Annotated in this window: 36 protein-coding genes and 2 pseudogenes; 15 read left to right on the forward strand and 23 right to left on the reverse strand. The window is 72.9% G+C overall.

The annotated features are described in order from the left end of the window. Positions 1 to 99 precede the first annotated feature (99 nt). Complete coding sequence (locus tag C3492_RS47075) at positions 100 to 543, reverse strand: TetR/AcrR family transcriptional regulator (RefSeq protein ID WP_374938430.1); 444 nt, start codon at positions 541 to 543, stop codon at positions 100 to 102. Positions 544 to 1,046: 503 nt separating this feature from the next. Beyond that, positions 1,047 to 1,673: a GNAT family N-acetyltransferase gene (locus tag C3492_RS40620; RefSeq protein WP_258056187.1), complete on the reverse strand. Its 627-nt coding sequence runs from the start codon at positions 1,671 to 1,673 to the stop codon at positions 1,047 to 1,049. Positions 1,674 to 2,080: 407 nt separating this feature from the next. On the opposite strand from C3492_RS40620, the gene C3492_RS40630 reads away from it, so the two are divergent. The 3 genes from C3492_RS40630 to lpdA all read left to right on the forward strand — a co-directional run bounded on the left by C3492_RS40630 (position 2,081) and on the right by lpdA (position 5,541). Continuing rightward, complete coding sequence (locus C3492_RS40630; RefSeq protein ID WP_103817618.1) at positions 2,081 to 2,908, forward strand: enoyl-CoA hydratase/isomerase family protein; 828 nt, start codon at positions 2,081 to 2,083, stop codon at positions 2,906 to 2,908. A 149-nt stretch (positions 2,909 to 3,057) separates the two neighbouring features. Beyond that, a complete protein-coding gene (locus tag C3492_RS40635; RefSeq protein WP_258056188.1) occupies positions 3,058 to 3,903 on the forward strand; it encodes an alpha/beta fold hydrolase in 846 nt (281 codons plus the stop codon). A gap of 237 nt (positions 3,904 to 4,140) precedes the next feature. After that, positions 4,141 to 5,541, forward strand: a complete 1,401-nt coding sequence (gene lpdA, locus C3492_RS40640; RefSeq protein WP_103817619.1) for a dihydrolipoyl dehydrogenase — start codon at positions 4,141 to 4,143, stop codon at positions 5,539 to 5,541. A gap of 168 nt (positions 5,542 to 5,709) precedes the next feature. Here lpdA and C3492_RS40645 read toward each other — a convergent pair whose 3' ends face one another. The 3 genes from C3492_RS40645 to C3492_RS40655 form a co-directional block, all read right to left on the reverse strand. Continuing rightward, the gene (locus C3492_RS40645) at positions 5,710 to 6,381 is read right to left on the reverse strand and encodes a TetR/AcrR family transcriptional regulator (RefSeq protein ID WP_103817620.1); all 672 of its coding nucleotides are present in this window, start codon (positions 6,379 to 6,381) and stop codon (positions 5,710 to 5,712) included. 70 nt (positions 6,382 to 6,451) lie between these two features. Beyond that, positions 6,452 to 7,534, reverse strand: coding sequence for an LLM class flavin-dependent oxidoreductase (locus C3492_RS40650; RefSeq protein WP_103817621.1), 1,083 nt, complete (start codon positions 7,532 to 7,534; stop codon positions 6,452 to 6,454). 29 nt (positions 7,535 to 7,563) lie between these two features. Beyond that, the gene (locus C3492_RS40655) at positions 7,564 to 8,040 is read right to left on the reverse strand and encodes a hypothetical protein (RefSeq protein ID WP_258056189.1); all 477 of its coding nucleotides are present in this window, start codon (positions 8,038 to 8,040) and stop codon (positions 7,564 to 7,566) included. Between the two features lie 168 nt (positions 8,041 to 8,208). On the opposite strand from C3492_RS40655, the gene C3492_RS40660 reads away from it, so the two are divergent. Both C3492_RS40660 and C3492_RS40665 read left to right on the forward strand, forming a co-directional pair. After that, complete coding sequence (locus C3492_RS40660) at positions 8,209 to 9,162, forward strand: NADP-dependent oxidoreductase (RefSeq protein ID WP_181140816.1); 954 nt, start codon at positions 8,209 to 8,211, stop codon at positions 9,160 to 9,162. Further along, positions 9,159 to 9,587 (forward strand): annotated as a pseudogene (locus tag C3492_RS40665) (3-oxoacyl-ACP synthase); the annotation flags it as partial. The gene C3492_RS40660 and the pseudogene C3492_RS40665, both read left to right, overlap by 4 nt. Before the next feature lie 61 nt (positions 9,588 to 9,648). On the opposite strand, the gene C3492_RS40670 reads toward C3492_RS40665, so the two are convergent. Further along, positions 9,649 to 10,389: an enoyl-CoA hydratase/isomerase family protein gene (locus C3492_RS40670; RefSeq protein ID WP_103817623.1), complete on the reverse strand. Its 741-nt coding sequence runs from the start codon at positions 10,387 to 10,389 to the stop codon at positions 9,649 to 9,651. A 140-nt stretch (positions 10,390 to 10,529) separates the two neighbouring features. On the opposite strand from C3492_RS40670, the gene C3492_RS40675 reads away from it, so the two are divergent. Further along, positions 10,530 to 11,201 carry an enoyl-CoA hydratase/isomerase family protein gene (locus C3492_RS40675; RefSeq protein ID WP_103817624.1) on the forward strand — a complete coding sequence of 224 codons (672 nt, stop codon included), beginning with the start codon at positions 10,530 to 10,532 and terminating at the stop codon, positions 11,199 to 11,201. A gap of 66 nt (positions 11,202 to 11,267) precedes the next feature. Here the strand turns inward: C3492_RS40675 and C3492_RS40680 are convergent, their stop codons facing one another. The 6 genes from C3492_RS40680 to C3492_RS40705 form a co-directional block, all read right to left on the reverse strand. Further along, positions 11,268 to 11,552: a hypothetical protein gene (locus tag C3492_RS40680; protein WP_103817625.1), complete on the reverse strand. Its 285-nt coding sequence runs from the start codon at positions 11,550 to 11,552 to the stop codon at positions 11,268 to 11,270. Between the two features lie 186 nt (positions 11,553 to 11,738). Beyond that, a complete protein-coding gene (locus C3492_RS40685) occupies positions 11,739 to 12,761 on the reverse strand; it encodes a zinc-binding alcohol dehydrogenase family protein (protein ID WP_103817626.1) in 1,023 nt (340 codons plus the stop codon). Between the two features lie 181 nt (positions 12,762 to 12,942). Beyond that, positions 12,943 to 13,662 carry a hypothetical protein gene (locus tag C3492_RS40690; protein ID WP_103817627.1) on the reverse strand — a complete coding sequence of 240 codons (720 nt, stop codon included), beginning with the start codon at positions 13,660 to 13,662 and terminating at the stop codon, positions 12,943 to 12,945. A 27-nt stretch (positions 13,663 to 13,689) separates the two neighbouring features. Further along, the gene (locus C3492_RS40695) at positions 13,690 to 14,532 is read right to left on the reverse strand and encodes an alpha/beta fold hydrolase (protein WP_103817628.1); all 843 of its coding nucleotides are present in this window, start codon (positions 14,530 to 14,532) and stop codon (positions 13,690 to 13,692) included. A gap of 443 nt (positions 14,533 to 14,975) precedes the next feature. Continuing rightward, positions 14,976 to 15,974: a LysR family transcriptional regulator gene (locus C3492_RS40700; protein ID WP_103817629.1), complete on the reverse strand. Its 999-nt coding sequence runs from the start codon at positions 15,972 to 15,974 to the stop codon at positions 14,976 to 14,978. Between the two features lie 478 nt (positions 15,975 to 16,452). Further along, the gene (locus C3492_RS40705; RefSeq protein WP_103817630.1) at positions 16,453 to 18,429 is read right to left on the reverse strand and encodes a BTAD domain-containing putative transcriptional regulator; all 1,977 of its coding nucleotides are present in this window, start codon (positions 18,427 to 18,429) and stop codon (positions 16,453 to 16,455) included. 442 nt (positions 18,430 to 18,871) lie between these two features. Here C3492_RS40705 and C3492_RS40710 point away from each other — a divergent pair, with 442 nt between their 5' ends. Beyond that, on the forward strand, positions 18,872 to 20,260 hold the full coding sequence (locus C3492_RS40710) for an NAD(P)/FAD-dependent oxidoreductase (RefSeq protein ID WP_103817631.1): 1,389 nt from the start codon (positions 18,872 to 18,874) through the stop codon (positions 20,258 to 20,260). Positions 20,261 to 20,376: 116 nt separating this feature from the next. Here C3492_RS40710 and C3492_RS40715 read toward each other — a convergent pair whose 3' ends face one another. The 3 genes from C3492_RS40715 to C3492_RS40725 all read right to left on the reverse strand — a co-directional run bounded on the left by C3492_RS40715 (position 20,377) and on the right by C3492_RS40725 (position 24,823). Further along, positions 20,377 to 20,613, reverse strand: a complete 237-nt coding sequence (locus C3492_RS40715) for a DUF2630 family protein (RefSeq protein WP_103817632.1) — start codon at positions 20,611 to 20,613, stop codon at positions 20,377 to 20,379. A gap of 80 nt (positions 20,614 to 20,693) precedes the next feature. Further along, positions 20,694 to 23,576 (reverse strand): AAA family ATPase, encoded by a 2,883-nt coding sequence (locus C3492_RS46740; RefSeq protein WP_308461183.1) that lies wholly within the window; start codon positions 23,574 to 23,576, stop codon positions 20,694 to 20,696. 260 nt (positions 23,577 to 23,836) lie between these two features. Next, on the reverse strand, positions 23,837 to 24,823 hold the full coding sequence (locus tag C3492_RS40725) for a LysR family transcriptional regulator (protein ID WP_103817634.1): 987 nt from the start codon (positions 24,821 to 24,823) through the stop codon (positions 23,837 to 23,839). 471 nt (positions 24,824 to 25,294) lie between these two features. Here C3492_RS40725 and C3492_RS40730 point away from each other — a divergent pair. The 4 genes and pseudogenes from C3492_RS40730 to C3492_RS40745 all read left to right on the forward strand — a co-directional run. Further along, a pseudogene (locus C3492_RS40730) lies at positions 25,295 to 25,600 on the forward strand (WhiB family transcriptional regulator); the annotation flags it as partial. Beyond that, complete coding sequence (locus C3492_RS40735; RefSeq protein WP_103817636.1) at positions 25,597 to 26,055, forward strand: SsgA family sporulation/cell division regulator; 459 nt, start codon at positions 25,597 to 25,599, stop codon at positions 26,053 to 26,055. The pseudogene C3492_RS40730 and the gene C3492_RS40735, both read left to right, overlap by 4 nt. Positions 26,056 to 26,196: 141 nt before the next feature. Further along, entirely contained in the window at positions 26,197 to 27,042 is an 846-nt protein-coding gene (locus tag C3492_RS40740; protein ID WP_103817637.1) for an alpha/beta fold hydrolase, read from the forward strand. Between the two features lie 111 nt (positions 27,043 to 27,153). Further along, entirely contained in the window at positions 27,154 to 29,877 is a 2,724-nt protein-coding gene (locus tag C3492_RS40745) for a LuxR family transcriptional regulator (protein ID WP_258056190.1), read from the forward strand. Here the strand turns inward: C3492_RS40745 and C3492_RS44375 are convergent. After that, positions 29,790 to 30,314, reverse strand: a complete 525-nt coding sequence (locus C3492_RS44375; RefSeq protein WP_146075796.1) for a hypothetical protein — start codon at positions 30,312 to 30,314, stop codon at positions 29,790 to 29,792. The genes C3492_RS40745 and C3492_RS44375 overlap by 88 nt on opposite strands. Positions 30,315 to 30,557: 243 nt before the next feature. Between C3492_RS44375 and C3492_RS40750 the strand changes: the two genes are divergently transcribed. The 3 genes from C3492_RS40750 (at position 30,558) to C3492_RS40760 (ending at position 32,647) form a co-directional block, all read left to right on the forward strand. Then, entirely contained in the window at positions 30,558 to 31,064 is a 507-nt protein-coding gene (locus C3492_RS40750) for a DUF302 domain-containing protein (RefSeq protein ID WP_103817639.1), read from the forward strand. Between the two features lie 288 nt (positions 31,065 to 31,352). Further along, positions 31,353 to 31,838: a DUF1269 domain-containing protein gene (locus C3492_RS40755; RefSeq protein ID WP_103817640.1), complete on the forward strand. Its 486-nt coding sequence runs from the start codon at positions 31,353 to 31,355 to the stop codon at positions 31,836 to 31,838. Between the two features lie 287 nt (positions 31,839 to 32,125). Next, positions 32,126 to 32,647 (forward strand): sigma-70 family RNA polymerase sigma factor, encoded by a 522-nt coding sequence (locus C3492_RS40760; RefSeq protein ID WP_181140817.1) that lies wholly within the window; start codon positions 32,126 to 32,128, stop codon positions 32,645 to 32,647. A 164-nt stretch (positions 32,648 to 32,811) separates the two neighbouring features. Here the strand turns inward: C3492_RS40760 and C3492_RS40765 are convergent, their stop codons facing one another. Both C3492_RS40765 and C3492_RS40770 read right to left on the reverse strand, forming a co-directional pair. Beyond that, complete coding sequence (locus tag C3492_RS40765; RefSeq protein ID WP_103817641.1) at positions 32,812 to 33,576, reverse strand: MBL fold metallo-hydrolase; 765 nt, start codon at positions 33,574 to 33,576, stop codon at positions 32,812 to 32,814. Positions 33,577 to 33,589: 13 nt separating this feature from the next. After that, entirely contained in the window at positions 33,590 to 35,272 is a 1,683-nt protein-coding gene (locus C3492_RS40770) for a cyclic nucleotide-binding domain-containing thioredoxin-disulfide reductase (protein ID WP_103817642.1), read from the reverse strand. Positions 35,273 to 35,452: 180 nt separating this feature from the next. On the opposite strand from C3492_RS40770, the gene C3492_RS40775 reads away from it, so the two are divergent. After that, on the forward strand, positions 35,453 to 35,929 hold the full coding sequence (locus C3492_RS40775) for a VOC family protein (protein WP_103817643.1): 477 nt from the start codon (positions 35,453 to 35,455) through the stop codon (positions 35,927 to 35,929). A gap of 165 nt (positions 35,930 to 36,094) precedes the next feature. Here C3492_RS40775 and C3492_RS40780 read toward each other — a convergent pair whose 3' ends face one another. The 5 genes from C3492_RS40780 to C3492_RS46450 all read right to left on the reverse strand — a co-directional run bounded on the left by C3492_RS40780 (position 36,095) and on the right by C3492_RS46450 (position 45,301). Next, positions 36,095 to 38,401 carry a molybdopterin-dependent oxidoreductase gene (locus C3492_RS40780; RefSeq protein WP_103817644.1) on the reverse strand — a complete coding sequence of 769 codons (2,307 nt, stop codon included), beginning with the start codon at positions 38,399 to 38,401 and terminating at the stop codon, positions 36,095 to 36,097. 153 nt (positions 38,402 to 38,554) lie between these two features. Further along, the gene (locus tag C3492_RS40785; RefSeq protein ID WP_103817645.1) at positions 38,555 to 41,401 is read right to left on the reverse strand and encodes an AAA family ATPase; all 2,847 of its coding nucleotides are present in this window, start codon (positions 41,399 to 41,401) and stop codon (positions 38,555 to 38,557) included. Between the two features lie 347 nt (positions 41,402 to 41,748). Then, positions 41,749 to 42,486 carry a response regulator transcription factor gene (locus C3492_RS40790; protein ID WP_103817646.1) on the reverse strand — a complete coding sequence of 246 codons (738 nt, stop codon included), beginning with the start codon at positions 42,484 to 42,486 and terminating at the stop codon, positions 41,749 to 41,751. After that, on the reverse strand, positions 42,483 to 44,747 hold the full coding sequence (locus C3492_RS40795; protein ID WP_258056191.1) for a LuxR family transcriptional regulator: 2,265 nt from the start codon (positions 44,745 to 44,747) through the stop codon (positions 42,483 to 42,485). Before C3492_RS40795 ends, C3492_RS40790 begins: the two co-directional genes overlap by 4 nt. Then, entirely contained in the window at positions 44,678 to 45,301 is a 624-nt protein-coding gene (locus tag C3492_RS46450; RefSeq protein WP_258056192.1) for an ATP-binding protein, read from the reverse strand. The genes C3492_RS40795 and C3492_RS46450 overlap by 70 nt, the downstream gene beginning before the upstream one ends. Positions 45,302 to 45,808 lie beyond the last annotated feature (507 nt).

The raw sequence follows: 45,808 nt of genomic DNA on the forward strand, positions 1-45,808 counted from the left end.
AGTGGTGCCTTTCGGTATGGGCGGTGCGGGGGGACCGCACCGCCGGGCGACACACCCACCGTCTCCCGACAGCACACCTCCGTGAATCCGTCTAACGACTCACGGCGTGGACTTCCTGTGTCCCCCGCCGGCCCACGGCCTGCCCGGTGAGTGCAGTCGAACGACGTACGTCCCGGCCTGTCCGTGCGACCTGCGGTCATCAGCCGGGTACGGAGGCGTCGGCGTTCCGTCCACGGGTGCCGACGGCCGGCCGCCCTCAGGGCAGACCCGTGTGGGAAGTGAGCCGGAGTCTCCCGCGATCTCGGCCATCAGATCGCCGGAGCTGGGGACGGCCGCCACGAACAGCCGCTCCTTGGACCCGAAGTGCCGGATCACCAGGCCGTGCGTGACACCGGCCCGGCGGCCACGTCCCGGATGGTCGCCCTGTGAAGTACGGTCGCGTCCATCGCGGAGAGGAGAGCGTGCCCGATGAACCGGACTGCCGAAGAGCCGACGTCGGAAGGCCGCACCGTACTGGTGGCCGGGGCAACCGGCGGGATCGATGAAGGTGTGACCCTGGCCCTGCTCCGCCGGGGCGCGAGGGTGGTGGCCGCGGGCCGGGACGCCGGGCGGCCGGCCCGCCTCGCCGCATACGTCGGGGACACCGGTCCGGGCACCCTGGTGACCGAGGTGACGGACGTCGGCGACGCGGACGGCTCACGTGTGCGGGACCGGCTGACGGCCCTCGGGGACCTTGACGGGGTGGTGATCACGCAGCAGCGGGGTGAGGGTCCGCAGCGCGTGGAAGTGGCTCGTCAGGTTGGCGGCGATCATCCGCTCCCACTAGTGCCGAGGACCTCGGTGGGCATGCGGCCGGCCTGATCGCCGGTGGCGGTCCGTACGCCGAAGCACCGCTCCAGTACCTGATCACCCGCGTGCACGGAGTGCGGACCTCGCCGCCGCAGTGATCTTTGCGACCGCCCTGGTGCGTGCGCGACCGCCCTTGCGCGGAGGCCCCCCGTGACCCACCGGGCGGGGATCGGCCGAGCTCACACCTGCTGACCGCGTCAGGCCGGAGCGTGGCCGCATGTGCCGCCCACATTCCGGGGCGTCGCCTCCTCCTCGGGCACCACCCACACGAAGTGGACGACGTTGCCGTCGTCCTCCGCGCCGTCCTGCGTACCGCCCAGGCTCTCCGCCGGCTCGACATGTGCGCCGAGCGAGGCGCAGATGGCGGTCATACGGGGGTTGTCACGCGTCGTCACGACCACCGCTCGCCGGACGCCGAAGAACGGCGCCTGGGACAGCGCCCAACGCGCCAGCGCCGTGCCGAGGCCCACGTCCTGCCAGCCGTCCTCCACGAGTAAGGCCAGCTCACCCCGGCCGTCGGCGCCGTCGTGCAACAGGTGGGTGGTGGCGACGACCATGTCGGGACGGTGCACCGGGCTCGTCACCCAGCTCACACCCTGTCGGATCAGGCGGGCCCACTCGTGCTCGCGCAGGGCGGAACGCCCGGTCTGGTAGCGGCTGAAGAGCGTCTGCGGGGAACAGCGGCCGTGCATGGCGTTCACGGCTGCGAGGTCCGCCGCCTCGGCTCGCCGGGTCACGGTCATCCGGCCCGAACGGGTGCGGATCCGGCGGCCGGCGGATCCGGCCGTACCGGCGGAAGGGGCTGTCAGCGCATCAGGTGTCACGGTGAGGTCCTGTATCGGGCGCAGGGGCAGAGAAGCGTGGAATCCCGCGTCCGTGCCGTGGTCGACATGTGAGCACAGTCCAGCGTGGAAGAGGGCTGCCCGCTTCCGTCGAACGACTGCCGACGGGCGAAGAATGACTGACGCCTCGGCCGGTGCACCGAGAAATGTGCCCTATCGGGCACCATCGGCGTCCGGCACCGCCCACGACGAGCCGACGGCCGTAATGTCATGGTCACCCGACCGGTCTTCTGCGACGGGGCCGGTGTGCCACTTCTCGCGTGCACCCTACGAACTCCGTGCACTACGAACTCCGTGCACTACGAACTCCGTGCACTACGAACTCCGTGCACCTACGAACTCCGTGCACCTTACGAACTTGCGTGCACCATACGAACCGGGACTTCGCCATGTCGAACACCGCGACCCCCTCCACGCATGCCCCTGTGCGTGCCGAACAGCAGAGCCCTGGATACTGGAGGGTCACCTTCGACAATCCTCCCCTCAACCTCTACGAGCCCGAGGTGGAGTCCGCCCTCGCCGAGATCGTCGACCAGTTGGAGGCGGACCCCGACGTCAAGGTGGTCGTCTTCGACAGCGCCGTTCCCGACTTCTTCATGGCACACCTCGACCTGGGCAGGGTCGCCGAGTTCGGGGAGGGCATGCCGGCCTGGTTCGACATCGTCGGCCGTCTCGGCAACGCCCGCTTCATCACGGTGGGTTCCCTGCGAGGCCGTGCGCGTGGCATCGGCAACGAGTTCCTGACCACGCTCGACGTCCGGTTCGCCAGCCGGGAGAAGGCCGTGCTCAGCCAGCTGGAGATCGGTACGGGGATCATCCCCGGCTGCGGTGGCATCCAGCGCCTGGTGCAGCTCACCGGGCGGTCACGGGCCCTGGAGATCATCACCTCCGGTGAGGACTACGACGCCGACACGGCCGCGCTGTACGGCTGGGTCAACCGTGCCGTCCCGGACGCCGAACTGGACGCGGTCGTCGACCGGTTCGCGCGGCGGATCGCCTCCTTAGACACCGACGCCCTCCGAGCCGTCAAGGAGATCGTCAACGAGGAAGCCCCGCTGCACAGCCCCGGCGATCTGGCGGCCACCCACCAGCGCTTCGCCGGTCTGCTCGCCCGCGACTTCGTCCAGCAGCGCCTGAAGCTGTCGGCGAAGGCGAGCCCGGAGGTCATCTACGACCTGGAACTCGACATGGGCGAGCGCCTCGGCCCCCGTGACTAGTCCGAACACCTTCGCTGCCACGTCGTAGGACCGCATGTCGGCGGGCTACACCTCCGTGGGCCACGTCCCCGGGGCCGCATCCCAAGAGCCGGACGCAGCCCCCCGCCTGACCTCCCCAGTCCGTTCATCAGTGCTGAAAGGCGCTCACCATGGCCGCCGATTCCACCCACAGCCAGATCACGACGCCCAACCTCCATGTCGAGGCCGCCGACGGCGTCACCTACCGCTACCGCCGCTTCGGCCGCCCCAACGCGAGCGATCTGCCGGTGGTCTGCCTGGTGCACTTCCGCGCCAACCTCGACAACTGGGATCCCCAACTCGTCGACGCCCTCGCCGCCGAGCGCGAGGTCGTCCTGGTGGATCTCGCCGGGGTCGGCGGTTCCACCGGGACCACTCCGAACACCGTCGAGGAGATGGCGCACAACGCGATCGCCTTCCTGGACGCCATCGGGCTGCGCCGCTTCGACCTGTTCGGCTTCTCCCTCGGCGGCTTCATCGCGCAGGAGATCACCCTCTTCCGCCCGTGGCAGGTACGCCGGCTGGTCCTGGCCGGCACGGCGCCCCGGGGCGGCCGGGACATCCACCAGTACACGGCGGGCGCCATTCGCGAGGCGGCCTTCGACGACGCCCCCTCCGCCGCGAACCTGCTCACCCTCTTCTTCGAGAAGAGCGCGTCCAGCCAGGCCAAGGGCGTGGAGTTCCTCAAGCGCCTGGGGCTGCGCACCGCCGAGCGGGACACCGCGACCGACCTGGCCGTCCGTGACGCGCAGCTGACCGCCATCTCCGCGTGGGGCGTGCGGGACGACTCGCGACTCCAGCGTCTGGAGTCCATCCAGCAGCCGGTTCTGGTGGCCAACGGTGACAACGACGAGATGGTCCCCACCAAGAACACCTATCTGCTGGCCGAACACCTGCCCAACGCGAAGCTGAGCATCTACCCGGACGCCGGTCACGGGTCCTCTTCCAGTACCCGGCCGAGTTCGCCGAAGAGGTGAACGCCTTCCTCGGCAGCTGACGGCCCTCGCCCAGCGGGCGATCCGGGCTCGCACCCACCCCGCGACCCAATCCGTACCGCGCGTACCGCACGTATCCAGAATCGGGAACACCTCCATGCGCAGCCAGCCCCACGCCCGCCCCCGCGGTGGCACCGCCACCGGCCACGGCGAGCACACCACGTCCCCCGTGGTCACCTCCGTGCCGTCGGCCGTATCGAGCGGGAGGGCGGGCTGACCATGGGCGCGCACTACGACGTCGTCGTCCTGGGAGCCGGTCCGGGCGGATACACGGCCGCCGTCCGGTCGGCCCAACTGGGCCTGCGTACCGCGGTCGTCGAGGAGCGCTACTGGGGCGGGGTGTGCCTGAACGTGGGCTGCATCCCGGCCAAGGCGCTGCTGCGCAACGCCGAACTGGCGCACATCTTCACCCGGGAGGCGAAGACCTTCGGCATCGAGGTCGACGGCCGGGTGCGGTTCGACTACGGCGAGGCGTTCCGGCGGAGCCGGAAGGTCGCCGACGGCCGGGCCAAGGGCGTCAACTTCCTCATGCGCAAGAACGAGATCACGCAGTACGACGGGCGCGGTCACTTCACCGACGCCCACACCCTGACGGTGACCGGCGCCGACGGCGGCGTGGAGACGGTCACCTTCGACCACTGCGTCATCGCCACCGGCGCCACCGCGAAGCTGCTGCCCGGCACCCGGCTGAGCGAGCGCGTGGTGACCTTCGAGGAGCAGATCCTCGCCGAGGAGCTGCCGGACAGTGTCATCATCGCGGGCGCCGGCGCGATCGGCGTCGAGTTTGCGTACGTGCTGCACAACTACGGCGTCCGGGTGACCATGGTGGAGTTCGCGGACCGGCCGGCCCCGCTGGAGGACGAGGAGATCTCCGCGGAACTGGCGCGGTGGTACCGGCGACTCGGCATCGAGGTGCTGACCTCCACCCGGGTGGACGCCGTCTCCGAGGAGACCGACAAGGTACGGGTCACCGTCACCCGCGGCGGGCAGCGGCAGGTCCTGGAAGCCGACAAGGTGCTCCAGGCACTGGGCTTCCAGCCGAACGTGACCGGCTACGGCCTGGAGAACACCGGGGTACGGCTCACCGAACGGGGCGCCATCGACGTGGACGGCCGGCTGCGCACCAGTGTCCCCCACATCTTCGCGATCGGTGATGTCACGGCCAAGCTGATGCTGGCGCACGCCGCCGAGTCGATGGGCATCGTGGCGGCGGAGACCATCGGCGGGGCGGAGACGATGGAACTCGACTACGTCATGATCCCGCGTGTCACGTTCTGCAAGCCGCAGATCGCGAGCTTCGGGTGGACGGAGGCGCAGGCACGGGAGCGCGGCTTCGACGTGCGGGTGGCGAAGTTCCCGTTCACCGCCAACGGCAAGGCGCAGGGCCTCGGGGACCCCGCGGGCTTCGTGAAGATCATCAGCGATGGCACGCACGGCGAACTGCTGGGCGCGCACCTCATCGGCGGTGAAGTGGCCGAGCTGCTGCCGGAGCTGACGCTGGCCCAGCAGTGGGACCTGACCGTCCACGAGCTCGCCCGCAACGTGCACGCGCACCCCACGCTCGGTGAGTCGGTCAAGGAGGCCGTCCACGGCCTGGCCGGCCACATGATCAACATGTGAGGCCGCCCCATCCGGCCGGAAGGTGGCGGGAAGGTGCCCCCCGGCCGCCGACCAGGAACCGTCCCGGTCGGCGGTCGTCACGGCGGCCCGGCGGTCGGCGGTCGTCACGGCGGCCCGGCGGTCGGCGGCCAGGCGGTCGCCATACCGGCGACGTGCCGGGTGGTGCCGTCAGTGACGGGAAGCCGGTGGCAGGGGTGGGTCGAGGGTGCGCAGCAGACTGCGGGCGGGCGGGCCCGGCGGCAGCGGTTCGTCGTCCGTCACGGCGCAGGCGCGCAGGACGAACGCGACCAGCCGGCGGGACGCCTTGTCCGCGTTGGACCCGCTGCCCATGACGACGCCGGCGTTGGCGAGCAGCAGCAGGGGAAGATCGTGCGCGGAGAAGTCGGGGCGCAGGACCCCGGCCTCTTTGGCACGCCGGACCAGACGGGTGAAGCCGCGCATGGCACGGCGCCGGTGGGCCTCCAGTTCCGCCGAGGCCGGGAACGTCGTGTTCAGTACGACGGCCAGTCCCTGGTCCTCGCACTGCAGTGCGGCCACGTGCTCGACGTAACCGCGGAAGCCCGCCCAGGGATCGGGCTCTTCCAGGGCCCGGTCGACGGCGTCGGCGTACGCGCGCACCCGGGGTGTGAACACCGCCGCGACGAGTTCCTCGCGCCCGGCGAAGTTGCGTTGCAGCGTGGCGATGCCCACTCCGGCACGCCGCGCGATCTCGTTGAGCGAGACGTCCAGGCCGCGCGTCGTGTAGAGCTCCGCCGCGGCCGTGAGGATCTTGGCACGGTTGGCCTGCGCGTCGGCGCGACGCTGCCGGAGTGGCGGTGAGGTGTTGTCGGTGGATGGCACGGTCCGACAGCTTACGGTCGTCCATCCAGTGGGGAACGGGTCCGGTCCCGTCCGGCCCCCGTGCACGGCGTCAGCCCCGCGGCGCACCGGGCCGGTCCCGGGCCGCCGGAACCGCGAGCCGGCGCAGTGCGGGCGCGATCGCGGTGGCCAGTCGCCCGACGGACGAGGCGACCGCGTCGCCGGGCAGGCCGCCCCAGTCCACCAGGGCCTGAAGACGGTCGAAACGGACCGCCTCATACAGGGCGGTCGCCTTCTCGATGATGCTTTCGGGTGTGCCGATCAGGAGGTGCCCGGCCGGGCCCACGCCCGCCCGGAACTGTTCCGGTGAGACGGTGAAGCCGCTTCCTCCGGGCCGCTTGGGCCGCAGGAAGTCCCGGTAGTACGGGTAGGTGTCGAGGGCGGTGGCGGCGTCGTCGGAACTGAAGAAGTGCACCCCCACGCCGAGACGCAGCCGGTGGCCGTGCCCTTCCGCCTCGCCTGCCGCCCGGTAGACGGCGGCGAGGTGGGCCAGGCGCTCCAGCGGGCCGCCGATGTACCCGAGCATCATGGGCAGCCCGAGTCGTCCGGCGCGTTCGGCGCTGGCGGGAGTTCCCCCGACCCCGATCCACACCGGCAGGGGGTCCTGCCGTGCCCGGGGCACGACGGCGGCCTCGGTCAGCGGGGACCGGAACCGTCCGTGCCAGGTCACCCGCGATTCACCGCGGATGCGCAGCAGGAGTCCCAGTTTCTCCGCGAAGACCTGGTCGTAATGGCTCAGGGGCACGCCGAACAGCTCGAACGGCTCCGGGTGCGCGCTGCGCCCCACGGTGATCTCCGCACGGCCCGCGCTGACGAGGTCGAGCGTGGCGAAGTCCTCGTAGAGTCGCACGGGGTCGAGGGCGCTGAGGGTGCTGACCGAACTGGTGAGCCTGATGCGCGAGGTCCGGGCGGCGATGGCGGCCAGTACCACGGCCGGTGAGGAGACGGCGAAGTCCACGCTGTGGTGTTCGCCGACGCCGAAGTGGTCCAGTCCGAGCCGGTCGGCGGTCACGCCGAGGTCGATCAGCCGGCTGTGCCGGTCGCCGGCGGTCAGGGAACGGCCGTCTACCGTACGGGGCTGGAAGTCGGCCAGTGACGCGACGCCGACGTCCATCCCCGGGTCCTGCGCGCTCATGCCTCTCCTTCCGGGGCGGTGTCCACGGTTCAGGAGGCGGACGGGCTGAGCCTGGTCGCCGTCTCCTCGTCCACCGGTATCCAGCCCTGGCCGAGGTCGATCTCGCCGACGTGGTGATACGTGTCGGCCCCCAGCCGGGTGAAGGTGTCGCGCAGCGGAACGGTCCCACCGTTCATCGTCATGGTCCCCTCGAACACCAAGGTGTCGCCCTGCCAGCCCGAGGACCGCTGCCTCGCCCGGCCGCCGTTGCTGTCGAACCAGTCCGCGACGAACTCGTCGGAAGCAGCGTCGAACCCCCACACGTATGTGGCGCGCAGCGGGTTCGGGTTGTCCGCGGTGGGCTGCTCCTCGGTGCTGAGCCGCAGATAGTGCGGGGCGAGTTCGCCGGAACCGGTCACCTTCATCTCGATCGGCTTGCGCGGGTCGAAGGGGGTGGCGTGGAACTGCCCCGGCGCGTCCCAGAGACCCAGGAAGAAATCGAGTTCGTCCATCCGCGAGCCACTCATGGCTGTCTGCCTTTCTCAGGGGTCCCGGGCGGCCGTCCGCCGTCCCGGTGCCGGTCAGCATAACCATAAGTGGTGTGGGTGCACCACTTAGCGGATGTGGCGGGTTTCTCTCGCCGAATGACACACCCGCCGTGGACGGCCGCTGTCGGCAGGTGCAAACATGTGTGCATGAACGACACCACGCAGGCGTCCGCGACCATGCGCGCCTTCAGTCAGGACACACTCGGTGGTCCCGAGGTCCTCAAGCCCGTGAACGTATCCCGACCCGCCCCGGGTCTGGGGCAGATCCTTGTGCGGGTGCACGCCACAAGTGTGAACCCGGTCGATGTCATGAACCGCACGTCGGGTGTGTTCGTCGGCGAGCCGCCGTTCGTGCTGGGCTACGACGTCTCGGGCACGGTCGCGGCGGTCGGCCCCGGTGTGACCGTGCACCGGGTCGGTGACGAGGTGTTCGGCATGCTGCCGTTCCCGCACGGCCTGGGCTCCTACGCCGAGTACGTGGTGGCCCCGGCCCGGCCCTTCGTGCGCAAGCCGGAGCGCCTGGACCACGCGCGGGCCGCGGCGCTGCCCATGGCGGGTCTGACGGCCTGGCAGGCGCTGGTGGAGACGGCGGGGATCGGCGAGGGCAGCCGCGTGCTGATCAACGGCGCGGCCGGCGGGGTCGGTCACCTGGCGGTGCAGATCGCCAAGGCGCGCGGGGCGTACGTGGTGGCGGTGGCGGCCGCGGCCAACACGGACTTCGTGCGCGGGCTGGGCGCCGACGAGGTGATCGACTACACGACCACGGCCATCACCGAGGCCACCGGCGATCTGGACGTGGTCCTGGAGAGCGTCGGCGGGGAGTACCCGGTGCAGGCCGTGCAGGTCCTCAAGCCCGGCGGGGTCCTCGTCTCGACGCTGCCTCCCTCCCTCGCCGCGGCGGCGGGGGCCGCCGCCGAGCGCGGGGTGCGATTGGCGGGGCTGTTCGTGGAGGCCGACCGGCTCGGCATGCGGGAACTGGCCTCGCTCGCGGCCGACGGCCGTATCACCCCGCACATCGGTGCCACGTTCGCCCTGGAGGACGTGGCCAAGGCACAGGCGAGCAGGCCGGGCGCGGGCAAGACCGTGCTCGTGGTGTCCTGACACCGGCGACGATCGCCTCGCGGCAGCGCACCGGGATCGTCACCCGCAGGATCGCGGCCGAGGACGAGTCCGTCACCGACATGGCGGCAGCGGCGGCGGGCAAGGCGCTCGTCGCCTCCGGGCTCGACGTCGCCGACATCGGCATGGTCACGGTCGCGACCTGCTCGGCCATCGACCGCAGCCCGTCCATCGCCGCGCAGGTCGCCGCCCGCCTGGGCATCCCGTCGCCCGTCTGCTTCGACCTCAACAACGCCTGCGCGGGCTTCTGCACCGCGCTCGCCTGCGCCGACCACGCGATCCGGGCCGGCGCGGCCCGGCACGCCCTCGTCATCGGCGCCGAGAAGATGCCGGGCCTCGTCGACTGGACCGATCGCAGCACCTGCATCCTGCTGGGTGACGGGGCCGGCGCCGCCGTGATCAGCGCGCCCTGAGCGCGGCCCACGGCGTGTCGCTCGGATCATGCCGACGACGTCCAGACGACAAGCCCTAGGACCCGGACGTGAGCGCGTCGTTGCCCGCGGTGAGTTCTCCGAAGAGGCGCCGCTCCGTCGTGATCGCCTCGCCGAACGGAAGGCGCGAACCGGCCACGACGGAGTGTTTCGCCGCGTGCAGCGCGGGCCCCGGGTTCCTGGCGATGGACTCGGCCCAGCGCAACGCCTCCTGCGGGAAGTCGGTGCCCGTCAGGACGGTGTTGACCCATCCGACCCTCAGCGCCTCCTCGGCGAAGACCAGCCGTCCCGTGAGGATCGCCTCGGCCGCGCGGCCGGGGCCGATCAGCCGGGGCAGCCGGACACTGCCCCCACCGCCCGGGATGATGCCGACGGCGACTTCCGGCTGCTGGAAGCGGGAGCGCGGGGAAGCGACCCGCAGGGTGCACGCCAGAGCGATCTCATTGCCTCCGCCGGAGGCCAGACCGTCGACGGCCGCGATGGTGGGCTGTGGAATCTCCTCCAGCAGGCGCAGCGCACGCGACCACGAGCCGAGTTCCTCCTCGCTCGCCTGTCCCGCACCCGCCCGGGCCAGATCGGACAGCTCGGCGTGGTCGATGAACTTGTCGTCCAGACCGCTCGCCAGCACGACGACCTTCACCTCGTCGGTCTGCCGGCCCAGGTCCTCCAGCAGGGAGCCGAGTCGCACCATGGAGCCGAAGTCCATGAAGTTTCCCGGTTCCCTGGTGAACGTCAGGACGGCCACCGGGCCGAACCGGTCCGAGGTCCATGTAGACATAGCCCGCTCCAAATACGTGTGCGGACCGAACAGGGTCTGGTCGTCCTGCCCGGTCCTGCCGTGTGTGTCCTGACCAACCCTGTCCGATCGTTCCGGCGCCGCCATCAGTCATGTGACCGGTCATTTCCCAAGGAGCTGACATGCCCGTACTCGACCGGCAGAACGACGTGTTCGTCCTCGACCTGGGTGACGGCGAGAACCGCGTCGACCGGGACTGGGTCGCCGCCGTGGACGCCGCCCTGAAGGAGGTGGAAGAGGCTGAGGGCCCGCGCGCCCTCGTCACCACCGGCACGGGCAGGTTCTACAGCAACGGCCTGGACCTGGACCGGCTGTCCGCCCATGACGAGGAGCGCGATGAGTTCACCGTGCGCGTCCACGACCTCTTCGCGCGCCTGCTCTGCCTGCCGGTGATCACCGTGGCCGCCGTACAGGGCCACGCCTTCGGTGCCGGAGCGATCTTCTCCCTCGCGCACGACTTCCGCGTGCTGCGCGCCGACCGTGGTTACTGGTGCCTGCCCGAAGCGGACCTGGGCATGCCCTTCCCCCGCGGCATGGCCGCCCTGGTCCAGGCCCGTCTGATCCCGCGGGTGGCCCGAGAGGCCATGCTCACCAGCCGCCGGTACGGCGGTGCGGAGGCCGAAGCCGCTCACATCGCCGACCGCGCGGTCACCGAGGACGCCGTGCTCGGCACCGCGCTGGAGATCGCTGCGGCGCACGCGGCCAAGGCCGGTGACGCCCTGGGCACCACCAAGGCACGTATGTCCACCGGCGTCCTGGCCGCGCTCCGGGACATCGACGCCCCGGCGGGCTGAGCCGGTGCGCAGGTGCGCACGCCGCCGGGCCGGGGCGTGCCGGGACGCCCCGGCCCGGCGGCCCCGTCAGGAAGCGTGCACGTGTTCGGGAGTCGTCTTCACCAGGCCGGCCCGCTGCCAGTCGGTCACCTGCTCCTGCAGGAGCCGGCGAACCGCCGAGACATCGGCGTCCCACGCGCTCCCGAGCATCGCGGCGGCGGCCCGTACGTTCCCACCGTGCTGCCGCAGGGCGATCCACATGGCGCTGACCTCGGGCGCGTAGAAGTGGGGAGCGCCCTGGGGCGACAGCAACGTGAGCGCCCCGTCCTCAGCGATGCCCGCCGTCACCCCAGCTTCGATCACGATGTTCACGTCGTCACGAGTCCCTTTCCGGCGGCGCTTGCGGAAAGCACGCCTCACTGTGTCCGAAGCCGCTTCGCTCACGTTCCCCCATATGACCTCATGACACCTGAGTCCAACGTGGACGAGGCACCAACGTGCAACTCTCCTGCCCGAACCGTCAGCACCGGGCCCGCGGCGCCCCGTCCTCCGGCTGCCTCAGAAGCCGGTGAGGGTGATCTTGCCGATGGCCGTGCCGGATTCCATGATGCCGTGGGCCTCCCGCAGATTCGCCGCATTGACGGGGCCCAGGTCCCTGGTCGCGGTGGAGACCATCACGCCAGCGTCCACGAGGCGCGCCACCTGGGTGAGGATCCTGCCCTGCCGGTCCATGTCCGCGGTCCGGAACAGGGAACGGGTGAACATGAACTCCCAGTGGAAGCCGATGCTCTTCGGCTTCAGCAGGCCGATGGGCAGTGTCTCGGCGTCGTCGATCGCGACGATCTGGCCGAACGGGTTGAGCGCCTCGGCGTAGGCCGCCAGGTTGCGGTCGGTCCCCGCCGTGCTGAAGACATGGTCGATGCCGTTCGGGGCCACCTCCGCGAGCTGCGGCAGCAACGCCTGGTGGTGGTCCACGATGTGGTGGGCGCCCATGCGGCGGGCGAAGTCGACCGTCTCCGGGCGGGACGCCGTCCCGATCACCGTCAGGTCGGTCAGCGCGTGGGCCAGTTGGCTGACCACGGCTCCGACACCGCCGGCGGCCGCCGTCACCAGTAGTGAGCCCGTCTCGTCGATCAGGTCGCGGTTCAGCCCGATCCGCTCGAACAGGCCCTCCCACGCGGTGAGCGAGGTCAGTGGCAGCGACGCCGCCTCGGTGAAGGTGAGCGTGGTCGGCTTCAGGGCGACGAGACGCTCGTCGACCGCGTGGTACTCGGAGTTGGCACCCGGCCGGTCGAGCGCTCCGGCGTAGAACACCTCGTCACCGGGCTTGAAGTTCTCCACCTGGGAACCGGTCGCGACGACCGTGCCGGCGGCGTCCCAGCCCAGCACCCGCTCACGGCCCTTCGGATCCTGGTTCTTCCGGACCTTGTGGTCGACCGGGTTGACGGCGACGGCCTCGACCTGGACGAGCAGGTCCCGGGGGCCGGGTTCGGGCACGGGCAGCTTGACGTCGAGCAGGCTCTCGTCGTCGGTCACCGGCAGGGACGCGCGGTAGGCGACGGCGCGCATGGTGGTGGTCATGTCGCAGGGTTCTCCTGGTCGGACGGGTCGGACTGGTCGTGGTGGGGGCGGGGCCGTTCGGGCGGCCGGGCGGTGCCGGGCTGTACGGCTCGGCGCCGGGGCACGCCGCCGCCGTTCACCGGACCGCCGCGGTGGCGCCCGTCTCGACCGGGTCCACCGCGGCTGAGGTGCGCCGGGCGGGTCAGGACACCGCGACGTCCTCGAGCCGGACCGAGACGACGAGCGGGTCGGGGACCTTGTGGCCGTTCTCGTCGCGGCTGTAGATCATCCGTGTGGTGGGGATGACCAGGCCGGAGACTTCCTGGTGGCCGGAGACGTAGTGCGCGGCGGGGGTGTTGCCGGCGATCTCCACGCTGTAGTCGCGCCGGCGGATCAGACCCTGCGAGTCGACGTACACGGTCTGCTCGGTGCTGAGGGTCGCGATGCTGTCGGGGAAGGTGATGTGCAGGCGCCGGAACTTCTCCCCGTCCTCCGTCCACGGACCGATCTCCTCCGTCCGCACGCCGGGGTAGGTCAGCGAGAGCGGCTCGGCCAGGTACGTCCACATGGCGCTGCCGGAGAAGTAGGCGAGCTGGAGCCTCGTCCACGGCGTCATCAGGTCGTGGCCGGCGAAGGACGCGCGGGGATCGGTCAGTTCCTCGACCACGTTGCCGTCGGAGTCCTCCACTGCCACGCGGTCGGCGGAGAACGCCGTGTGGTGGTCGGGGTGGAAGAACGGCTTCTGGGTGACGTACTCGCGGCGCAGGTCGACGGTGACGTCGACGTCGTTGAGGGCGCCAGGGTGGCCCTTCATGCCCCACAGGGCGCCGCCGAAGAACTGGCGGGCGGTGATCCGGCCGGCCTCCTCCCAGCGGGAGCGCCCGCCGTAGGCGTCGAAGATGGTGCTGAGCAGGTCGGACATGGTGTTCTCCTGATGATGTGGCGGGGATCAGCCGAGGAAGGCGTTGACGTCCTTGGCGGCTTCGGCGGGGTACTGGAACAGCGAGGCGTGGGCGGCGTCGGGGTAGATCCGGATCTGCGCGTCCGGGATCAGACCGGCCATCAGGTAGCTGTTCTTCGTGGGGATCATCAGGTCGTCGTCGCCCTGGATGATGAGCGTGGGGCACTGGATGCCGGTGAGGCGCTGCAGGGCGGAGTGGTCCGGGATGCCCCACTCCAGTACGGCGTCGTACTGGGCGTCACGCGAGGCGAGGCTGCTGGGCACGTCCCGGCCCTCGGTGCGGGCCAGGAACCGGCCGAGGAACTCCACGCCCTTGGCCTGGCTGGTCTCGGTGTGGGCGAAGAAGATGTAGAGCAGGTCCTCGCCGGTGGGCACCTCGGCGCGGGCGTGCGTCTCGATGTCCTTGCGCCAGCCGTGCATGCCCGGGGCACCCTTGGGGCCGGTCCCGGCGAGGACGAGACGGCGGACCAGGCGGGGCCTGATCAGCGCGATGTCCTGGGCGGCGAAGCCGCCGATGGAGAAGCCGAGCAGGTCGATCCGCTCCAGGCCGAGGGCGGCGGTGAAGGTGATGATCTGCTGGGCCATCTGCGCGATGGTGGTGGCGAAGGGGCCGGTGGAGGAGGCGACGCCGGGGTAGTCGACCAGGATGACCTCGCGTTCGGCGGCGAGTGCGTCGACGAGGGCGGGGTCCCAGTTGTCGAGGTTGCCGGTGAAGTGCTGGAGCATCACGAGGGGGACCTCGCCGCCGGAGCCGAGCCGGCGGTAGGCGTAGCGGACACCGTCGGCCTCGACGAACTGCGTAGGAGCGGTGTGGTGGGTCACAGCGGACATGTTTCTCCCTGCCGGAACGGGATCGGAATCCTGATGTGTGCTGGAGCCGGAGGCGGCTTTCCGTGGGCTCGCCGTCCGTTCCGCAACGGGCCACGAGCTACCTCGGAACAGCATGCGGAACCGGGAGTGGAAACTTTGTGGTGCGTGTCTTGACCGGGAGGTGAGTGCCTGACCGGAAGGTGGGTGTCCTGGCCGGAAGCTGGGTGTCTTGACCGTACGGTGAGCGCCTCGACCGGAAGATGGCTGTCCTTACCCACCCGAACGCGCGGGGCGGCCGGGCGGGGAGTGGGCAGGGGACGCCGTACGGGGGAGGGGGTGGGCGGCAGCCGGCCCGGTGGATCACGCCCACCGGGCGGATGTGCCGAGGGAGGCCCTCTGCGCGGCGGGAGGGCGCCCGGCGGGCCGGTCCGGGCGCGGAGAGCGTGTCACACGACGGGGGCCGGTTACGTGCCGGTGGCGGCCCGCCGGACGAGGGGGCCGGTCGCCTCCGGGAGCCGCCAGACGTCCCCGTGCGCGGCGGCCAGGGACCGGGCGGCGTCGCGACAGGCCGCCACGAAGCCGGCCACGGCCCGGGAGTCGTCGTCGCGCCGCCAGACCACGCTCATCGTGCCGGACAGCCGCTCCAGCGGCACGAACGTCACGCCCGGATACCCGGCGAACCGGAAGGATCCCGGTACGGCGGAGACCCCCAGGCCGGCCGCCACCAGGTCGGCCACCGCCGAGGGCGCCGTGGGCACCGGCGTGATGCCCACCCCCTCGGCCGCTGCCGCGGCGTCCAGCTGGGCCCAGCAGTGGCTGCGCTCGCGCACCGGAAACAGCACGGTCTGTGCCCCCAGCGCCGCGAGCGGCATCGGCTCCGTTCCGGCACGGGGATGCCCCTGGGCCAGGAGCGCGCTGGTGCGCTCCTCCACCAGTGCCTCGCCGGTCAGCCCGTCCGCCACCGGCGGATCCCAGGTGAGGACGGCGTCGACACGCCCGTCGGCGAGAGCGGCCGCCTGCTGTCCGTCCCGCAGCTCCACCACCGACACCCGCGTGCGCGCCCGGCCGGACCACAGACGGCGCACCGCTTCGGCGAGCAGCCCGCCCGGTGGGCTGGGCATGGGGGCCGAGACCGTCAGGACGGCAGGTCCGGCGTCGGTCAGGGACCGGGCGGCCCGTACGAGGCGCCGGTTGTACGCAAGAGCGCGCTCCGCCTCGGGCACGACCGCGCGGCCGGCCTCGGTGAGTTCGGCGCCCCGGGGTGTGCGGACCAGCAGGTCGGTCCCCAGCAGACGTTCCAGCCGGCGCACCTGCCTGCTGAGCGCGGGCTGTGCGATGCCCAGGCCGGTCGCGGCATGCCCGAAGTGCCCTTCCCTGGCCACGGCGAGAAAGGCGCGCAGCAGTCTGGGGTCGAGGTCCGGCTCGGTGGCGGCCGGAAACGTGTCCGCCTCATACGTGTTCACAGCGGGCCGCCCTTTCTGACGGAGGCCATGGGCTCGGCGACCGACGTGCCTGGTGCCGTCGCCGGGGGGCCGGCGCACCGGGGAGGCATGCCGGACCGGCATCGTCCGATGACGGATCCGTCCTGGACGCGCCGGTCAGGTTCTGGTCCCGTGGGCGTCGTGACCGGCCGGGCGGCGACAGGACAGGCTGCCGCCGCCGGGGATCCCGCGGTCCCTCCCCACGGCGAACGTCGCCTGGACGGTACCAGGTTGACCCGTGAGGACCGACGCGGGCCCGGCAGCGGGACGGCTCACGCCAGGCGTTTCCCCCGGACGCCCCAGGCTCGCCGCCCGTACCGGTGAGCCGGCGGGCGTGAGCCGTCTCCGGCCGCGCGCCAAGCCGTACGGCCTGTGGGGCGGGACGACGACCGCGGCCCGTCTCCCACACCTCCGTCGCACGGGTGTGACCAGGGGGCCCGTCCCCCGGGTGTGCGTCGGCTCAGCCGGGCAGCGGCCGCGCCACGGGCCGCGCGGGCCGACGGGAGTGCACGTACGAGCGTCGCGGAACGGCCGGACGGTCCGCTTCCCCGGCACGGCCGAGCTCGGCCGCGTAGGCCAGGACCAGGTCGTGCGCGCCGTACCGGTCACGGCCCCGGACGTCCAGCAGACGGGCGCGCACCAGCTCCCCCACAGCCGTGGCCGCCGCGTCCCGGGAGATACCGGCCGCGCTCGCCAGGGCGGCCGTGCCGACGTCGGAGGCCCGGTGCAGGGGCAGCAGACGGAAGACCCGCTTGGCCTCGGCACCGAGTGTCCGGTAGGACCAGGAGAAGACACCGCGCAGGGCGTTGGCGCTGTCGTCCTCGTCGAAGCCCCCGAGGCTGCCCTGCGCGGCAGCCAGTTCGGCGGCCAGCCGGGTCAGCGGCTGCTCGGGACGGCTCGCCGCGCGGGCGGCCACGAGGGCCAGGGCGAGGGGCAGCCGGCCGCAGCGCGCCACGATCTCCTCGACGACGGCCACGCCGGCGTCGGTCCGCGCGGGGCCGACACGGCGGAGGAAGCAGGCCGTCGCCTCGGCCACCGAGGGCACGTCCAGGGAGAGCAGCCGTGCTCCGTGCGCGGTCGCCAGACCGATCAGCCGGCTCCGGCCGGTCACCACGACCATGCACTCGGAGGTTCCGGGCAGCAGCGGCCGTACCTGGTCCGCGTCGAACGCGTTGTCGAGCACCACGAGCACACGACGCCCGGACAGGACGCTGCGGTAGAGGGCCGACCTGGCCTCCGTGGAGGCGGGGATACGGTGCCGTTCCACGCCCAGGGCTTCCAGGAACCCGTGCAGCACCTCACCCGGATCCGCGGGGTCGCCGTGTGCCGCGAAGCCGCCCAGATCCGTGTAGAGCTGCCCGTCGGGGAAGTCCCCCGCCACGCGGTGGGCGAAGTGGACCGCCAGCGCGGTCTTGCCGACCCCGGGGATGCCGTCGACGGCCAGGACCCGCAGGCCGGCGCCGACCCGGCGCGCGGTGTCCAGCGCCTGGTCGAGGGCTCGCTCGCGTCCGGTGAAGAAGGGCAGGTCCGGCGGTAGCTGGGCGGGCTCGATCCACGGTGGCCGGGAGGGCGGGAGCGACGCCGCGGGCGGTGCCGCTGACCCGGTCGACGCCGGCACCCGGGGCTGCGCCGGGCTGCCGCGCAGGACGCTCTGGTGAGCGGCCCGCAGCTCCGCCCCGGGATCGACCCCCAGTTCGTCCGACAACCGGGCCCTGATGGTCTGGTACAGCATGATCGCCTCTGCCTGCTTGCCGTCCGCGGCCAGCACGAGGAGCAGGGACGCCTGGAGCGCCTCGTCGAGCGGGCAGCGGTCGGCGGCCTGCCGCACGGGCAGCAGGACGGAGCCGGCCCGGCCGCAGCGCAGGGCCGCGGTGGCCGCCTCGCACACGACCGGAGCGTATTCGTGTTCCACCATGGCGAAGGCCGGGTGCACCGCGGCGACGGCGCCCAGGTCCTCCGCGCAGTGGCCCTGCCACAGGTCCAGTGCCTCCAGATACCTGTCGACGGCCGCCGGGAGGTCGCCGGTGGCCGTCGCGGCGCGGGCCTGCCGGACGAGGTCGCGGAACCGGAGCAGGTCCAGACCGTCCGCGTCGACACGCAGCAGGTAGCTCCCTGCCTGCCGGACGAGCCACCGGCCCGACGACCTGATCGGCAGACCCGGTTCGAGCAGCCGCCGCAAAGAGCCGACGTACCGGTGGACGGCGTTCACCGCGCTGACCGGTGGGTCACCGTCCCACAGCAGTCCGATGAGCTCGGTCAGCGGGACGGGCCGTCCCGCGCCCGCCAGCAGCGCGGCGAGGAGCAGGCGTTGCTGGCGCGGGCCGAGCGGTAGTTCCTCCTCGGCCCGCCAGGCCCGCACCGGCCCCAGCAGCGTGAAACGTACCGCTTGTGCCGGCCCCTGTTCTTCGCCGGTGCGTCGACGCGGTGTCACGTGCATCGGGGCGTCCTCCTTTCACCGTCCGGACGGCGTTCCGGCAGCGGGTCCGCCGCCTGCGCGCCGCCGTACCCCTCCACGGGGGTGGTGCTCCGTCCGGCGGCCACGCCGAAAAGGTAGGTCCGGGCCGCTCGACGGTCATCAGTCGGTTGACTCACCGCGATGACCGACAGCCGGCCCCGGTGCCGGGCCTGCCGGAACACACGACCCCGCACCCTGTGTCCCGGGCGGACCGGGGGCACCTCACCCCGCCCCGGACCCGTCGTTCCGCACTCAGCCGGGCCAGGAGGGAGGGGGGTGCCCGCACCGCGCCGCGGGGTGGCTAGTCATTCGACTGATGCGTCCGCCCGCGAGAGCGGCGAACCTGGACCGGGGCGGCCGGTGTGTGACGCGCCGGCCGTCCCGCCCCACCGCTTGTGCACGGCCGAGGAGGACGGAGACGGAAATGAACGTTGCGGAGGAACTCGTGGAGGACGTGGACCTGCTGGTGGTGGGTGGCGGCAAGGCCGGCAAGACGCTCGCCATGGACACCGCGCGGGCCGGCGGCAGGGTGGTCATGGTGGAGCGGGGCATGATCGGCGGCACCTGTATCAACGTCGCCTGCATCCCCACCAAGACGCTGGTGACCAGCGCCCGGCTGGCCCGCAGGGCCGGCAGCGCCGAGTCGCTGGGGCTCCGGCTGGGGGCGCCGCAGGTGGACCTGGAGCTGCTGCGCGCGCACAAGGACGGCGTCGTCTCCGACATGGTCGAGCTCAACCGCCGTCAGTTCCTGGACAGCGGCATGGACTTCGTCCTCGGCAGCGCGCGCTTCGTGGCGGAGCGGACCGTTGAGATCGACCTCAACGACGGAGGCCGCCGTGTCGTACGCGGTACCGACGTGGTGATCAACACGGGGACGACGCCGCACATCGCGGCCATTCCCGGGCTCGCCGAGGCGGAACCGCTGACCAGCGAGAGCATCATGGACCTGCGCCGCGTGCCGGACCGGCTCCTGGTCATCGGCGGCGGTTACGTGGGGCTGGAGTTCGCCCACATGTTCGCCGCGTTCGGCAGCCGGGTGACGGTCCTGGAACGCGGCCCCCGCCTGCTGCGGAGCGAGGACCGGGACATCGCCACGGCCCTGGCGGCGTACCTCCAGGAGGACGGCGTCGAACTGGTCACCGACGTCACGGTGAAGGAAGTGGTCCGGGAGCGGGAGACGGTGCGGGTGCTGCTGGAGGACGGGCGGACCCTGACCGCCGACGACGTCCTCGCGGCGACGGGCCGGGACCCCGTCACGCGCGGCCTCGGCCTGGAGGCGGCGGGGGTGCGGACCGACGACCGCGGGTTCGTACGGGTGGACGACAGGCTGGCGACCGACGCCCCGCACACCTGGGCGGTGGGCGACGTGGCCGGCAGCCCGCAGTTCACCCACGTGTCGCTGGACGACTACCGCATCGTCAAGGCCAACATCGCCGGCGGTGCCCGCAGTACGGCCGGCCGGCTGGTGCCCTGGAACCTGTTCACCGACCCGGAACTCGCCCGCGTCGGCCTCACCGAGGAGCAGGCCCGTGCCACGGGCCGCTCCATCAGGGTCGCGAAACTGCCGGTGAAGGCCATCCCGCGGGCGCGCACACTGCGGGAGACGCGGGGTCTGTGGAAGGCGGTGGTGGACCGGGACACCGAGCAGATCCTGGGTGCCGCCCTGCTCGGCCCCGAGTCGGCGGAGGTGCTGTCCGTGGTGCAGACGGCCATGTGGGCCGGGATGCCGTTCACCCGTCTGCGGGACGGCATGATCGCGCACCCGACCATGGCGGAGGGACTCAACGCGCTGTTCGCCTCCTGGGTGGACTGAGCGACCGGCGCCGCCCGCCGCTCCGTATCGCCGACAGCGACCGAAAACTCTTCGGTCGCTGTGGGCATGCCGGGCGATCGTGCACGTCAGAGGCGTCCGGACGGGAAATCAGGGACTCAAGCGACCCAACTTCCGGATATGCCGCGTGGCCGGCGCCGGTCCCGCGCGTCCTGCCGTGTGCCAGGGCTCGGTCCGGACCGGTGGTTCCCCACCGCGGGCTGCTGCCGCACGCGGGCCTCGTCGGGGTCTTCCGCGAACTCGGCCCTGGCTCGCCGCTGCCGGGGCAGGTCCCATCGTCGTAGCGGCGCGGCCCCGGGGTCGCCGCATGTGCGCGACCACGGGGCCGCGCCCAAGTCCGTTCAGCGGCCGTCCACCGCCCACTCGCCGAGGCACGCACACGTGTCATCGGACGCCGGTGCCTGCCTGGTGCGCCCTACCGCCGGCTCACCAGCCGTGACGGCGTCCCGCCGGGCTCGGGGACGGGGCGCGTCGCCGTACCGGTCGCGGTGCCGGACGCGTGGTCCGGTGTCCGCTCCCGCGGCTCCCCGGCGCGGCTGAGCGCGTCGTGGAGCTGTGTCCGGCTGCTGACCCCCAGCTTGGGGAACACCTGGTACAGGTGGAAGCCCACGGTCCGGGCGGACAGCAGCAACCGCTCGCCGATCTGCCGATTGGTGAGCCCCGCCGCCGCCAGCCGCGCGATCTGCAACTGCTGAGGGGTCAGGTGCTCCACCGACCCCGGGTGCCCCTCCGCGTCCCGCACGGGTACCCCACAGGCGCGCAGCTCCCCGGTCGTCCGCTCCACCCACGGATGCGCCTTCAGCCGCTCGAACACCGTCAGCGCCCGCGCCAGTTCGGCCCGCGCCTCGCTCATCCGGCGCCTGCGGCGCAGCCACTCACCGAACTCCAGCGACACCACCGCCCGCTCGAACGGCCACTGCTCTCCCACCGGGTCCCCCACGACCGTACGGAACAGGCCCTCCGCCTCCTCCCCCTCGCACAGCAACGCCCGCGCCCGTCCGACGATCAGCCGCAGGCGCGGCGACATCCCCTCGCCGACCCACCGCTCGACCGCGTCGACCGCCGCGACCGCTTCTTCCGGCCGCCCCACCCGGACGGCAGCGGCGGCCAGGTCCCCCACGCCGTAAAGGGAGCAGTGGTAGTGCACCGGACGAGGATCGGGCCCTGCCGTGAACAGCCCCCGCAGCAACTCGAACTCCAGCGCGTGATCGCCCTCGGCGGCGGCCACCGCCGCACGCACCACCGCCATGCGCACGCCCAGCGCCCGGCTCTCCGACATGTCGAGACCCCGCACGGCCCGCGCCATCAGCCCCCGGGCGTCCTCCCCGCGCAAGGCCAGCACCATCGCGCTCACGTACACGGCCACCCAGGCCGCCGTCTCCTGCCCGTTCTCCTCCGCCACCCGCCGCGCGTCCTCGGCGGACTCGCACGCCGCGTCCCAGGCACCGGCGTCGAACTGTGCCAGCGCCAGCGTCTGTCCCACCATGGCGCTGGAGCCCGCGGTCGTCACCGTCCGCAGACGTTCCATCACCGCACTCAGCAACCGCACCCCGAGCGCCGTCTCGTCCAGGATCCACGCCGCGCCGCCCAGCACGCTCAGCCGTCCGGGCACGCCGTCCGCCTCGGCCGCGGCGCGATGCAGCGCCACCAGCGCACCGCGACGGTCGCCGAAGGGATCACAGCAGGCGCGTGCCCACACCTGTTCGTACGCGCTGCCCACCTCGCCCGGGACACGTGCCAGCAACTCCTGTGCCTGGCGGCGGAAGACCTCGTCACCGCTGCAGTACAGAACCACCGCGCTGTGACTGACCGCGTCCAGCGCCGTCACCGGCGAGCCGTCCATCATGTCGGCGGCCAACGGCAGCAGTTGGGAGAGCGCGGCCTTCTGCCGGCCGGTCGCCGCCAGCGCCCAGCCTCTCCGCAACGCCGCCTCGGCCAGCATTCCGGGGTCGTCCGTCGCCGCGGCCACCTCGCCCGTCAGCGCCTCGACCCACCACGGCTCGCCCGCGTGCACGGCGAGATCGGACGCGTCCAGCAGCCGCCGCGCCCGCGACCCTCCCCGCTCACTCAACTGCGCCGCGCGCTCCAACGCGGCGGCGGCCACGCGGTAGCCGCCCCGCCGGCGTGCCCGGTCCGCCGTCTCCACCAGCGCGCCCGCGACCGACTCGTCCGGTGCCAGGCACGCCGCGGCCCGGTGCCAGGCCCGCCGGTCGGGATCCCCGTCCAGCCCGTCGGCCAGCCGCAGGTGCACCTCGCGACGCTCCGCGAACGACGCGGTCGCGTACACCACGGACCGCATGAGCGGCTGCCGGAACTCGACCCGCCCGCTCGCCAGACGCACCAGCCCCGCGTCCTCCGCGGCCGCCCACGCCTCGGCCCCGCCACCAGGCACCGACGCCGCCGCCGACAGCGCGGCCCTCATGTCCGGCCCGTCCGCGGCCGCCGCGAACAACAGCACCCGGCGTGTGGCCTCCGGCAATCCGTCCAACCGTTCCGCGAACGCCTTCTCCAACCGGGCCGGCAGCGAGAATCCCGCCCCCACCGCCGTGTCCCACCCCGGAAATCCCCGCTCCGCGGCGTCCCGCGCCAACTCCACCAGGGCCAGCGGATTTCCCGCCGCCAGCCGCAGCACCTGCCCGCGCACCCGGCCCCGGGGAACCACGGGCTGCGCGTCCAGCAGGCGTCCGGCCGCTTCCCCGGACAAGGGCCCGACCGGCACCGGCTCGAAGTCGGGCCACCCGGGTCCGGCCACGCCGTCGCCACGTACCGCCGCCAGCAGACCCACCGGTTCGCCGGCTGTGCGTCGGGCGACGAACAGCAGGGTCTCCAAGGAGGCGTCGTCCAGCCACTGGAGGTCGTCCACGACGATCGTGACCGGGCGGTGGCTCGCCGCCGCCAGCAGCAGGTTCAGGGACGCCAGTCCGACGAGCAGCCGCTCGTCACCGCCTTCCGCGTCGGCGGTACGGGCAGCCGCGTGCCGCGCGCCGAGGGCGCGGGAGAGGGCGGCGCCCTGCGGAGCCGGCAGCTCGGGCAGGTGATCCAGGACGGGTCTCAGCAACTGGTGCAGGGCGCCGTACGCGAGCGTTCGCTCGGCCTGGCTGCCCGCGCAGCCGAGGACGGTCCCGCGTTGGCCCGCCTCCGCGGTCACGGCGTGCAGCAGTGTGGTCTTGCCCATGCCGGGCTCACCGACGAGGAGGAGGGCGGCCGCCTCCTCGGCCCGCTTCGGGAAAAGGCCTCGCAGGACACGCGATATCTCCGGCTCGCGCCCGATGATCCCGTCCAGTGGGTCCTCTTCCACGCGTCCACGGACCATTGTTCCTCCCCGGCTCCTCACAATTGCTCGGAAGCTATCACGGAATACCCGAGGGCCCGGGTCCTTCCTTTTCATCGGGAAGTTCGGAACGCGCCGGAGGCCACCCTTCCAGAGATAATCAAGAATTTCCGCGGAAAAAGCGGAGGCATTCCAGATTCATTCCACAACCCGCCCGCGCGGACCGCCGCCGCCCTGCCGTGGACACGATGCGCGATGTCCCGCGTCGACGCAAACCGGGGCTCTCGTCAACGTGGCCGGAACACTGCGGGCAGTCTCCAGATGCCGGGGTGCGCGGCGCTCAGCCCGGCGGCCGCGGACCGGCAGGACGCCACGAAGGCCTCGGCGACGGCGGAGCCGTCACCGCCGTGCCGCACGACGCTCATCCGGTGGTGCAGACCGGGCAGCGGTACGAAGGCCACGTCCGTGTAGCCGGCGAAGCCGAAGGACGCCGGTACGACGGACACCCCCAGGCCCGCCGCGACCAGGTCCGGAACGGCGGAGGGAGCCGTGGGCACGGGGGTCAGCCGTACCCGTGCGGCGGCGGCCAGCTCGTTCAGCGAGTCCCAGCAGTGTCCGCGTTCTCTCACGGGGAAGAGGAACGGGTCCTCGGTCAGCGCGGCCAGGGGCATCTCCGCCGCCCCGGCCCAGGCGTGGTGCCGGCTCACGAGTGCGCTGGCGCCCTCTTCGAGCAGTACCTGCGCGTGATCGGCGTCCAGGTCCCCGCCCCAGGTGAGAGCCGCGTCGACGCGACCGTCCCGCAGCGCCGCGTCGACATCGCGGTCGTCCAGTCCCACGACCGAGACCTGCACGTCCGGGTGCGTGGCACGGAAATGACGCACCGCCTCGGCCAGCAGTCCGCCGGGCGGGCTGGGCAGGGGAGCGGAGACCGTCAACGTGCGCGTCCCGTACCGCCCCGCCGCCGATCTCACCAGGCGGACGAGCCGACGGTTCTGGGCGACGGCCTGCTCGGCGTGCGGCAGCACGAGCCGTCCCACGGTGGTCAGCCGGGCGCCCCGCGACGTGCGGGTGAACAGGGGCGCCCCCAGCAGGCGTTCGAGTTGCTGCACCTGCCTGCTCAACGCCGACTGGGCGACCATGAGACGGTCCGCGGCACGGCCGAAGTGACCTTCCCGGGCGACGGCCAGGAACGCCCGCAGCAGTCGTAGGTCGATGTCGGGCTCGGAACGCGTCACCTGGAGATCCGCCAGGGCGACGGGAGAGGAGTCTGTCACTTCTGACCTGCCTCGGTCTGTTGTGTACGGAACCACTTGGGAGACGGACACGCGCACGCGCGGCCGTCGAACGGTGCGTGGCCGCGGCCCTGCCCAGGCTAGGAGCGCGCACCCGGCGCTCCATCAGTCGACTGACTGTGCTTTCCGGGAGGGCGGCGCGCCGACTCCGGGACACCGGGCGTCCACATGTCCCGCGTTCCGGGCGCCGGCCGGTGTGTGCCGGCAACGGAACGCCCCGGCGTCGCCCCGCGCCAAGCGGTCAGTCACACGACGGATGCCCGCCGAGCGCCGGTGGCGAAAGGGTGGCGGGAACACAGGCTCGTTGCGGAGGTGGCGATGGAAGCGTTCGACGGGGCACGGTCGTGGCCCACCCCTCCGGTACTCCCGCCGTCGGGTCCGCCTGCCGCCGGGAGCCACCACACCCTTCCGGCTCCCGGCCGGCCGACGCGGTCCGGGGGGACCTCTCCGGCCTGGCAGCGGTATTCGATGTGCCGGTCCGAGGACCCGGAGCTGTTCTTCCCGGTCGGCGAGGCGGGACCGGCGCTCGGGCAGATCGAGGAGGCGAAGGCCGTCTGCCGGCGGTGCCCGGTCATCCGCCCGTGCCGGGCGTGGGCCCTCGACCACCACGAGGAGGCGGGCGTGTGGGGCGGCCTCAGCGAGCAGGAACGGCGGACCATCCGCAAACGCGCGGCCCGCGCAGCACTGCGACGTGTGGCCCCCGGACCCGCCGCCGTCGACCAGGACACGAGACCGACAGCGAGGACGCTGAGCAGATGACCGAGCACGCACACCCTTCCGATCGTGCCCACGGCGACCCCCTGGGCACCCTGGAACTCCTCACCACCCTCCGTTTCCGGCCTGCGCCCCCGGAACACGACGGCGTCAAGTGCAGGTTCAGCTACAGCGTGGACGATCCCTTCGCGGTCCGCATGGACCTCCTCGTGACCGAGGAGACCTGCGTGACCTGGGTCGTCGGCCGGGACCTGCTGACCGCCGGCACCGACCGGCCCAGCGGCGAGGGCGACTGCAAGGTGTGGCCCTCCACGGGACCGGGGGAGCGGCCCTCGCTCCACCTGCGGCTGGAGAGCCCGCACGGGCACGCGACGTTCACGGCCGACCTGACCGTGCTCCGCCGATGGCTGGAAGACACCTATGCCTTGGTCCCCTCCGGCAGCGAGGGCGCACTCCTGGACTGGGCCGCCCTGACCGAAAGCCTGCTGCCGCCCGTCTGAGCCCGGGATGCCCGCTCGATCCGGTCACACCTCCCCCCATGGTCAAATGCCCGATGCCCCGGACCCGGCCCGTCGTCACACTCGACGGCACACATTGCTTCCCACCCGAGCGGGAGGCAAGGCCCCGGCGAAGGATCCGACATGTACATCGACGCACCGAACCACTTCGTCGACGCCGCCAACGGCGTCAGATACGCCTACCGGCGCTGCGGTCCCTCCGGTTCACAGCCGCCGCTGCTCATGCTCCCCCACTTCCGCGGCACGCTGGACAGCTGGGACCCGGCACTCGTCAACGCCCTGGCGACGGAACGCGACGTGATCGCCTTCGACAACGCCGGGGTCGGCCTGAGCACCGGCCGTACCCCCCGCACCATCGCGGAGACGGCCGTGGACACCCTGGCCTTCATGACCGCCATCGGGATACGGCAGGCGGACCTGCTGGGATTCTCGATGGGGGGTTACACGGCCCAGGAACTGGCCCTGCTGCGCCCCGCCGCCGTCCGCCGCCTGGTGCTGGCGGCCACCGCCCCGCGCGGTGGCCCGGGCATATTCGGCTGGCTGGACGACGTCTTCGCGCGCGCGGACGTCGACCAGCCGAGCCTGGAGGACTACCTGTACACCTTCTTCAACCACACCGAGTCCAGTCAGCGCAGCGGGCTGGAGTTCCTGGGCAGGTACATCGAGCGGGAGCAGGACCGGGACCTGCCGGCCGGCCGAGCGGCCAGGCAGGCGCAGTACGAGGCGATGACCGAGTGGGGCGTCCCGGATCACCGCGCCCTGCACAGGCTCTCCGCGATCAGGCAACCCGCGCTCGTGCTGCACGGGGACAACGACCTCGTCACCCCGCCCGGCGCGTCCCGTGTGCTCGCGGGCCTGCTGCCCGACGCACGGGTGAAGACCTACCCGGACTCCGGCCACGGCTTCCTGTTCCAGCACCACGAGGAGGTCGCGCGGGACGTGCTGGCCTTCCTGGCCGAAGCGCCCTGAAACCCGGGCGATACCAGTCGACCGACAGATGCGTCACCCGCCCGCCGGCAGCCACCATAGGAGCGCCGTCAGGGGCAACCGCCCTCCGGCGTGGGAGGAACGTTGTCGCTGGTGGGCCGTACGTCCGAGTTGCATGCTCTGGAAGCACTGCTGGTCGAGGCGGAGAAAGAAGGAGCAGCGCTGCTGCTGCGGGGCGACCCCGGGGTGGGGAAGACCGCGCTGCTGGACGCCGTGACCGCCCACGCCCGGACGGGCGGACTGCGTGTCCTCCAGGTCGTCGGGGTCGAGAGCGAACAGGAACTCGCGTTCTCCGCGCTGCACCAGCTCCTCTATCCGCTGTTCGACCACCTCGCGGGGCTCCCGGCCTTCCAGAGCGCCGTGCTGGAACAGGCGCTGTCCATCCGCGAGGGCTCGGCGCCGGGACGCTTCGCCATCTCGGCGGCGGCGCTGGCGCTCCTCCAGGCCGCGTCCCTGCGGCGGCCCCTGTGCGTGGTGGTCGACGACGTGCACTGGATCGACCGCTCCAGCGCCGAGGTGCTGACGTTCATCACCCGCAGGCTCACAAGTTGCCGGGCGGCCTTCGTCATGACCGCGCGGAGCGGAGCACACGGCTTCCTCGACCCCACGGGCCTGCGCGTGCTCGACGTCGGCCCGCTGCCGGCCCCCGACGCGCTGGTGCTGCTCGACAGCCGTCACCCGGGGCTGGCCGAGGCGACCAGGCGGCGCCTGCTGGACGAGTCCGAAGGCAATCCGCTCGCCCTGGTGGAGCTGCCGAGCCAGCTCACCGACGCCCAGCGGGACGGCGTGGAGACCCTGCCGACGAACCTGCCGCTGAACAGCCGGCTGGAGAGCGTGTTCGCCGACCGCGTCCGGCAGCTCGGCTCCGTCACACGTTTCGCCCTGTTGCTGACGGCCCTGGACGGAGAGCGCCCCGGCAATCTGGGGGACATCCGGGCGGCCTTCGGGGCGGGGGGCGAGCAGTGGGACGACGGCCTGCTGGAGACGGGCGAGCGCACCGGACTGGTCCGTGTCGACCACGTCGCGGAGCAGGTCACCTTCCGGCATCCCCTGGTCCGCTCCTGTGTGGTGCACATGTCCCCGGCCGGACGCCGCAGAGCCGCGCACCGCGCGCTGGCCGAGGTCCTGAAGGCGGAGCCGGAGCGGCGTGCCCTGCATCTCGCCCATGCCGCGGACGACCCCGACGAGGCGGTCGCCGTCGAACTCACCGGCGCCGCGGAGCGGGCCATGGCCCGTGGCGGCGCCGCGGAGGCCGCCACGGCGTACCGCCGTGCCGCCGAACTCAGCCAGGACTCCATCGAACGCGTCCGCCGCCTGGAGCAGGCCGCGTTCGCCGCCGGCATCGCCGGTCTCCTGGGAACGGCCCACGAACTGGCCGGCCAGACCACGGAGTCGCTGCGGGGCGCGGCAGCCGCGGGATACGTGCAGTTCCACCGGGAGGGCGACATCGACGCGGTCTACCGCATCCTGCCCCCCGCGATGGAGGCGGCGCGCGGAAGCACCGCCCCGAAGGACGCGGACGCGTTCGACGACGCGTTCTACGTCCTGCTCAACGCGGCGGTGTGGGGAGGCCGCGCGGAACTGTGGCCGCCCGTGTACCGCGCGCTCGACCGGATCTCCGAGTCCGCGCGCATGTGCTTCGACAGCGTCGCCGATCCGGCGCGGACCGCTCATGACGTGCGGGAACGGCTGGACCGGGCGACGGCCGCGCTGTCCCCCGAGACGCCCCTGTGGCGCGTCACCTGGCTGATCTACACGGCCATGTATCTCGACTGCTTCACGTACTACGACGGTGTGTGGCGGGAGGCCGTCGGGCACAGCGCGTACGACAGCCTGCGCTTCGGCGTGGTGGCCAGGACCCACGAGGCGTTCATGCGGGGTGAGTGGGACAAGGTCCAGGCGATCACGTCCCAGGGCTTCGCGGACGCCACCGAGCACGAGTACCACCTCATCCACATCATCTTCACGTACGGACTGGCCATGGTCGCGTCCGGCCGCGGGGACGAGGAAGCGCTGCGCCGGCACTGCGACACGATCACCGCGTGGGCCCAGCCGCGACGCATGCAGCTGCTGATGTCCACGGTGAACGAGACCTGGGCCCGCGCCGCGGTCGGCCGCGGGGACTTCGAGGAGGCCTACCTGCTGACCTCCGCGTTGACCCCGCCGGGAGAACTGCCCTCGCACTTCCCGCACTTCTCGCGCGTGTTCCTGGACCTGGTGGAGTCGGCGATGCGCACCGGCCGGACCGAGGCGGCCCGCGCACACGTCGAGGCGGGCCGGCAGGCGCGTCTGGACGCCATCTCGCCGCACCACGCGGCCATCCTCGCCGCCGCCGCCGCCGCGGTCGCCGCGCCCGACGAGGAGGCGGGCGCACTGTACGAGGCGGCCCTCGCGGTGCCGGACGCCTCCCTGTGGCCCTTCGAACACGCCCGGGTCCGGCTGTGGTACGGCGAGTGGCTCCGCCGACGCCGGGAGTACACGGCCGCGCGCGTCCAGTTGAGCCTGGCGCTGGAAGTGTTCGAGCAGCAGTTGAAGGCCCCGCTGTGGGCGCAGCGCGCACGGGACGAACTGCGCGCGGCCGGCGTGGGCGTCGGGATCGCGGACGCCAGGACCGGTGTGAAGATGAGCGCGCAGGAGCGCCGTATCGCGGAACTCGCGGCGAGCGGCCTGTCCAACAAGGAGATCGGCCGGCAGCTCAACATCTCGCCCCGCACCGCCGGCGCCCACCTCTACCGGGTGTTCCCCAAGCTGGGCATCACCTCTCGCGCCGCCCTGCGCGACGCGCTCAAGGCCTTCGACGAAGCCAACGGTATGTGACGGCCGCGCCGCCGGCGGTCCCGGACCAGGGCGGGGGCGCGTGACACCGTGCTCGGGACCCCGGGCACGCCCGGACAGGGCGTCACCGCGAGCCCGAGTACGCGCGGGTCCAGGGCCTCCACCCAGCCGTGCCGCACGCTCCAGCCGCACACCCGGGTACCGGCCGCCACGGTCCTGGCCACCAGAACGGCACAGCGGACCCCCTCGTCCGACAGCGCCGACGCGAGCAAGGCCCGTACCTCCGCCAGCTCGCCCGCCGGCTCCGGGCCGGCGGCTCCGGGCCGGCCGGCACAGCCCTCGGCCACGGCGCCCTCGGCCCGGTCGAGGGCGCCGTCGCCCCACTCGACCACCAGGTCGAGGCGGTGGTGCCCGGGGCCGAGGGCCGTGGGCAGGGCCGCGCAGATCGCGCCGGCGTCCGCCGTCGCACGAGCGAGCACGACGGACCGGTGTGCCGACCGGGCGAACCTCCGCAGGAACATATCGGCCCCTCCGCACGACGATCGCTGACGAATGGCGGACTCCCCCAGGATGAGGGGCACTTGTGGATTCTTTGTGGGGCGGTTGCCCGATGGGGCAGCAACGGGGCGCCGGGCCGCCCGTTGGACACGTGTGCCGAGTGCGCCGGCGACCGCGCCGTTATGGTCGACCTCGATCCCACCGCGCACCAGCCAGGAGGCGAAATGAGTACGTTCCCCGTGCGGCGTCTGGACGTGGCCGTGCCGTCCCTGTCCGACTTCCGGCAGAGCTACGAGGCCGCGGTACCGCCAGTGCCGGAGGAGGAGCTGGAGTCGCTGATCCGCCGGGAAGCCTCCTGGCCGGAGATCACCGCGCTCATCGACGCGGCGGCCCCGCACGGTTTCATGATCTTCGAGAAGAACGCGGCCCACCCCGTCTTCCGCCGCGCCGGACACCAGGCCATCTGCTTCTGGTACTTGATGGGCAACCACACGATCGCGGAGCGCATGTACCGCCACGACCCGCGGACGATGCTCTACGCGCCGCTGCGCACCGCGATCTGGCAGGACGAGGCCGGAGCGGCCTGGTTCAGCGTGGACCAGCCCAGTACCCACTTCGCCGGACTCGGCATCCCGGAGGTGACGGAGGTCGGCGTCGAGCTCGACCGGAAGCTCGCCGCCCTCCTCGACTTCCTCGGTACGGACGTACCGGACGCACTGCTTCGGAGCTGACCCGGCCCGGCACCTTCGGAGAACACCGGCCTCGGACTCCGTCGCGCACACGTCCAGGCCCACCGACCGTGACACACGTATCTGTACAGCGAGCTTCTTGGGTATGCTGTCCAGCGATCCCGGCCGCGTACATGTCCTTCCCTGCGTGCCGCCGGCGGACCGCGACGGAACGGTGCCGGGCCGCGGCCCCCGGCGCGTACCGGCCCGCCTCTTCCCCCGCGTGATCACGCACGACGCCTTCCGCGCTGTCGTCGTCCGCGGTGATCCAGCCCCTCGAAAGGAGCCCCCGTGGCCACTCTCACCGTCTGGAAGTTCCCCACCCCCGACGGCGCCGACCGCGTCGAGGAGACCCTGCTGTCCCTGCAGAAGCAGGGGCTCGTCCAGGTCCACGACGCAGCGATCGTCACCTGGCCGGAGGGTCGCAAGCAGCCCAGGACCAAACAGCTCTACAACCTCACCGCCGCGGGCGCGCTGTCCGGCACCTTCTGGGGCCTGCTGTTCGGCCTGATCTTCTTCGTGCCGCTGCTCGGCGCCGCCGTGGGCGCCCTCAGCGGCGCGCTGGGCGGCTCGCTGGCCGACGTCGGCATCGACGACGGCTTCATCGAGAGCGTCCGGGGTGAGGTGAAGCAGGGCACGTCCGCCCTGTTCCTGCTCACCTCCGACGCGGTCGTGGACCGCGTCCACGAGGCGTTGCCCCACGGCACCGCCCGGCTGATCCACAGCAACCTGTCCGCGCAGGACGAGGCCACGCTGCGCGAGGTCTTCGAGGCGTAGCCCGGGCCGGGGAGGCCGGGGCTCGTCCCCCGGCCTCCCGCCGCGTCGGGGCCGGGTGCCGGTTCCCCGGCGACGCGGCCTGCCGCACTTCGCCCACGCCGGGCGTCACCGGTTCCATCGACCCAGGCGACTTCGACACCTCGGACACGTCCATCGTGCGACCGTCGTCGATGCCCGGTGGGACGGGACCGACAGGCGCCCGTGTCGCCGTCGGTCCTCCGGGCGTGCCCCGCTTGTCGCGGACGGCCCCGGACGCCCGGCTCCCTCCCGATCCTGGAACGACGGCCATGACGACACCCGCGCCGCACGGGACACCGCCGCAGCCGCGGCACCATCTCCACGTCCAGACCCTGGTGACCCGGCACCGCGCCGCCCTGGTCACCTATGCCGAGAAACTGCTGTCGGACCGTCACCTGGCCGAGGACATCGTGCAGGAAGCCTTCGTCCGCGCCTGGCGTCACACCGACGAGCTGCGCGACGGACCGGGCTCCACGCGCGGCTGGCTCCTCAAGGTGACCCGCAACCTGATCATCGACCGGTCCCGCAGCGCGCTCGTCCGCCACGAGAGCGTCACCGACCAGATGGGCGACGTTCCGCAACGCGACCACGCCGGGCGCGTGCTGGCCGCCATGGAGGCCCAGGGCCTGCTGCGGAGCCTGAGCGACGAGCACCGGGAGGTGCTCGTCCACACCTGTATGTACGGCTTCACCGTGCACGAGACCGCGCGGCGCCTCGGCATACCCGCCGGAACGGTCAAGTCCCGCCGGCATTACGCGCTGTACGCGCTACGACACCGCGCCGGGGCGTAGCAGACCCGCGCCGCGCTCCGCCGGAAGGACGGCGGCCGGCGCACATGACTGCGTGCGCGTCACCGGCCGGGCGCCCTCCGTGTCATCGGACCTCGTGGAACCCTCGTGGCCACGGACGTGACCCCGCGCCGACGGACGTCCTCGGCAGGAGGCGCCGCCCGGCCTCACCGTACGGCGTGCTCCCGGGCGCGTGCGGCGGCCCGCCCGACGCTTCCCCGGTGCGCCGGCCCGTGCCCCGGCAGGATGACGTCGGCGTCGATCCCCTCCAGCACGTCCAGGGAGCGCAGGGCCCCGGACCGGTCGGTGTCGAACATGGCGGGAAGCAGCTGGGGGCCGTCGGTCCGGGACGTCGGATGGGCGGTGACCAGGGCGTCACCGCTGATCAGAATGCCGCTGCCGGCCAGCAGATAGGCGCAGTGCCCTTCCGTGTGCCCCGGTGTGTGCACCGGCTCCGGCGCGCCCGGCAGATCCAGCGGGCCCGGCGCGGGAAACGGCGCGGGCTCGGCGACCGGCACATGTGCGGTGCCCCCGGCCCGGATGGCGTGGACGGCCCAGGGCAGCACACCCGGGCGCCAGGCCTGCGTCAGCACCTGCCCGACGGAGACCTGGTGCAGGTACTCCCGCCGCGCGTGCGGGACTTCCTCCTCGTGCATCAGGACCGGTGTGCCGTACGCGAGCCGCAGGCGCTCCGCGGCGCCGATGTGGTCGTTGTGGGCGTGCGTCACCAGGATCGCGCGCACGGCCTCCGGCTTCAGACCCAGGACGTCCAGGGAGGCCAGCAGCAGGTCGTGGTCGTTCGGGTATCCGCTGTCCACCAGAGTGGCCTCGGCACCGTCCTTGACGATCACCCAGTTGGTGTTGCTGCCCGACACCAGGTGGACATCGTGGCCGATGTGGACGACGTCGCCGTCGCGCAGTCGCTTGCTCATGAACGTTCCCGTCTCAGATCGTCGCGAGGTACTGGTGGACCGAACGGACGGCGCTGGCGCCGTCACCCACGGCGGCGGCGACCCGCTTCATCGAGGCCAGACGCACGTCACCGGCCGCGAACACGCCGGGCACGCTGGTCTCGTACGGCAGCGGCTCACGCCCCAGCTCCTTCCAGCGCGGTCCGAGGTCATCCGTCGACAACTGCCGGTCCGTCGGCACGAACCCGTCCGGGTCCAGGACCACTCCACCGAGCCATGTCGTCGCCGGCCGGGCGCCGATGAAGCAGAACAGGCCCGCGCAGTCGGTACGGCGGGCCCCGGCGCCCTCGGCCCGGGTGGTCAGGGACACACCGTCCAGGTGGGGTCTGCCGTGCAACGCCGTCACCTCGGTGCCGGTGAGCACGGTGATCCGCGGATCGTTCAGAATGCGCTCCACGAGGTACGCGGACATACGAGCGCCGAGATCGGGTCCCCGTACCACCAGGGTGACCCCGGAGGCGTACCGGGCCAGATGCAGGGCGGCCTGGCCCGCGGAGTTGGCGCCGCCGACCACCGCGACCGGCCGGCCGGCGACCGCCTGGGCCTCCAGGTCGGTGGCCGCGTAGTAGATGCCACAGCCGGTCAGTTCCGCCCAGCCGTCGAGCGGGAGCGCCCGGTACTCGGCCCCGGTGGCGACGATCACCGCCCGCGTCTCGATGCGGGTTCCGTCCATCAGGGTCACGACGTGGTCGCGGCCCTCGGTGCTCAGCCCGACGACACCGCACGGACTGGCGAGGCGCACACCGAACTTCAGCGCCTGTACGGCGGCACGCGCGGTCAGATCGGCCCCGCTGAGGCCGAAGGGGAAACCGAGGTAGTTCTCGATACGTGCGCTCGTGGCGGCCTGGCCGCCCACGGCCACCCCGTCCAGCAGCACCGTCTGAAGGCCCTCGGAGGCGCCGTACACCGCGGCCGCCAGCCCCGCCGGACCGGCACCCACGACGGTGAGGTCGGCCGAGCCGCGCCCGGTGCGGCGGTAGGCGAGGTTGAGCTGCTGGCTCAGTACGCCCGGCGTCACGCGGGGCGTGGCCTCACGTGATGACAGGGCCGCGGGCAGGTCCTCCTCGGTGAGACCGGACGAGCGCAGCGCGTCCGCGCCCTGCGGTGAGTCGCTGTCCAGCCACCGGTGCGGCACGCCCTGACGGTCCAGGAAGGTGCGCATGGCCAGGCCCGCGGCCGATCCGGCGTCGCCGACGATCCGCAGCGTCTGCTCCGTCGCCTGGCGCAGCAGCCGGCGCCGGGCGAGGATCGCGCGCAGGAGCAGGTCGGAGAGCTCTGTCTCCTGGGCCATCAGCCTGCGGAAGGCCGCCGGCTGCACCCGGTGGACCGTGCCGCCGGTCGCGACCCGTACGGTCAGTCCGCGCCGCTGCCCGGTGAGCAGGTTGAGTTCGCCGGCGAACTGGCCGGGGCCGTGCGTCATGAAGAGGTGCCCGTCACCGCCCTCCGAGGACGGGATGATCGCCTCCAGCGTCGCCGTCCCGCACAGGAAGAGGTCGACCGAATCGTCCTCCACCTGGTAGAGGACGTCTCCTGCCCGGACCTCCTCGCAGGTCGCGTACCGGGCGGCCCGGGCGAGCTGACCGTCGTCCAGCCGCACTTCGGCGGCCGTGGCGAGATCGTCGGGACGATCACCGATCTCGGGGAATGAGGTTGCCATGCCCGAAGAATGCCACCGGGTCACACCGCCGGGCCACGGATCGCCTCACATGTGAGGCTCCGGCGGGGCACATGTGCACGTGAGGACAGTTTGGGTGCACGAACGGTTCCACATGTACGAGGAGTATGTTCGGTGGTGCCCCTGAACCTGGGGCACGCGCATCCGAGGAGTGTCTTCCGTATGGCCGCCCGACCCGTGGTGCGGGGCCTGCACCACATCAAGATTCCCGTGTCCGATCTGGAGCGGAGCATCGCCTGGTACGGCTCCGTCCTGGGCGCACGGCGCATCCCGGAGTTCGACCACGTCACCCGGGACGGGGAGTTGTTCGCCGTCATCCTCGACGTCCCCGGTGCGGACGTGCCCGTGGAACTGCGTCTCGACCCGGCGACCGCCGGACGGCTCGCCGGCTTCGACCCGCTGACCTTCACGGTGCCGGGCCGGGCGGAACTCGACGGCTGGATCCGTCACCTCGACACGCTCGGCGTGCCGCACTCACCGGTCATCGTCGCCCTGGTCGGCCATCTCCTGGTGGTCCCCGACCCCGACGGCGTCCGGCTGCGGTTCTACACCGACGAACCCCACGGACTGGGCGCCGAGCAGGTGGACTTCGCGTCCCCCTGGCTGCGCCCCGACACCGTGCCGCCAACGGGCGCCTGACCGGCGGCGGGGTCACCGGCGGGCGGGGAAGGCGCCGTCGCTCACCGCGGTGGCGCCGTGACCGGTACGCCGTCCCAGAGACACATGCCGGTCATGTCGGACACGCCTGGCAGATCGCGGGACTTGAGACCCGCGCCCTGCCAGGCACGCCACCGCTGCCGCCGGTCAGGTGCGCATCAGCGCGTGCACGCGGTCGCTGTCCCGCTGGGCGGTCTCCCGTTCCTCGGGCGTCGGCCGCTCCAGTCGTACCGGCACGTCCTTGTGGTGCGGCGTGCCGGCGATCGGGTCGCGGTCGGCGGCGTCGGTGAGCAGGTTGATCCGCGGGCCATGGGTGACACGCCCGCCGCGGCCGTCGGGCACCGCCATGCCGAAGCCGTGGGGCAGGGCCACCTGCCCGGCCCGCAGCGTCTCGTCGGCCTCGGCCCGCGCGACCAGGCGGCCGGTCCTCGACACCACGGCCACCCAGTCGCCCGGGGCGACACCGGCGGCGGACAGGTCCTCCGAGCGGGCCCGCAGCGCGCCGTCCGGGTCGCTCCTGCGCCACGCGGGCGGGCGCAGGATCTGGTTGGCGTTGTGGCTGCGGCGCTGACCGTTGACCAGGGACAGCGGGAAGCCGGGGTCAGGGCGGTCGGCGGCCGGGTCCAGGGACGTGAGCCAGGCGAGCAGTTCCGGCACGGCGAGCGTGACGCGTTCGCTGCGCATCAGGCTCCACACCTCGTCGTACCGGTGCTCGCTGAAGGCGAGACCGCTCGGTGACCGCAGGACGCGCTCGAAGAGTTCCTCGCCGAGCGCGGTCCCGGACGCCTCGGTGCCCAGCGCCCGTTGGACGGCGGGTCCCAGCCGGTGCGCGGCGGTGTGGCAGCCGGGCCACAGGACCGCGGCGGAGGCCGCGCCCTCGGGCAGCGTACGGCCGAGCGTGCGGTACAGCAGCGCGGGGGCGACGCCCGGAGCCTCGCGCAGGGTGGCGGCGGCATGCCGCAGCAGGTTCGGCCGGTCGGTGCGGGCCAGCTCCGTGAGCCGGTCGAGCTCCGCCCGGTCCGGCAGGGCACCGAGCTCCTCCAGGAGCCGGGTGTAGATCTCGGCCTCCACCAGGGTGCCCGGCAGCGGGGCGAACAGCGGCCGGCGGAGCTGGAAGTAGTTCGTCGGCCACTCGAAGTCGAAGAACGTCCACTCCCACTTCTCGTGCTGCGAGGCCGCGGGCAGGACGTAGTCGGCCAGCGCCGCCGTCTCCGTGTAGGCGATGTCGACGACCACCGACAGTTCGCACTCCGAGAGGGCGCGCTCGACGGACGCCGTGTCCGCCGCGGTGTTGGCCGGATTGGACGAGTCCACCCAGACCGCACGGGCCCGGTGCGGATGGTCGGCGAGGACCTCCTCGGCCAGGGTGTTCATGGGCAGGTACCCGCCGATGTACTCGAACCCGGTGATCTGCGAGCGCTCTCCGTGGGACTCCTTCCACAACGGGATCAGCCAGGAGTGCAGGGCGTTGGTGCCCGGCCGGCCGAAGTGCCCGGTGACCAGGTACAGCAGCTTCTCCAGGTAGCTGTTGAGCGTGGAGTTGCGCCCCTGCTGGACGCCCAGCTCGACGCGGACGGTCATCGCCCGCGCGGCCAGGATCAGCTCCACGGCCCGCTCCACCTCCGACCGCTCCACCTCGGCGTGGGCGATCCACTCGTCGACGGGGATGCGCAGCAGGGCGTCGGCGACCTCTTCGTAGCCCTCGGTGTGGTCCCGCAGGAACGTCTCGTCCGCGCCCCCGCGCCGCACGACCATGGCGAGGATCGCGCCCAGCAGGTAGGCGTCGGTTCCGGGCCGCAGCGGCAGGTGGACGTCGGCCACGTCCGCCGTCTCGGTACGGCGCGGATCGATGACGATCATCTTCCGGCCGGGGTCGTTCCTGATGCCGTTCACCTCGGTGCGGGCCCGGTTGAAACCGTGTGCCAGCCAGGGGTTGCAGCCGATCGCCACCAGCAGGTCGCACTCCTCGACGCCCTCGGACGTGTGGCAGACCTGCCCCCCGAACAGTTTGCCGTTGACCCAGAAGTCCCCGGTCTTCTCCTGCGACAGGGCGCCGAAGAACCGCGTGGAGTTCATCCAGCTCATCAGCGCGTTCCCGTACGCGCCACCGGAGTGGTTGCCCTGACCGCCGCCGCCGACGTAGGCGAGCGCGCCGGGGCCTCCCGGCTCGGTGGTGGCCCGGATGTCCCGCAGGCGCCCGGCGATCTCGGTCAGCGCGGTGTCCCAGTCCACGGGCTCGTGGCCGCCGTCGGGGCGGCGGCGCAGCGGGGTGGTGAGACGATCCGGGTGGTCGCCGTACCACGTCAGCCGCTGCGCCTTCTGGCAGAGGTACCCCCGGGTGCGCGGGTTCTCCTTGTCGCCGCGGACCCGGGTGATCGCACGCTGGTCGATCGCGACCTCAAGACCGCAGTTGACGTAACAGAGGCTGCACGCTGTCTTGTGCCAGTCGGTCATACGTGTTCCCGCTTCCGCGACGGTCCCGCACCGGGTCACGGTCCGCTCGGCGAGCGGCGACGCCCGGGTGTCTGAGGAGTACACATTCCGTGTCCAGGGTTTCTTCAACGAACTCTCCCTGTCAAGGCGGCGATGTGTCGTGTTCCCGCGGGCTCAGCCGCGCAGCGCCGCGGGCAGGTGCTTACGCGTGGTCACACCTGTCTTCGCGAAGACACGTGACAGATGGCTCGCGACCGTGCGATGGCTCATTCCGAGTTGCCAGCCGATCCGCTGGTTCGACAGCCCGTCGGCCGCGAGGCGGGTCACCTCGGTCTCCCGGGGCGTCAGGTCGTACTTCTCGGCCCACACGGGACGGGACGTGTCCCCCGCCTGGCCCGCGGCCAGCAGCTCGGAGGCCGCGCGCCGCTCCCACGCGGTCGCGCCGAGCGTGCCGAACAGCTCCCGGGCCCGCTGGAGATGGGGCCGCGCGTCCAGCAGCCGGCGCCGGCGGCGCAGCCACTCACCGAACGCGAGGTGCGTGCGTGCCGACTCGAAGCGCAGGGCGTCGTCCTGCTCGGCGAGCGTGGCCGAGAAATGCCGTTCCGCGCGGGGACCCTCGCCGAGCAGTGCTTCCGAGCGCCCGATCAGGTGCCGCAGGAGGGCCGAGCCGACAGCCCGGTTGGCCTCGCGTACCAGGTCGACCTGGCGGCGTACCTCCTCCGCGTGCCCCGTGGCGACGCCAGCCGCGACCAGGTCGCCCAGGGCCCAGGCCGCGACGACCGGGTGACGGGCGTCACCGTCCGCGGCCGACAGCATCCGCAGCTCCTCGTACGCTTCCTCGGGCCGGCCGTGGGCGAGCGCCAGCAGTCCCCGCGCCCACCGGGACCGCGCGGCAAGCATGTGCAGTCGGCGGGGGAGCGCGAAGGCCAGGATCCGGTCGGTCAGTTCGCGGTGGCCCTCCTCGTCCCCGGTCCAGGCCCGCGTGTGCGCCACTCCGGCCTCGAACACCATCTCCGCGTGGGCGTTGGCCGCGGAACGTGCCCAGCGCAGCCCGGTCCGCGCGTCATCCATGAGCCCCTCGCGGTCGCCGAGGTGGACGCGGGCGATCTGGAGATGGGCCAGCACCATCAGGGCGAGGCCGAACTGCCCTCGCGTGGTCAGCGGCGCGAGGACGCCCGTGGCGTACTGCTCGGCGGCGACCGGCTCGTCCAGCGCGGACGCGGCGATGACGAGTCCCGCGTCCCGGGCGGGATCGCGAGGGAACGTTCCTTCCCGCACCGACCGCGCTGCTTTCGCCAGCAGGGCACGGGCCGTCGCGGAGTGGTTGTCGCGGTCCGTCCAGCACAGCGCGGAGACGAGGAAGGGGCAGTCCGCGCGGGCGGGGTTCTTCCGCAGGAGCGCTTCCAGCAGCGGACCCACGGCTTCGCGCCCGACCGGCTCGCACAGCTCCGGTGCGATGGCGCCGGTCAGCGGCAGGAACGGCGGCGGCCACCCGGTGCTCTTCGCCGTCGCCGAACGCAGCAGGAGCGACAGCGTGTGGGCCGGCACGGAGTCGCTGTGGTAGGCGACACCGGCCTCCAGCGCCGCCACGGCCGCCGCGAGCGAGGCGTCCACGGGAGCGTCGGTGATCAGATCCAGCAACCTGCGTACGTCGTCCGGCTGCCCGCCGGTCTGCGCCGCCTGCGCGGCCCGGATCAGCCGCCGTGTCCTGCGGCGCGGATCGGGCGTCAGTTCGGCGGCGGCCTCCAGGACGGTGACGGCGCGAGCGGGGTCCCTCGTGGCCCCCTTCTCCAGCGCGGCCGCGGTGGCCTCGTCCGGCTGCGCGGTCACGGCCGCGACGTACAGCGCGTGCCGGTAGTCGTCGTCGGTGTGCACGGCGGCCAGGGCGAGGTTCATCCGCCGTCGCTCCGCGAGCGAGGCGCTCCAGTGCAGCGCGGAGCGCAGCAGGGGGCCGTTGAAGCGCAGCCGGTCCCCGTCGACGGTCACCAGGCCCGCTTCTGCGGCCGCCTCCAGCCCCCGTGCCGGCACGCCCGCCATCCGCGCGGCGGCACGCAGGACCGGCAGACGGTCGGTGTGCGCCTCGGCCGTCAGCAGCAGGAAGCCACGGGCGGCCGGGGGGAGCGCGTCGAACCGGGCCGCCACCTTCTCCTGGAGCCGTTTTCCCAGCGGCAGGGCGGGGGCCAGCAGGGCCGCCGTCGTCACCTCGCGGACCTGGAGGTTCCAGGCGAGGCTCACGACGGCGGCCGGATGCCCGCACGCCTCGCGCAGGACGCGTTCGTGCAGGGCGGGCGGGAGGCCGGGACCGTGCCGGTGCAGCAGTCGCGCGCTCGACCGGTGGTCCAGCGGGCCCAGGGAGAGGCCCGGCAGTCCGGGCAGGACGGCTGGTCCGGCCGCGGGATCGGCGGACAGCAGCACGCTCACCCGCTTCCCGGCCAGCCGGGGCAGCGCCCGGCCCAGGGCGTCCAGGGACTCGGCGTCGAACCAGTGGGCGTCGTCGAGGACCAGGAGCACGGGCTCGTGCGCCGAGGCTCCGGCCGAGTGGAGGGCCTGGGCCAGGGCCGCCCCCGCGTCGCGTGGCACGGTCGAGGCTCCGTGCACCGGGAGCCAGCCGCCGGCTCCGTCGGGCGGGGTGTGACGGTCCGTGCCGGACCCGCACCGCAGCAGGATGCGGGTGAGGGCGGCGGCCGGGAGGTCGGCCTCGGCCCGCAGGCCGCGGACGTCGAGCAGCGTGAATCCGGTTCCGGCCAGTCGCGTGGTCTCCTCCAGCAGTGCCGTCTTGCCGATACCGGAGGCACCGCGGACGACCAGCGCGGCGCCTGACGCCCGGGCGTCCGAGAGGAAACGTTTCAGCACGCGCATCTCCGTCTCCCGGCCCAGCAGCGCGGATCGCGCCGCCGGAGCCGGACGGAGCGCGTCCCGGTCCGTGCCCGTCCCGTCGGCGCCGCCGGGCGGGTTCGCGCCGCGGTCCCGGCCGGTCGGGCCGGGCCGGAAGCCTGGTAGGTCGTGGGAAAGTGCTCGCATGCGCCGCCTCCGCGGGTAGGGGAGTGCGCCAGTGCTCTGGCGTGATCCTGCCGTGGGGGGAGTTGGTTCCGGGGCCTGCTGACCGGGGCGTCGCCGAGTCCGCAGGGCGGTCCGCCGACCCGTGGTCCGCCGCACCCCCGCACACCGCTTCGGCGCGGCTGCGCGAGGACCCGACGGCCCGCCACCGGCGGGCAGGCGTCCCGTCCGGATGTGCCGTCAGACCGCACAAGGGGGCCTTGGCTCGTCATCGCCTTGTGCTCGGTGACGACACGAGAGTGTTTCGGCCTCGACGGGGGCACGCCGCCCTCGACGGCGTGCCACGAGGGCCACCCGCGCGCGGTACCGCCTCACAGCGCGCCGTTGCGGATGGCGTAGGCCACCGCCTGCGTCCGGTTGCGCAGGCCCAGCCGGGTGATGACGTCGTGCAGCACGTTCTTGATCGTGCGTTCCGAGTAGTTGAGGCGTGCCGCCACCTCCGCGGTGCTCAACCCCTCGGCCAGCAGCCGCAGGACGTCCACCTCCCGGGCGGACAGGTCGGACGAGCCAGGCTGGTGCCCGGGCAGCGAACGCAGCCGCTCGACCAGGGCGCGCACCAAAGTGGGCGGCAGCGGCGACTCTCCTTGCAGGGCCCTGCGACTCGCCCGCACGATGTCGGCGTAACCGACCTCGCCGCGCAGCAGCACACCCACCACACCGCGGTCGACCGCGTACAACAGGTGCCGCTCGCTGATCGAGTCCACCACCAGCAGCACCGGCACCCCCCGCCCCTGGCCCGGCCCGGCGACCTCCTCGACACGTGTGAGTGTCGCCAGGGAGACCTTGTGCGCCAGCACCAGTGCCACGTCGGCACCGTGCCGGTCCTCCCAGGGCACCACCCGCACACCCGACGCCGCACGGAGGTAGGCCTGCGCGCCCTCCTCCGTGAGCACGTCGCTCGCCGTCAGGGTGAGCGTCACCGGCAGGGCGTCCCGGTCCTCGCCCCCTCCCAGGGCCCTCATCGCCGGCGCGTCCGGCACGGACGTCAGACGGAACCGGCCGGCCGTACCCGGACGCTCCCGCACCGCCTTGACGGCACTTCGTGTCATGTGTGATCACCGAGTTCCTGCAATGCGCGGTCGAGTTCCCGGCGGGAGCTGATGCCCAGCCGCGGAAACACCTTGTACAGATGGGAAGCCACCGTCCGTGGCGAGATGGCGAGCTGGTCCGCGATCTCCTGGTTGGACAGCCCGCGGGCGGCCATCCGGACGATCCGCAGTTCCTGAGCGGTCAGGGCGGGACGCCCGGGGTCCACGTGCGGGACAGCGCCCGGGCCGGCGAGACTCACGCCGACCGCCCGCAGTTCGGCACGCGCGGACTCCTGCCAGGGCGCGGCTCCCAGCCGGGTGAACAGGTCGTGGGCGAACCGCAGTTGACTGCGCGCCCCGGCCATCTCCCGTTGCCGCTTCAACCATATCCCGTGGTCCAGGGCGAGCCTGCCACGGGCGAAGGGGCGGGAGGCGGCCGTGGCCGCCTCGGCGGCGGAGCGGAACAGCGCCCCCGCGTCGTGACGGCCGTCGTGGGCGGCCAGGAGCGCCCGGCCGTGGCGGACCGCGAGCCGCATGTCCGCCGAGAACCCGTCGAGACCGTGCAGCGACGCACGCGCGGCGTGGGCCCGGGCCAGTGTCGTCCGGCCGCGGGCCAGCGCCGCTCGTACGGTGTCCACGTAGGCGTAGCGCGCCACCACGTCACTCACCGGCCCGGGCGGCAGCGGCGGGTGGCTCCCGCCGCCGGCCGCGGCGGCGCCGGACTCGGTCAGCAGGTACGCGGCGTAGGACGCGATCTGGCCGTGGTGGGGGGAGTCGTACGTACGGGCCCACCGGCGGACGTCCGCCAGCAGTTCGGCCGCCTGCTCGGCACGCCCCTGGAAGGCGCAGACCAGGAGCAGTTGGGCCTTGAGCGAGACGCCGTACCGGGTCAGGCCCTCGCGCTCGGCCTCCCGCAGCCGCGCCGGCACCACGGTGTGCACCTCCGACCACCGCCCGGCCGCCACCATCAGCGCGACCTGGAGGGCGGAGGCGTGGGAGAGATGGGTACGGTCCTCCGGCCCGCCGCGCCGCAGGGCGGCCGCCGTCAGGTGTTCACTGAGCGCGATGTCGTCGATGCGCCACGCCGCGTCCGCCAGCCATGTCAGTTCCCGCGCGGTCGAACGGGCGAGCCCTGCGGCCGCGGGACCGGCCGCCTCGGCCAGACCCGACCTGATCTCACTCAGCCGGCCCACCGGGTCCAGGTGGGCGAGTACGGCCGTGCGCAGCGCCGCGCTGGGCGCCGACCGCGCGCTGAGCCAGTCCAGCGCCTGGCGTGCCGGTTCCGGCCGGTGGGTCAGCGAGCCGAGCAGGGCCAGCTGGAAGGCGGCCCACTCACGCCCGTCGGACCCCAGCACCTGACCCTGTGTCAGGGCCGAGGAGAGGGAGGCCCGGTTCGTCTCGGCGGTGAAGGCGGTGTCGAACCCCGCGCTCGCCTGGACCATGCTGACGGTGCGGGTCAGCGCCGGCTCCCGGCCCCCTTGCGCCTGACGGCTCAGCGCCATCGCGAGGTTCGGGCGGCCACAGCGCAGGGCCATGGTCGCCGCGGCCGCGTACCTGCGGGAACGGCCCGCCGGGTCCGATCCGGCGTCGGCGGCCCGCTGCCATGCGTGCAGCGCGGCGCTCCACTGGCCCCGGGCCGCGGCCGCCCGGGCGAGCCGGTCGAAGGGCGCGCCCCCGTCGGTGCCCCGGGCGGCGTGCGCCCCGTCGCCCGCCGACGTCCCCCACCGCGCCAGGCCGAGGTCCGTCCAGGCGGTGTGGGCCCGCCGCCGCGCGGCCGGGGAGGCCGTGGAGTACGCCAGGGCCGGGAGGAAGCGGCGCGTGAAACGCACCGTGCGGTCACCGCGGACGAGTCCCGCCTTCTCCGCCGGGTCGAGGGCGTCGAGCCCCGTGCCGAGCCGCGCTGCCGCGTGCGCGAGATCCACCGTGCTCATGCCCGCCTCGGTCAGGGCGAGGAGGGCCAGGAGATCGCGGGTGGGGCGCGGCAGCGACCGGAACAGTCCGCCCAGCCTGCCGTCCAGCAGCGGGCCCGCCGGCAGGGGGTCGGGAAGGGGTGTACCGCCGTCGCGCTGCGCCGGGGTCAGCGCGTCGGAAAGGCTGAGCAGGGCCAGCGGATTGCCCTGCGCGGCCGAGGTCACCGCGGCGCGCACCACCGCGGGGAGGCCCGGGTGGCGGTCCGCCAGCAGGCGCCCTGCCCGGTGCTGGTCCAGGCCGGTCAGCGACACCTCCGTGATCTCGCACCCGTCGAAGGGGTCGCGGACATCGACCGCCGTGGCCGCCAGCACGGCGACGGCCGTGCCCGGCAGACGGTTGGTGACGAACGTGACGGCCGGGCCGAGGCGGTGTCGAGCAGATGGCAGTCGTCGACGACCAGCAGGACGGGACCGCGCTGTGCCGCGGCCGCCAGCACCTGCCTCAGCGCCGCGTACGTGGACAGCGCGTCCGGGGCCGGGTCGCCCTCCAGCGCCCTCCGCAGAGCCGTGCGCAGCAGGTCCGGCAGCCCGACGGCCAGAGCGAGCAGTTCACCGGCCAGGGGCTCGAACGCGCCGAAGGCACCCCTGGCGCGCGTGTCGCGGCCCGACACGCGCAGGACCCGCCACCCGCTGCCGGCCGCCCGGTCCGCGACGCTCCCCAGGAGCGTGCTCTTGCCCATTCCGGCCTCGCCCCGCACGACCACCGCGGCACCCCGGCCCTGTGCGGCCCGGCCGAGGGCGCGCCAGCAGGTGTCGAGGTCACCGCCCCTGCCGACCGCCTCGGCGGGCCGGGCGCTGCCCGACGCCGAGGAACGCGGAGCCGCCTCGGCCCGCGTGCCCGGGTACGGGGGAGAAGTGGTCGTCATCGGCTCGTTCCTGCCTTCTGCTCGGAGGCCAGCCGTCGACGGGGGACAGCCGGCACACGGGTCGGCGCGGGCCGCTCGCCGCCGGCGGGCGGGAGCGGGCCGTCCTCTCCGTGGCGTGCCGCACCGCCGTCGCCGAACGGGGGCGCGCTCACGGCGCCGCAGAGGTGGGTGTCCGGCTTCATGCCGCATCTCCGGTTCGTTCGATGGCCTTCCCGCCCGGCGAGGCCGGTCCGCCCACGGGCCCGCACGACCGGGCGGGTCGGGCCCGGGCAGCGAGATCCTTCCAACCTAGACACGTGTGACGTCCCTGACATCTGTCATTCGACGTGGTCGACGACAGACCAGGCAGGTGTTCCGCTGTCCGTCCGCGCCGCCTCCGGACGACATGGCGCTGTGCCCGGGTGGCCCGCACCGCCGGATCGCGGAGTGGGCCACCGTGGCATCGGCGGTGACTACTTGGCGAGGAAGGTGAGGAGGGCGTCGTTGACTTCTTCGGCGTGGGTCCAG

The organism is Streptomyces sp. Ru62, from assembly GCF_002920615.1.
Lineage (GTDB): Bacteria > Actinomycetota > Actinomycetes > Streptomycetales > Streptomycetaceae > Streptomyces.

Bases quoted from the DNA above. Each gene is read 5' to 3' on its own strand.
- C3492_RS40765 (WP_103817641.1), bottom strand. From the start codon at position 33,576: ATGAGCAAGCGACTGCGCGACGGCGACGTCGTCCACATCGGCCACGAT.
- C3492_RS46450 (WP_258056192.1), bottom strand. From the start codon at position 45,301: ATGACGACCACTTCTCCCCCGTACCCGGGCACGCGGGCCGAGGCGGCT.
- C3492_RS40750 (WP_103817639.1), top strand. From the start codon at position 30,558: ATGAGTACGTTCCCCGTGCGGCGTCTGGACGTGGCCGTGCCGTCCCTG.
- C3492_RS40775 (WP_103817643.1), top strand. From the start codon at position 35,453: ATGGCCGCCCGACCCGTGGTGCGGGGCCTGCACCACATCAAGATTCCC.
- C3492_RS40710 (WP_103817631.1), top strand. From the start codon at position 18,872: ATGAACGTTGCGGAGGAACTCGTGGAGGACGTGGACCTGCTGGTGGTG.
- lpdA (WP_103817619.1), top strand. From the start codon at position 4,141: ATGGGCGCGCACTACGACGTCGTCGTCCTGGGAGCCGGTCCGGGCGGA.
- C3492_RS40660 (WP_181140816.1), top strand. From the start codon at position 8,209: ATGAACGACACCACGCAGGCGTCCGCGACCATGCGCGCCTTCAGTCAG.
- C3492_RS40780 (WP_103817644.1), bottom strand. From the start codon at position 38,401: ATGACCGACTGGCACAAGACAGCGTGCAGCCTCTGTTACGTCAACTGC.
- C3492_RS40695 (WP_103817628.1), bottom strand. From the start codon at position 14,532: ATGTCCGCTGTGACCCACCACACCGCTCCTACGCAGTTCGTCGAGGCC.
- C3492_RS40785 (WP_103817645.1), bottom strand. From the start codon at position 41,401: ATGCGAGCACTTTCCCACGACCTACCAGGCTTCCGGCCCGGCCCGACC.
- C3492_RS40630 (WP_103817618.1), top strand. From the start codon at position 2,081: ATGTCGAACACCGCGACCCCCTCCACGCATGCCCCTGTGCGTGCCGAA.
- C3492_RS40635 (WP_258056188.1), top strand. From the start codon at position 3,058: ATGGCCGCCGATTCCACCCACAGCCAGATCACGACGCCCAACCTCCAT.
- C3492_RS40760 (WP_181140817.1), top strand. From the start codon at position 32,126: ATGACGACACCCGCGCCGCACGGGACACCGCCGCAGCCGCGGCACCAT.
- C3492_RS40740 (WP_103817637.1), top strand. From the start codon at position 26,197: ATGTACATCGACGCACCGAACCACTTCGTCGACGCCGCCAACGGCGTC.
- C3492_RS40655 (WP_258056189.1), bottom strand. From the start codon at position 8,040: ATGAGTGGCTCGCGGATGGACGAACTCGATTTCTTCCTGGGTCTCTGG.
- C3492_RS40685 (WP_103817626.1), bottom strand. From the start codon at position 12,761: ATGACCACCACCATGCGCGCCGTCGCCTACCGCGCGTCCCTGCCGGTG.
- C3492_RS40790 (WP_103817646.1), bottom strand. From the start codon at position 42,486: ATGACACGAAGTGCCGTCAAGGCGGTGCGGGAGCGTCCGGGTACGGCC.
- C3492_RS40690 (WP_103817627.1), bottom strand. From the start codon at position 13,662: ATGTCCGACCTGCTCAGCACCATCTTCGACGCCTACGGCGGGCGCTCC.
- C3492_RS40670 (WP_103817623.1), bottom strand. From the start codon at position 10,389: ATGTCTACATGGACCTCGGACCGGTTCGGCCCGGTGGCCGTCCTGACG.
- C3492_RS40735 (WP_103817636.1), top strand. From the start codon at position 25,597: ATGACCGAGCACGCACACCCTTCCGATCGTGCCCACGGCGACCCCCTG.
- C3492_RS40705 (WP_103817630.1), bottom strand. From the start codon at position 18,429: ATGCACGTGACACCGCGTCGACGCACCGGCGAAGAACAGGGGCCGGCA.
- C3492_RS40770 (WP_103817642.1), bottom strand. From the start codon at position 35,272: ATGGCAACCTCATTCCCCGAGATCGGTGATCGTCCCGACGATCTCGCC.
- C3492_RS40675 (WP_103817624.1), top strand. From the start codon at position 10,530: ATGCCCGTACTCGACCGGCAGAACGACGTGTTCGTCCTCGACCTGGGT.
- C3492_RS40650 (WP_103817621.1), bottom strand. From the start codon at position 7,534: ATGAGCGCGCAGGACCCGGGGATGGACGTCGGCGTCGCGTCACTGGCC.